This is a genomic window from Streptomyces sp. NPDC029674 (assembly GCF_044903205.1).
Lineage (GTDB): Bacteria > Actinomycetota > Actinomycetes > Streptomycetales > Streptomycetaceae > Streptomyces.
This window is the reverse complement of record NZ_JBJDPY010000002.1, coordinates 337,323-392,530: the sequence shown is the minus strand read 5'-3', so window position 1 is coordinate 392,530 and position 55,208 is coordinate 337,323. Positions and strand designations below refer to the sequence as shown.

General features: G+C 69.7%; 56 protein-coding genes and 1 pseudogene (2 of these 57 cut by a window edge). 25 read left to right on the top strand and 32 right to left on the bottom strand.

Annotation, left to right across the window (positions count from 1 at the left end; genetic code table 11):
* Window positions 1-274: the start of a M18 family aminopeptidase gene (locus tag ACI2L3_RS05735; RefSeq protein ID WP_404751033.1), read on the bottom strand. Its footprint begins 1,025 nt before the window's first position; only the first 274 of its 1,299 coding nucleotides appear in the window; the start codon lies at window positions 272-274; the stop codon falls past the left edge of the window.
* A 161-nt stretch (window positions 275-435) separates the two neighbouring features.
* Entirely contained in the window at window positions 436-2,262 is a 1,827-nt protein-coding gene (locus ACI2L3_RS05730) for an acyl-CoA dehydrogenase (protein WP_404751332.1), read from the bottom strand.
* Between the two features lie 129 nt (window positions 2,263-2,391).
* Here ACI2L3_RS05730 and ACI2L3_RS05725 point away from each other — a divergent pair, with 129 nt between their 5' ends.
* The 3 genes from ACI2L3_RS05725 (at window position 2,392) to ACI2L3_RS05715 (ending at window position 5,128) form a co-directional block, all read left to right on the top strand.
* Window positions 2,392-2,883: an SseB family protein gene (locus ACI2L3_RS05725; RefSeq protein WP_127913024.1), complete on the top strand. Its 492-nt coding sequence runs from the start codon at window positions 2,392-2,394 to the stop codon at window positions 2,881-2,883.
* Between the two features lie 143 nt (window positions 2,884-3,026).
* A complete protein-coding gene (locus tag ACI2L3_RS05720) occupies window positions 3,027-3,983 on the top strand; it encodes a pirin family protein (RefSeq protein WP_404751032.1) in 957 nt (318 codons plus the stop codon).
* A gap of 71 nt (window positions 3,984-4,054) precedes the next feature.
* A complete protein-coding gene (locus ACI2L3_RS05715) occupies window positions 4,055-5,128 on the top strand; it encodes an AI-2E family transporter (RefSeq protein ID WP_404751031.1) in 1,074 nt (357 codons plus the stop codon).
* On the opposite strand, the gene ACI2L3_RS05710 is transcribed toward ACI2L3_RS05715, so the two are convergent.
* Complete coding sequence (locus ACI2L3_RS05710; RefSeq protein WP_404751030.1) at window positions 5,074-7,275, bottom strand: SpoIIE family protein phosphatase; 2,202 nt, start codon at window positions 7,273-7,275, stop codon at window positions 5,074-5,076. The two genes, ACI2L3_RS05715 and ACI2L3_RS05710, sit on opposite strands and share 55 nt — an antisense overlap.
* Window positions 7,276-7,439: 164 nt before the next feature.
* Between ACI2L3_RS05710 and aspS the strand changes: the two genes are divergently transcribed.
* The gene (gene aspS, locus ACI2L3_RS05705) at window positions 7,440-9,218 is read left to right on the top strand and encodes an aspartate--tRNA ligase (RefSeq protein ID WP_404751029.1); all 1,779 of its coding nucleotides are present in this window, start codon (window positions 7,440-7,442) and stop codon (window positions 9,216-9,218) included.
* A gap of 149 nt (window positions 9,219-9,367) precedes the next feature.
* Here aspS and ACI2L3_RS05700 read toward each other — a convergent pair whose 3' ends face one another.
* Window positions 9,368-9,547, bottom strand: a complete 180-nt coding sequence (locus tag ACI2L3_RS05700; protein WP_398301984.1) for a hypothetical protein — start codon at window positions 9,545-9,547, stop codon at window positions 9,368-9,370.
* A 202-nt stretch (window positions 9,548-9,749) separates the two neighbouring features.
* Window positions 9,750-10,634, bottom strand: coding sequence for an NAD(P)-dependent oxidoreductase (locus ACI2L3_RS05695; RefSeq protein ID WP_404751028.1), 885 nt, complete (start codon window positions 10,632-10,634; stop codon window positions 9,750-9,752).
* 118 nt (window positions 10,635-10,752) lie between these two features.
* Here ACI2L3_RS05695 and ACI2L3_RS05690 point away from each other — a divergent pair, with 118 nt between their 5' ends.
* The gene (locus ACI2L3_RS05690; protein ID WP_404751027.1) at window positions 10,753-11,385 is read left to right on the top strand and encodes a TetR/AcrR family transcriptional regulator; all 633 of its coding nucleotides are present in this window, start codon (window positions 10,753-10,755) and stop codon (window positions 11,383-11,385) included.
* Between the two features lie 39 nt (window positions 11,386-11,424).
* On the opposite strand, the gene ACI2L3_RS05685 is transcribed toward ACI2L3_RS05690, so the two are convergent.
* The 5 genes from ACI2L3_RS05685 to ACI2L3_RS05665 form a co-directional block, all read right to left on the bottom strand.
* A complete protein-coding gene (locus ACI2L3_RS05685; protein ID WP_404751026.1) occupies window positions 11,425-12,321 on the bottom strand; it encodes a hypothetical protein in 897 nt (298 codons plus the stop codon).
* A gap of 93 nt (window positions 12,322-12,414) precedes the next feature.
* A complete protein-coding gene (locus ACI2L3_RS05680) occupies window positions 12,415-12,615 on the bottom strand; it encodes a DUF397 domain-containing protein (RefSeq protein ID WP_404751025.1) in 201 nt (66 codons plus the stop codon).
* The gene (locus ACI2L3_RS05675) at window positions 12,612-12,797 is read right to left on the bottom strand and encodes a DUF397 domain-containing protein (protein ID WP_404751024.1); all 186 of its coding nucleotides are present in this window, start codon (window positions 12,795-12,797) and stop codon (window positions 12,612-12,614) included. Before ACI2L3_RS05675 ends, ACI2L3_RS05680 begins: the two co-directional genes overlap by 4 nt.
* Complete coding sequence (locus tag ACI2L3_RS05670) at window positions 12,794-12,979, bottom strand: DUF397 domain-containing protein (protein WP_404751023.1); 186 nt, start codon at window positions 12,977-12,979, stop codon at window positions 12,794-12,796. The genes ACI2L3_RS05675 and ACI2L3_RS05670 overlap by 4 nt, the downstream gene beginning before the upstream one ends.
* A gap of 9 nt (window positions 12,980-12,988) precedes the next feature.
* Window positions 12,989-13,840 carry a helix-turn-helix domain-containing protein gene (locus ACI2L3_RS05665; protein ID WP_404751331.1) on the bottom strand — a complete coding sequence of 284 codons (852 nt, stop codon included), beginning with the start codon at window positions 13,838-13,840 and terminating at the stop codon, window positions 12,989-12,991.
* 236 nt (window positions 13,841-14,076) lie between these two features.
* Between ACI2L3_RS05665 and ACI2L3_RS05660 the strand changes: the two genes are divergently transcribed.
* Together ACI2L3_RS05660 and ACI2L3_RS05655 are read left to right on the top strand one after the other, a co-directional pair.
* A complete protein-coding gene (locus ACI2L3_RS05660; RefSeq protein ID WP_404751022.1) occupies window positions 14,077-14,475 on the top strand; it encodes an ATP-binding protein in 399 nt (132 codons plus the stop codon).
* A gap of 33 nt (window positions 14,476-14,508) precedes the next feature.
* Window positions 14,509-15,423 (top strand): hypothetical protein, encoded by a 915-nt coding sequence (locus ACI2L3_RS05655; protein ID WP_404751021.1) that lies wholly within the window; start codon window positions 14,509-14,511, stop codon window positions 15,421-15,423.
* Window positions 15,424-15,523: 100 nt separating this feature from the next.
* On the opposite strand, the gene metG is transcribed toward ACI2L3_RS05655, so the two are convergent.
* Window positions 15,524-17,143, bottom strand: coding sequence for a methionine--tRNA ligase (gene metG, locus ACI2L3_RS05650; protein WP_404751020.1), 1,620 nt, complete (start codon window positions 17,141-17,143; stop codon window positions 15,524-15,526).
* Between the two features lie 102 nt (window positions 17,144-17,245).
* Window positions 17,246-18,775, bottom strand: a complete 1,530-nt coding sequence (locus ACI2L3_RS05645; protein ID WP_404751019.1) for a VWA domain-containing protein — start codon at window positions 18,773-18,775, stop codon at window positions 17,246-17,248.
* A gap of 543 nt (window positions 18,776-19,318) precedes the next feature.
* Here ACI2L3_RS05645 and ACI2L3_RS05640 point away from each other — a divergent pair.
* Complete coding sequence (locus ACI2L3_RS05640; protein ID WP_404751018.1) at window positions 19,319-21,424, top strand: PhoX family protein; 2,106 nt, start codon at window positions 19,319-19,321, stop codon at window positions 21,422-21,424.
* A 28-nt stretch (window positions 21,425-21,452) separates the two neighbouring features.
* On the opposite strand, the gene ACI2L3_RS05635 is transcribed toward ACI2L3_RS05640, so the two are convergent.
* Window positions 21,453-22,427, bottom strand: coding sequence for a LysR family transcriptional regulator (locus ACI2L3_RS05635; protein WP_404751017.1), 975 nt, complete (start codon window positions 22,425-22,427; stop codon window positions 21,453-21,455).
* Window positions 22,428-22,649: 222 nt separating this feature from the next.
* Here ACI2L3_RS05635 and snpA point away from each other — a divergent pair, with 222 nt between their 5' ends.
* Complete coding sequence (snpA, locus tag ACI2L3_RS05630) at window positions 22,650-23,300, top strand: snapalysin (protein WP_404751016.1); 651 nt, start codon at window positions 22,650-22,652, stop codon at window positions 23,298-23,300.
* Window positions 23,301-23,379: 79 nt separating this feature from the next.
* On the opposite strand, the gene ACI2L3_RS05625 is transcribed toward snpA, so the two are convergent.
* From ACI2L3_RS05625 to ACI2L3_RS05600, 6 genes are all read right to left on the bottom strand, one after another.
* On the bottom strand, window positions 23,380-25,395 hold the full coding sequence (locus tag ACI2L3_RS05625) for an FUSC family protein (protein ID WP_404751015.1): 2,016 nt from the start codon (window positions 25,393-25,395) through the stop codon (window positions 23,380-23,382).
* Window positions 25,396-25,439: 44 nt separating this feature from the next.
* A complete protein-coding gene (locus ACI2L3_RS05620) occupies window positions 25,440-26,450 on the bottom strand; it encodes an endonuclease/exonuclease/phosphatase family protein (protein ID WP_404751330.1) in 1,011 nt (336 codons plus the stop codon).
* 215 nt (window positions 26,451-26,665) lie between these two features.
* Window positions 26,666-27,052: an ADP-ribosylation/crystallin J1 gene (locus tag ACI2L3_RS05615; RefSeq protein ID WP_404751014.1), complete on the bottom strand. Its 387-nt coding sequence runs from the start codon at window positions 27,050-27,052 to the stop codon at window positions 26,666-26,668.
* A gap of 84 nt (window positions 27,053-27,136) precedes the next feature.
* On the bottom strand, window positions 27,137-27,991 hold the full coding sequence (locus tag ACI2L3_RS05610; RefSeq protein WP_404751013.1) for a hypothetical protein: 855 nt from the start codon (window positions 27,989-27,991) through the stop codon (window positions 27,137-27,139).
* Window positions 27,992-28,058: 67 nt separating this feature from the next.
* Window positions 28,059-28,907 carry an ABC transporter permease gene (locus ACI2L3_RS05605; protein ID WP_404751012.1) on the bottom strand — a complete coding sequence of 283 codons (849 nt, stop codon included), beginning with the start codon at window positions 28,905-28,907 and terminating at the stop codon, window positions 28,059-28,061.
* Window positions 28,904-29,962 (bottom strand): ATP-binding cassette domain-containing protein, encoded by a 1,059-nt coding sequence (locus ACI2L3_RS05600; protein ID WP_404751011.1) that lies wholly within the window; start codon window positions 29,960-29,962, stop codon window positions 28,904-28,906. Before ACI2L3_RS05600 ends, ACI2L3_RS05605 begins: the two co-directional genes overlap by 4 nt.
* A gap of 181 nt (window positions 29,963-30,143) precedes the next feature.
* Between ACI2L3_RS05600 and ACI2L3_RS05595 the strand changes: the two genes are divergently transcribed.
* On the top strand, window positions 30,144-30,563 hold the full coding sequence (locus tag ACI2L3_RS05595; RefSeq protein WP_404751010.1) for an SH3 domain-containing protein: 420 nt from the start codon (window positions 30,144-30,146) through the stop codon (window positions 30,561-30,563).
* Window positions 30,564-30,631: 68 nt separating this feature from the next.
* Window positions 30,632-31,027 (top strand): hypothetical protein, encoded by a 396-nt coding sequence (locus ACI2L3_RS05590; RefSeq protein WP_404751009.1) that lies wholly within the window; start codon window positions 30,632-30,634, stop codon window positions 31,025-31,027.
* 13 nt (window positions 31,028-31,040) lie between these two features.
* Here ACI2L3_RS05590 and ACI2L3_RS05585 read toward each other — a convergent pair whose 3' ends face one another.
* The gene (locus ACI2L3_RS05585; protein WP_404751008.1) at window positions 31,041-32,342 is read right to left on the bottom strand and encodes an SGNH/GDSL hydrolase family protein; all 1,302 of its coding nucleotides are present in this window, start codon (window positions 32,340-32,342) and stop codon (window positions 31,041-31,043) included.
* 154 nt (window positions 32,343-32,496) lie between these two features.
* Between ACI2L3_RS05585 and ACI2L3_RS05580 the strand changes: the two genes are divergently transcribed.
* Window positions 32,497-33,405 (top strand): LysR family transcriptional regulator, encoded by a 909-nt coding sequence (locus ACI2L3_RS05580; protein ID WP_404751007.1) that lies wholly within the window; start codon window positions 32,497-32,499, stop codon window positions 33,403-33,405.
* A 37-nt stretch (window positions 33,406-33,442) separates the two neighbouring features.
* Here ACI2L3_RS05580 and ACI2L3_RS05575 read toward each other — a convergent pair whose 3' ends face one another.
* The 5 genes and pseudogenes from ACI2L3_RS05575 to ACI2L3_RS05555 all read right to left on the bottom strand — a co-directional run bounded on the left by ACI2L3_RS05575 (window position 33,443) and on the right by ACI2L3_RS05555 (window position 40,069).
* Entirely contained in the window at window positions 33,443-33,907 is a 465-nt protein-coding gene (locus ACI2L3_RS05575; RefSeq protein ID WP_404751006.1) for a hypothetical protein, read from the bottom strand.
* Window positions 33,908-34,028: 121 nt separating this feature from the next.
* Window positions 34,029-35,009: an SGNH/GDSL hydrolase family protein gene (locus ACI2L3_RS05570; RefSeq protein ID WP_404751005.1), complete on the bottom strand. Its 981-nt coding sequence runs from the start codon at window positions 35,007-35,009 to the stop codon at window positions 34,029-34,031.
* 112 nt (window positions 35,010-35,121) lie between these two features.
* Window positions 35,122-35,610: an FxLYD domain-containing protein gene (locus ACI2L3_RS05565; protein ID WP_404751004.1), complete on the bottom strand. Its 489-nt coding sequence runs from the start codon at window positions 35,608-35,610 to the stop codon at window positions 35,122-35,124.
* A gap of 131 nt (window positions 35,611-35,741) precedes the next feature.
* Complete coding sequence (locus ACI2L3_RS05560) at window positions 35,742-36,107, bottom strand: PH domain-containing protein (RefSeq protein WP_404751003.1); 366 nt, start codon at window positions 36,105-36,107, stop codon at window positions 35,742-35,744.
* Window positions 36,108-36,251: 144 nt separating this feature from the next.
* A pseudogene (locus ACI2L3_RS05555) lies at window positions 36,252-40,069 on the bottom strand (AfsR/SARP family transcriptional regulator).
* 169 nt (window positions 40,070-40,238) lie between these two features.
* Here ACI2L3_RS05555 and ACI2L3_RS05550 point away from each other — a divergent pair.
* Complete coding sequence (locus tag ACI2L3_RS05550) at window positions 40,239-40,751, top strand: SDR family NAD(P)-dependent oxidoreductase (RefSeq protein ID WP_404751002.1); 513 nt, start codon at window positions 40,239-40,241, stop codon at window positions 40,749-40,751.
* 14 nt (window positions 40,752-40,765) lie between these two features.
* Window positions 40,766-42,040: an MFS transporter gene (locus ACI2L3_RS05545; RefSeq protein WP_404751001.1), complete on the top strand. Its 1,275-nt coding sequence runs from the start codon at window positions 40,766-40,768 to the stop codon at window positions 42,038-42,040.
* A 211-nt stretch (window positions 42,041-42,251) separates the two neighbouring features.
* On the opposite strand, the gene ACI2L3_RS05540 is transcribed toward ACI2L3_RS05545, so the two are convergent.
* On the bottom strand, window positions 42,252-42,932 hold the full coding sequence (locus ACI2L3_RS05540) for a DUF4232 domain-containing protein (RefSeq protein WP_404751000.1): 681 nt from the start codon (window positions 42,930-42,932) through the stop codon (window positions 42,252-42,254).
* 238 nt (window positions 42,933-43,170) lie between these two features.
* Complete coding sequence (locus ACI2L3_RS05535) at window positions 43,171-43,950, bottom strand: ANTAR domain-containing response regulator (RefSeq protein WP_404750999.1); 780 nt, start codon at window positions 43,948-43,950, stop codon at window positions 43,171-43,173.
* Window positions 43,951-44,290: 340 nt separating this feature from the next.
* On the opposite strand from ACI2L3_RS05535, the gene ACI2L3_RS05530 reads away from it, so the two are divergent.
* The 4 genes from ACI2L3_RS05530 (at window position 44,291) to ACI2L3_RS05515 (ending at window position 46,764) form a co-directional block, all read left to right on the top strand.
* Entirely contained in the window at window positions 44,291-45,166 is an 876-nt protein-coding gene (locus ACI2L3_RS05530) for a glycosyltransferase family 2 protein (RefSeq protein ID WP_404750998.1), read from the top strand.
* Window positions 45,167-45,388: 222 nt separating this feature from the next.
* Window positions 45,389-45,664: a hypothetical protein gene (locus tag ACI2L3_RS05525; RefSeq protein ID WP_404750997.1), complete on the top strand. Its 276-nt coding sequence runs from the start codon at window positions 45,389-45,391 to the stop codon at window positions 45,662-45,664.
* Between the two features lie 471 nt (window positions 45,665-46,135).
* The gene (locus ACI2L3_RS05520) at window positions 46,136-46,441 is read left to right on the top strand and encodes a DUF6247 family protein (RefSeq protein WP_404750996.1); all 306 of its coding nucleotides are present in this window, start codon (window positions 46,136-46,138) and stop codon (window positions 46,439-46,441) included.
* The gene (locus ACI2L3_RS05515) at window positions 46,438-46,764 is read left to right on the top strand and encodes a hypothetical protein (protein ID WP_404750995.1); all 327 of its coding nucleotides are present in this window, start codon (window positions 46,438-46,440) and stop codon (window positions 46,762-46,764) included. The genes ACI2L3_RS05520 and ACI2L3_RS05515 overlap by 4 nt, the downstream gene beginning before the upstream one ends.
* Window positions 46,765-47,374: 610 nt before the next feature.
* On the opposite strand, the gene ACI2L3_RS05510 is transcribed toward ACI2L3_RS05515, so the two are convergent.
* The 5 genes from ACI2L3_RS05510 to ACI2L3_RS05490 all read right to left on the bottom strand — a co-directional run bounded on the left by ACI2L3_RS05510 (window position 47,375) and on the right by ACI2L3_RS05490 (window position 51,042).
* Entirely contained in the window at window positions 47,375-48,130 is a 756-nt protein-coding gene (locus ACI2L3_RS05510) for a HEPN domain-containing protein (protein ID WP_404750994.1), read from the bottom strand.
* Between the two features lie 2 nt (window positions 48,131-48,132).
* A complete protein-coding gene (locus ACI2L3_RS05505; RefSeq protein ID WP_404750993.1) occupies window positions 48,133-49,200 on the bottom strand; it encodes a DUF262 domain-containing protein in 1,068 nt (355 codons plus the stop codon).
* A gap of 576 nt (window positions 49,201-49,776) precedes the next feature.
* On the bottom strand, window positions 49,777-50,166 hold the full coding sequence (locus tag ACI2L3_RS05500; protein ID WP_404750992.1) for a hypothetical protein: 390 nt from the start codon (window positions 50,164-50,166) through the stop codon (window positions 49,777-49,779).
* A complete protein-coding gene (locus ACI2L3_RS05495; protein WP_404750991.1) occupies window positions 50,157-50,588 on the bottom strand; it encodes an ATP-binding protein in 432 nt (143 codons plus the stop codon). Before ACI2L3_RS05495 ends, ACI2L3_RS05500 begins: the two co-directional genes overlap by 10 nt.
* Before the next feature lie 46 nt (window positions 50,589-50,634).
* Entirely contained in the window at window positions 50,635-51,042 is a 408-nt protein-coding gene (locus ACI2L3_RS05490) for an NUDIX hydrolase (RefSeq protein WP_404751329.1), read from the bottom strand.
* A 107-nt stretch (window positions 51,043-51,149) separates the two neighbouring features.
* On the opposite strand from ACI2L3_RS05490, the gene ACI2L3_RS05485 reads away from it, so the two are divergent.
* The 7 genes from ACI2L3_RS05485 to ACI2L3_RS05455 form a co-directional block, all read left to right on the top strand.
* Complete coding sequence (locus ACI2L3_RS05485) at window positions 51,150-51,935, top strand: GntR family transcriptional regulator (RefSeq protein WP_404750990.1); 786 nt, start codon at window positions 51,150-51,152, stop codon at window positions 51,933-51,935.
* A gap of 170 nt (window positions 51,936-52,105) precedes the next feature.
* Window positions 52,106-52,462 carry a hypothetical protein gene (locus ACI2L3_RS05480; RefSeq protein WP_404750989.1) on the top strand — a complete coding sequence of 119 codons (357 nt, stop codon included), beginning with the start codon at window positions 52,106-52,108 and terminating at the stop codon, window positions 52,460-52,462.
* A complete protein-coding gene (locus tag ACI2L3_RS05475) occupies window positions 52,462-53,838 on the top strand; it encodes an FtsK/SpoIIIE domain-containing protein (protein ID WP_404750988.1) in 1,377 nt (458 codons plus the stop codon). The genes ACI2L3_RS05480 and ACI2L3_RS05475 overlap by 1 nt, the downstream gene beginning before the upstream one ends.
* Window positions 53,839-53,923: 85 nt before the next feature.
* Window positions 53,924-54,568: a DUF2637 domain-containing protein gene (locus ACI2L3_RS05470; RefSeq protein WP_404750987.1), complete on the top strand. Its 645-nt coding sequence runs from the start codon at window positions 53,924-53,926 to the stop codon at window positions 54,566-54,568.
* Window positions 54,569-54,598: 30 nt separating this feature from the next.
* Window positions 54,599-54,790, top strand: coding sequence for a mobile element transfer protein (locus ACI2L3_RS05465; protein ID WP_404750986.1), 192 nt, complete (start codon window positions 54,599-54,601; stop codon window positions 54,788-54,790).
* A gap of 14 nt (window positions 54,791-54,804) precedes the next feature.
* On the top strand, window positions 54,805-54,999 hold the full coding sequence (locus ACI2L3_RS05460) for a hypothetical protein (protein ID WP_205034603.1): 195 nt from the start codon (window positions 54,805-54,807) through the stop codon (window positions 54,997-54,999).
* 25 nt (window positions 55,000-55,024) lie between these two features.
* Window positions 55,025-55,208, top strand: partial view of a SpdD protein gene (locus ACI2L3_RS05455; protein ID WP_404751328.1) — the 5' portion only. Its footprint extends 62 nt past the window's final position; the window shows 184 of its 246 coding nt (coding positions 1-184); it begins with the start codon at window positions 55,025-55,027; the stop codon falls past the right edge of the window.

Sequence of the window (55,208 nt, the reverse complement as noted above, 5' to 3'; positions counted from 1 at the left end):
TCGGGGAGTCGGTGTGGGCGCCGACGATGCGGAAGGGGGTGTGCGCGGCGGCGTTCTCCGGCACGTACCAGGCGATGATGGCGCCGCCCCGCAGCACGTACTTTCCGCCGGTCGTACCGTCCCAGGCTTCGGTCTCCTCGACCTGCCGGAAACCGGCCTTCTCCAGCCGCTCGGCGGCGCTCGCCACGGCGTGGTACGGCGTAGGGGCGGCCGCCAGGAAGGTCATGAGGTCTTCGGTGTGGCCACGGTCGAAGGGCCCGGAGGGTGTGCGCATGCCAGCCAGCCTAGCTACCGCTTTCAACCGGTGGTGCGGCTCCCGACCCCCGGGTGGCCGACGCACGACGGCCCGCCCCGGGGCGGGGCGGGCCGTCGTGGTGCGTCAGGAGCTGTACGGGCGCCTCAGGAGGCGCCGTGCTGCCTGGGGGGCGTCCTTGACTAGAACGCCGCCTCGTCCAGCTCCATCAGGTCCAGCTCCACGCCCTCGGCGAGCTTCCGCTCGGTCGCGACGCCCGGCAGGACGTTCGCGGCGAAGAACTTGGCGGCGGCGATCTTGCCCTCGTAGAACGCCTTGTCCTTGGCGGAGGCGGTCTCCAGCTTCTCGGCGGCGACGGCGGCACCGCGCAGCAACAGGTAGCCGACGACGACGTCGCCGGAGACCATCAGCAGGCGCGTGGTGTTCAGGCCCACCTTGTAGATGGACTTGACGTCCTTCTCCGTGGCCGCGAGGTCGGTCAGCATGACGCCGACGATGGCCTCCAGCTCGACGGCGGCCTTGGCCAGCTCCTCACGGGCGCCGGCAAGCGTCTCGCCGCCCGTGCCGACCGCGAGGAACTTCTTGATCTCCTCGGCGAGGCCGTTCAGCGCGGCGCCCTGGTTGCGGACGATCTTCCGGAAGAAGTAGTCCTGGCCCTGGATCGCCGTCGTGCCCTCGTAGAGGGTGTCGATCTTGGCGTCACGGATGTACTGCTCGATCGGGTACTCCTGGAGGTACCCCGAGCCGCCGAACGTCTGGAGCGACTGTGCCAGCTGTTCGTACGACTTCTCCGAGCCGTAGCCCTTGACTATCGGGAGGAGGAGGTCGTTGAGCGCGATCAGCGACGACGCGTCCTCGCCCGCCGCCTCCTTGACCTGGATCTCGTCCTGGACGGCCGCGGTGTGCAGGACCAGGGCGCGCATGCCCTCGGCGTACGCCTTCTGCGTCATGAGGGAGCGGCGGACGTCCGGGTGGTGCGTGATGGTGACCTTGGGGGCCGTCTTGTCCATGAACTGGGCGAGGTCCGGGCCCTGCACGCGCTCCTTGGCGTACTCCAGGGCGTTCAGGTAGCCCGTCGAGAGCGTCGCGATGGCCTTCGTGCCGACCATCATGCGGGCGAACTCGATGATCATGAACATCTGGCGGATGCCGTCGTGCTTGTCGCCGATCAGCCAGCCCTTGGCGGGGTGCTGGTCGCCGAACGTCATCTCGCAGGTGTTGGAGGCCTTGAGACCCATCTTGTGCTCGACGTTCGTGGCGTAGACGCCGTTGCGCTCGCCCAGCTCGCCGGTCTCCCAGTCGAAGTTGTACTTCGGGACCAGGAAGAGGGAGAGGCCCTTGGTGCCGGGTCCTGCGCCCTCGGGGCGGGCGAGGACGTAGTGGAGGATGTTCTCCGACATGTCGTGCTCGCCGGACGTGATGAAGCGCTTCACGCCCTCGATGTGCCAGGAGCCGTCCTCCTGCTGCACGGCCTTGGTGCGGCCCGCGCCCACGTCCGAACCGGCGTCCGGCTCGGTCAGGACCATCGTCGAGCCCCACTGCTTCTCGACGGCGATCTGGGCGACCTTCTTCTGCGCCTCGTTGCCCTCCTCGAAGAGGATGCCGGCGAACGCGGGGCCGGACGAGTACATCCACACGGCCGGGTTCGCGCCGAGCAGCAGCTCCGCGTACGCCCAGATCAGGGAGCGCGGGGAGGTCGTGCCGCCGATCTCCTCGGGCAGGCCGAGGCGCCAGTACTCGGAGTCCATGAAGGCCTGGTAGCTCTTCTTGAAGGACGCGGGCACCGGGGCGGTGTTGGTCGCGGGGTCGAAGACCGGCGGGTTGCGGTCGGCGTCCTCGAAGGACTCCGCCAGCTCGTTCTCCGCGAGGCGGCGCAGCTCGTCGAGGATGCTCTTGGCGGTGTCGACGTCCATCTCCGCGAACGGGCCGGTGCCGTACAGCTTGTCGCGGCCGAGCACCTCGAAGAGGTTGAACTCGATGTCGCGGAGATTCGACTTGTAGTGGCCCATGGCGAAGGCTCCGTAAGCAGGAAAGTGGATGAATACCAGCAAGTAGCTACGATGATGCTACCCGTCGGTAATAAGGCGCAACCCCTAACCGCCCATCTGTGACGTCCATGACTCAGTACGCTTACGCGCATGTACGGCTACGACCAGAATCCCGGCGCCCAGCAGCAGTACGCCCCGCCGGGCGCGCAGCCGCCGCCGCAGCAGATGCAGGGCATGCCCGGCGGTGGCTACGGCCAGCAGCCTCCGCTCTACCCCGAGCCCTCGCCGCCGTCCCTCGCGGACGCGGTGCGTGCCTTCACGACGGGGTCGATGTCCGCCGAGGACTTCCAGCAGATCTTCGCCACGTCGAAGGTCTACTGCCCGCGCGGTGACAACCCCGGCTTCCTCGCCCTGCACAACACGCAGCAGCCCGTGATCCCGATGTTCACCTCCCTCAAGGAGCTGCGCCGGTACGCGGGCAAGGACTCCAAGTACTTCGTCATCACCGGCGCGGAGGTCATCGACCTGCTCCCGACCGGGTACGGCTTCGTCCTCGACATGGAGGGCGAGCACCGCATGGTCTTCGACGCGAAGGCCGTGGAGCAGATGGTCGACTTCGCGATGCGCCGTATGTACGGCTAGGACGTGACCGCCGCGCCGGCTCACTCGTAGATCGCTTCAAGCCACCCCTGGAGCCCGGAGGGAATTCCCTCCGGGCTTCGCTCGTTCCCAGTGGCAGAAAGTTCTACGTTCAACTAAAGTGAGTGAACGAGGAGGTACCGACCATGCCTGCAGTGACTGTCGAGAACCCGCTGACCCTGCCCCGAGTGGCGGCGGCGGCCGACGCGACGGCGCGCCCCGTGCTCGCCGTGACCACGGCGCCGAGCGGCTTCGAGGGCGAGGGGTTCCCGGTGCGCCGGGCCTTCGCGGGGATCAACTACAAGTACCTCGACCCGTTCATCATGATGGACCAGATGGGCGAGGTGGAGTACGAGGCGGGCGAGCCGAAGGGCACCCCCTGGCACCCGCACCGCGGCTTCGAGACGGTCACGTACCTGATCGACGGCACCTTCGTCCACCAGGACTCCAACGGTGGCGGCGGCACCATCCGCAACGGCGACACCCAGTGGATGACGGCTGGCAGCGGCCTCCTGCACATCGAGGCGCCGCCGGAGTCCCTCGTCATGTCCGGCGGCCTCTTCCACGGCCTCCAGCTGTGGGTGAACCTGCCCGCCAAGGACAAGATGATGGACCCCCGCTACCAGGACATCCGCGGCGGCCAGGTCCAGCTGCTCTCCACCCCCGACGGCGGCGCGCTGCTCCGCGTCATCGCCGGTGAGCTCGACGGGCACGAGGGCCCCGGCATCACGCACACGCCGATCACGATGATCCACGCGACCGTGCGGCCCGGCGCCGAGGTCACGCTGCCCTGGCGCGAGGAGTTCAACGGACTCGCGTACGTCCTCGCCGGACGCGGCACCGTCGGCGCCGAGCGGCGCCCCGTCCACATGGGGCAGACCGCGGTCTTCGGCGCCGGGTCCTCGCTGACCGTCCGCGCCGACGAGCGGCAGGACGCGCACGCCCCCGACCTGGAGATCGTGCTGCTCGGCGGGCAGCCGATCCGGGAGCCCATGGCGCACTACGGCCCGTTCGTGATGAACAGTCAGGCCGAGCTGCAGCAGGCCTTCGAGGACTTCCAGAAGGGCCGGCTCGGCAGGGTGCCGGCCGTGCACGGGATGTAGGTCCGGCGCCGGTCCGGTCCCCGGCCGTACATAACGTGCGCGGCAGGTGACCCCGTGCTCGGGTAGGAGGGGTGAACACCCTCCTGCCCGAGTCCGTCCGCCGCGTCGCCGCCTGGTGCGTCGTCGCACTCCTCGTCACCGGCGTCGCCGCCGTGGGGGTCTGGCTCTGCGTCATCCTCAAGACGGCCGTCACCCCGGTGCTGCTCGCCCTGCTCGGCACCGCGCTCCTCGGCCCGCTGTACCGGCGGCTGCTCAGGATGAAGGTGCAGCGCTCCCTCGCCGCGGGGCTGACGTGCGCGGCCGTCGTCGCCGTCGTCGGCGGCGTCACCTACATCGTGGTGAAGGCGCTGATCGACACCGGCGACCAGATCATCGCCTCCCTGAAGCAGGCCGCGAACGACGTCGCGAAGTACTTCGGGGCGGCGGGCACCTCGCTGGACGACATGGCGTCCAACGCCAAGGAACTCCTCGGCAAGTTCGGCGGGACCGCCGCGTCCGGCGTGCTCAACGGACTCAGCGTCGTCGGCGAGGTCATCGCCATGGCCGTGCTCGCGCTCCTGCTGGTCTTCTTCTTCCTGCGCGACTCCGGGCGGGCCATGGCAGCCCTGCGCTCGCTCTCGCCCGGCGGCTCCGCCGACGTCGTGGAGGCGATGGCGCACCGGGCCTTCGGCGCTATCGAGGGCTTCATGCGGGGCACCACGATCATCGCGTTCATCGACGCGCTCTGCATCACCGTCGGACTGCTGATCCTGCGGGTGCCCGGCGCGGTGGGGCTCGGCGCGCTCGTCTTCGTCGGCGCGTACATCCCCTACCTCGGCGCCTTCCTGTCCGGCGCGGTCGCCGTCCTCGTCGCCCTCGCCGACCGCGGCTTCGCCATCGCCCTCTGGGCGCTCGGCGTGGTCCTCGCCGTCCAGGTCCTTGAGGGGCACATCCTCCAGCCGGTGATCCAGAGCCGGACGGTGCAGATGCATCCGGCCGTGGTGATGCTGGCCATCACCGCGGGGGCGTCCGTGGCCGGCATCATCGGCATGCTCCTCGCGGTGCCGCTGACGGCGGCGGCCTTCGGGATCGTCTCCGAGCTGCGCTCGCGCTACGCGGCGGGACCCGTGCCGCCACCGTCCGCGGGCGACCCCGCGTCCTCGTAGAGCTCGAACCAGATGCTCTTGCCGTCGCCCCGCGGGTCCACGCCCCACGCCCCGGCGAGCAGCTCCATCAGGACGAGGCCGCGCCCGGACGAGGCGAGCTCGCCGGGCCTGCGCTTGTGCGGCAGGTCGTCGCTGCCGTCCGCGACCTCGGCCCGCAGCCTGCGCGCGCCCGGCTCGCCGGTGACCTCGGCGACCATCAGGGCGTCGCCGTCCGTGTGCACGAGGACGTTGGTGAGCATCTCCGAGACCATCAGGACCGCCGAGTCGACCTGGTCGTCGTCCGCCCAGTCGTGCAGCAGGTCCCGCAGGTGACGGCGGGCCCCCGCGATGCGCTCCGGTTCGGCCTGGGCGATGGTCATGACCGTGCGGCGGGCGTCCCTGCGCTGCTCGGGGCGGCCCGTCCGGCTCAGCAGCAGTATCGCTATGTCGTCCTCGCGGCGGTCCGCGAGCGGGCCCGTGGTGTAGTGCGACGTGGGCCCGTGCACGGCCTGGACGAGCGAGTCGGCGAGCTGCTCCAGACTCTCGGGGTCGCCGTCGCCCGCGTACTCCTCCAGGATCGTCCTGATCCGCGACCAGCCGCTGTCCAGGTCGTGGCCGCCGGTCTCGATGAGGCCGTCGGTGCAGATCAGCATGGTCTCGCCGGGCTCCAGGACGAGCCGGGTCGTCGGATAGTCGGCGTCCGGGTCGATGCCGAGCGGCAGGCCGCCCGCGGTGGGACGCAGCAGAACCGTTCCGTCGCTCATGCGTATCGCGGGCTCGGGGTGGCCTGCGCGGGCCATCTCAAGGACGCCGGTCGCAGGGTCGGCCTCCACGTACAGGCAGGTCGCGAAGCGCGGGTCGTACTCCATGGCCTCGTCGGCGCCCGTGCCGCTCGACCCGTACGTGATCGACTCGGTGATCCCCGACAGGAAGCGGGTCGCGCGCGAGAGGACGGCGTCCGGGCGGTGCCCCTCCGACGCGTACGCGCGCAGGGCGATCCGCAGCTGCCCCATCAGACCCGCCGCGCGCACGTCGTGCCCCTGCACGTCGCCGATGACGAACGCGATACGGCCGCTGGGCAGCGGAATCATGTCGTACCAGTCGCCGCCCACCTGAAGCCCGCCGCCGGTCGGCACATAGCGGGCCGCCACGCTCATCCCCGGGATCTGCGGGCCCAGCATCGGCAGCATCGACCGCTGAAGCCCCTCCGTCAGCTCCCGCTCCGACTCCGCGACACCGGCCCGCGACAGGGCCTGCGCCAGCATCCGCGCCACCGTCGTCAGCACGGAACGCTCGTCGGGCGTGAACGACACCGGATACGTGAACGCCGCCATCCACGCACCCATCGTGCGGCCCGCGACCGTCAGCGGCAGGAACGCCCACGACTGCCGCTCGAAGCGTCTGGCCAGCGGCCAGGAGGCGGGATAGCGCCTGCGGTAGTCCTCCGGGGTGGACAGATAGACGGCACGGCCGGTGCGCACCACTTCCGCGGCCGGATAGTCGGTGTCCAGCGGCATCGCGGAGAAGGGCCCGTCGTCGCCCGGCTGATGCCCGTGGTGCCCGATGATCGTCAGCCGCTCGGCCTCCACCCCGAAGACCGCGAGCCCGTCCGGCGAGAACCCCGGCATGGAGAGCCCGGCGGCGACCCGCAGCACCTCCTCCGTGGAGCGTGCCTCGGCGAGCGCACGCCCCGCGTCCAGCAGGAACGCCTCGCGGGAGCGGCGCCAGTCGCCGGTGACCGGGGTGCGGGCGGCGGTGCCGGGCGCGGGCTCCGTCACCTCTTGCAGGGTGCCGACCAGCTCGTACGCCTCGGTCGCCCCGTGCATCACCGGCTTGGAGCGGCTGCGCACGGTGCGCAGGACCCGGCGCCCCGTCTCGTCCATGATCCGCAGCCGGGCCTCGGCGAGGGTGCCCTCGGCGACGGCGAGCTGGACGGTGCCGTAGATCTCGTTCCAGTCGACCGGGTGGAAGCGGGAGCGTACGGCCGCCTCCGACAGCGTCTGGGCGCGCTCGGGCAGGCCGAGCAGCCGGGCCGCCTCCGCGTCGAGCGTGACGGTCCCGGACGCGTTGTCCCAGCGCCACAGCCCGGTCGCGATGGCGGCCAGGACGTCCCGGACGGGAGGCAGGGAGTCATCCCCCACCTGCAGAAGGGGATCGTCGGTGCGCATTGACCCACTTTAGGAAGATGTACAGGCAAGCCGCCACCGAACCCGGCCGCATCCGGCCCCCCGGCGGGTGGCCGGCGGCGATATCCGGAAACCGATCTTCGGCCGGACGGTAGCCTTGTGAGCGTCTGCTCTCTCCCCTATTCGCGAAGACTGGATGAACGACGATGCATCGGTACAGGTCCCACACCTGCGGCGAGCTCCGCGCCTCTGACGTCGGCACCGACGTCCGGCTGAGCGGCTGGCTGCACAATCGCCGAGACCTGGGCGGCATTCTCTTCATCGATCTCCGCGATCACTACGGCATCACGCAGCTGGTGGCCCGCCCCGGCACGCCCGCGGCCGAGACGCTCGACAAGCTCTCCAAGGAGACGGTCGTCCGCGTCGACGGCAAGGTCGTCTCGCGCGGCGCCGACAACGTGAACCCGGAGCTGCCCACCGGCGAGATCGAGATCGAGGCCGCCGAGGTCGAGGTGCTCGGCGCCGCGGGCCCGCTGCCCTTCACGATCAACGCCGAGGACGGCGTGAACGAGGAGCGGCGCCTGGAGTACCGCTTCCTGGACCTGCGCCGCGAGCGCATGCACCGCAACATCATGCTGCGGTCGGCCGTGATCGCCTCGATCCGCTCGAAGATGGTGGCCCTCGGCTTCAACGAGATGGCGACGCCGATCCTCACCGCGACCTCCCCCGAGGGCGCGCGCGACTTCGTCGTCCCGTCCCGCCTGAACCCCGGCAAGTTCTACGCGCTGCCCCAGGCCCCCCAGCAGTTCAAGCAGCTGCTGATGATCTCGGGCTTCGACCGCTACTTCCAGATCGCGCCCTGCTTCCGCGACGAGGACGCGCGCGCGGACCGCTCGCCGGGCGAGTTCTACCAGCTCGACGTCGAGATGAGCTTCGTGGAGCAGGAAGACGTCTTCCAGCCCATCGAGAAGCTGATGACGGAGCTCTTCACGGAGTTCGGCGGCGGCCGCGAGGTCACGTCCCCCTTCCCGCGCATCCCGTTCCGCGAGTCGATGCTGAAGTACGGCAACGACAAGCCGGACCTGCGCGCCAAGCTCGAACTGGTCGACATCACCGACATCTTCGAGGGCTCGGAGTTCAAGGCGTTCGCGGGCAAGCACGTGCGTGCGCTTCCGGTGCCGGACACGGCGTCGCAGTCCCGCAAGTTCTTCGACGGCCTCGGTGACTACGCGGTCGAGCAGGGCGCCAAGGGCCTGGCCTGGGTGCGCGTCGCCGAGGACGGCTCGCTGACGGGCCCGATCGCGAAGTTCCTGACGGAGGCGAACGTCGAGGAGCTCACGAAGCGCCTCGGCCTGAAGGCCGGTCACGCCGTCTTCTTCGGCGCGGGCGAGTTCGACGAGGTCTCGAAGATCATGAGCGCGGTCCGCGTCGAGGCGGCCAAGCGCGCGGGCCACTTCGAGGAGGGCGTCTTCCGCTTCTGCTGGATCGTCGACTTCCCGATGTACGAGAAGGACGAGGAGACCGGCAAGATCGACTTCTCCCACAACCCCTTCTCGATGCCGCAGGGCGGCATGAAGGACCTGGAAGAGAAGGACCCGCTCGACATCCTGGCGTGGCAGTACGACATCGTCTGCAACGGCATCGAGCTCTCCTCCGGCGCCATCCGGAACCACGAGCCCGAGGTCATGCTGAAGGCCTTCGAGATCGCGGGCTACGACGCGGAGACCGTCGAGCACGAGTTCGCGGGCATGCTGCGGGCGTTCCGCCTCGGCGCGCCGCCGCACGGTGGCATCGCCCCCGGCGTCGACCGCATCGTGATGCTGCTCGCCGATGAGCCGAACATCCGGGAGACGATCGCGTTCCCGCTGAACGGTAACGCGCAGGATCTGATGATGGGGGCGCCGACGGAGCTGGACGAGTCCCGTCTGCGGGAGCTCAACATTTCGCTGCGGAAGCCTGTGGCGCCGAAGCCTGCGGCGCAGTAGCGGGTACGTAATTGGCCCCGGAACCTTTGGTTCCGGGGCCTTTTGCTGTTCGCTGTCGCGTGCGGATGCGTTGTGGCTGGGCGCGCAGTTCCCCGCGCCCCTGGCAGCGCCCCTGACGGGCGGCTGCCCCCCGAAACGGGGCGGCTGTCTCAGGCGGCGTGGGTCGGGGAGGAGTTGGCCTCTGCTTCGGCCCACTCCGTCACGAGCTGTTCGTACAGCGCGCGTTCGTCGGGACGGAGGCGTCCTCCCGCGCGCAGCCACAGCGCACGGATGTCCTCATTGACCTCGTCGGCGGAGCGCCGGCGGTCGGGGGAGGGAGTCGTGGCCATGTGGTGAAGCCTACGTAGGGAGATGTGAAGGCGGCGTCAATTTAAGCCTCCTCTCCGCATGACTTAGCTCACCGTGAGACATACCCCTCGTTTGAGTGGGCAGTCGAACCGGGCCGGAACTGCGGTTTGTTGAGGGAGGTGGCCTCCCTCACCCCATCTGCTCCTTCTGCTGCCGCTCCTTCTTCTGCTCCTCCTGCTTCTTCTACTTCTTCGCCATCAGCTCCACGGCCCGCGAGAAGCTGTCCGCCCCGTGCCCCGCCTCGACGACACGGCGGAAGACGTCGTGCACGGCGTCCGGGAACGCGGTGTCCACGCCCGCGTCGGCGGCCGTGTGGACGACGTGTTCCATGCTGGCGAGGCCCATCGAGGCGCGGTCCACGTCACCGGCGTGGTTGCCCGCGTCGATGCGGGGCGCGTAGAAGTCGATGAAGTGCCCCATGCCGGCGAAGTTTTCGGTGGCGTAGGGGGCGATTTCGGCGGCGGTGATGCCGTGGGCGGCAGCCATGGCGACGGCCTGCCAATAGGCGATCATTGATGGCCAGAAAATGACCATGTTCAGCTGGTACATGAGCGCGGCGAGCCCCTGATCCTCGCCCCGGTAGTCGGACTTGCCGGTGATGACTTCGAGGGCGGGGCGGTGCTTGTCGTACGCCTCGCGGGGACCGCTGTAGAACGTCGACGCGTCGGCGGTGCCGATGAGGGGCGGCGGGACCAGGACGCCACCGGTCAGGTGGGTCCCACCGAGTTCGGTCACCCAGCGGGCGCCCGCCCGTGCCTTCTCCGGGGTGTCCGAGCTGAGGTTCACGACGGTGCGGCCGGCGAGGGCCGCCTTGGCGGGCTCCAGGATCGCGTACATCGCGTCGAAGTCGGTGAGGCTGAGGATCACCAACTCGTTGGCGAGCAGGGCTTTCTCGGCACTGTCGGCGAAGACCGCGCCGCGCTCCACGAGGGCGTCGGCGCGGGACCGGGTGCGGTTCCAGAGGGTGACGTCGTAGCCGCGGTCGAGGTAGGCGGCGGCCATGGCCTGGCCCATGGGGCCGAGGCCGATGACGGTGACGGAGGGGGCGGGCTGGGGCGAGGAAGGCATGGGTGACTCCAGACGATTGCGGTGCGTTACTAAAACGATCGCTCTATCCAGCGACTGGAGAGAACGTAGCACAGCTCTAGAACGAACGCTCTACTTAGTGAGTGGGTAGAGTGGGGGCATGCCCCAGAAGAGCTCAGCCCCAGCCCCGGCCCCGGCCCCCGGCGAAGCGGCCGGCGCGGCCCTCGGTACGCGCGACCGGATCGTCGTCGTCGCCGCCCGCCTCATCCAGCGGCAGGGCTATGTGGGCACCGGGATCAAGCAGATCGCCAAGGAGGCGGAGGCGACGCTCGGCTCCGTCTACCACTTCTTCCCCGGCGGGAAGGAGGCCGTGGCGGTGGCCGCGATCACTTACAGCGCGGAGGAGTTCGCGGAGCTGCTGCGGGTGGGGCTGGCGGGTGGTGACGCCGACCCGGGCGCCGCGATCGAGCGCTGCGCGGGCGAACTGGCCGTGGGACTGCGGGAGTCGGGCTGGGTCGACGGCTGCCCGGTCACGGCGGCGGCCCTGGAGACCCTCGGCACCGACTCGGAGATCCAGCGGGTCTGCGCGGAGGCGCTGCGCGGCTGGGAGCGGATCGTGGAGGAGCGGCTGCTCGGGGCGGGATTCTCGGCGCAGGACGCGCGCGAGGTGGCGTCGACGGTCATCAGTGCGCTGGAGGGCGCGGAGGTGACGGCGCAGGTCGCCCGGAGTGAGGAGCCGTTGCGGGCGGTGGGGCGGCAGTTGGCGCGGTTGGTGGGTACGTACGGGGCGTGAGGCCCGGGCCCGGCCCCGTACGCGGTCGTCCGTCCGGGCTTACTCGCCCTGCTCCTGAGGGTGCTCCGTGTCGCTGAACAGGTCGTCCGCGTCGGTTGCTGTGGCGGCGAGGGTGAGCCAGCGGTCGACGGTACGCAGGTCGGTGCAGGTTGCGATGCGTTCGCGGGCGGTGTGGGAGAGGGGGACGCCGCGCGCCTCAAGGAAGCGGAGGATCGCCTCGGTCTGACCCTCGAGGTACTTTTCCTCGGCGAGTGTGCCCTGTCCGGGGAAGTAGATATCCGCAGCCATCTTCACCAAGTCCTTCCAAGCGGCTCGGGCAGGAGTGTCGCCCAGGCCTGCGTCCAGCAGCTGCCAGTAGTGGTCGAACGTCTTGCGGTCGCCGGTTGATCCCAGGGCGGTGACCAGTGCCTCCAGTATGGCCATGTGCTCCGGGCCATGCGCATGCGTAAACGCGGACAAAGCGGCGAAGGGCAGGTCCTGTGCGGCTTCTTCGGGGTCGATGATCATCGGTACGTTGTCGGGACCGAGGACCAGTGGGTGCACGCTCAGGGCGGTCCATCCCTCCACCCCGATCCGGAAGGGGCCGAGCGCCCAGGTCGAGGTGGCCTTGTCCTGGCAGACGGCCAGGAGCAGGGCGGGGATGTGGTACTTCGAGTAGAGGTACGTCAGGTAGTACCCCCAGCTCACCGCCTTCTCCCGGTCCTGGCGCCGCTGAGCCTCTACGACCAGCAGGAATGCGCGGCCGTTCGGGGCGCTGACCCGGAGCAGGGTGTCGACGCGGCGCTCGATGGGCCGGGTCTCGGTGACGTCCGGCGTGATCACCTCGACGGTCGGATTCTCGGGCAGCGCGACGCCCAGGAGCCGGAAGACCGGCGTCAGGAGCTCGGGGCGGTCCTGGAAGATCCTGTGCGAGGCCTCGTGTTGCGATGTGACCATGTGAGGAAGCTAGGCGGATCAAGGGCCGAGTTTCCCCACTCGGGAAGGGGGATCACCCTTTCGAGTGCGGAGGAAACGTTCCCCTCCCCACGGCTAGGGCCGTGGGCTGAGAGGGCCCCCGGCCCGGAGGGCACGCAGGAGTCCCGCGAGGGTTTCCGGGGCGGTGAGCAGTTCCGTGGCGGGGTCTTCGCTTTCGCGGAGGCGGATGTGGGTCCCGGTGCTGCCCAGTTCCACGCAGTCGTTACCCACGCCGCCGCCGGAGAAGGTTGACTTCTGCCAGCGGGTGGCGTTCATTGCCCGCTCGCCTTGATGGCGTGCATGAATTGAGCCAGAGCCTTTGCGCCAGCTGACAATTCAACGGCAGGAGCGTCACTTTCGCGGAGGCGGACGTGTGGGTCGGCGGCGGTCGGTTCCACGCAGTTGTTGCCGTCCCCGCTGCCCGAGAAGGATGACTTTTGCCAGGCGGTGGCGCTCATCCTTCGCCCTCCTTGATGACACGCAGGAGCCGGACCAAGGCGGCGGGATCAGTCACCAGTTCGACGGCGGGGCAGTCGCTCTCGCGGAGGCGGATGTGGGCATCGGCGCTCGCCAGCTCTATGCAGGTATCCCCGTCGCCGCCGCCGGAAAACGACGACTTCTGCCAGTGGACCTGGTTCATGCGGGCGCCTCACAGTTCCTTGAGCATGTGGTGGATGAAGTCCCGCGATTGTGCGGGGGCGAGCGATGACTTCTCCACTTGGCTGAGCAGGGTTCGAAGCCGGACGAGATGGGGTTCGGCGTCGATGACCGCGGTGCCGGTCGGGGAATCTCTGAGCCCGGTGTCCAGTCTGGCCAGTGGGCCTCCGAGGTACATCATCGTGGCTCCGGCACCGGCAAAGTCGTCCTGGTCGAACGGAATGACCCGCACACTGACGTGGTCGTGCTCCGTCTGGTGCAGGATCGCCTCTAGTTGGGCGCGAGCGACCCGGCGGTCCGCTACACGAATGCGCAAAGCTGCCTCGTGGACGATCGCCTCGTACGGGGTGGGGTGGTCTCCCTCAAGGACCGTTCGCCGCTTCATGCGGTGCTCCAGCCGTGGCTCCAGCTCGCTGTTCGGTATCCCTGGCATCACGTACGAGTAGACCGCGCGGGCGTAGTCCGGGAGTTGGAAGAGTCCCGGAACATAGGCGATCACGACCTCACGCAGGAAGGTCGCGTGGTGTTCCAGCTCGGCGGTGTCCAGGAACGGTGGCGGAAGGACTCCTTTGAACTCCTCCCACCACCCCTGCGTGCGGTCGGCGGCCATGGCGACCAGGGCATCGATGTATGGCTGATCGGTACACGCGTAGTGGGCCGCGAGTCGTCGCACACGCTCCTCGCTCACACCCGCCAGGCCGGCCTCCACCTGGCTGATCTGCGCGGAGGTGGAGCTGAGAAGTGCCGCCACCTCGCGCCCCTTCAACCCGGAAGCCTCCCGCAGTCTGCGCAGCTCAGTACCCAGGCGTACCTGGCGGGCGGTGGGTTGGCTTCTCGGCGCCACGTCCACCCCCCTCTCTCAACTGTCCCGTGTCCATGCCTCGTTCGGTGGTCAGATTACGGCATCGGCTTGCGCGAGGAAAAATTTTTGCTCTACCGTCAGTGACGCGTCGCACACGCTGCGAGAACCGGGGAACCGGAAGCGCACCACCCCGTCATGCCATGACGACGGTGACACAGCCACCGCCCTGCATACCCGCCGCGTCCGCCAAATCCCCTCGCCCCCGCTGGAGTTCTCGCATGCCTGGAAGCGAACCCTGGGAGTACACCCTGTACATCCCCCACGACCTCCGCGCCGTCACCATCTGCCGCCGCGCCCTCCGCCTCATCCTCACGATGCACTGCCTGCCGCAACTCTCCGACATGGCCGAGCTGTTGGCCACAGAGCTCGTGTCCAATGCTGTGCGGCACACCAAGGGCCCCGCCGCCCTCCGCGTCCGCTACTCCGACGGAGTCCTCCGCGTGGGGGCCTGGGACGCCGACCCCACGCCGCCCGCCCCGCCTCCGCGCACCGCCGACGCGGGTGACGAGCAGGGGCGCGGCCTCGACCTCGTGCGGGCCTGCGCCGACGGGTGGGGCTGGCACCCGGGGGCCACGGAGCCCGGCAAGCACGTCTGGTGCGAACTAAGTGCGGCTTAGGTCGTTGATCATGCCGAACAGGAAGGAGAACCGATGGTCAGCTCGTCACACGAAGCGATGCACCGGATCTTCCAGAAGGACACGGCTCTGCTGGTCCGATCCCTCCAGCGCCTGCTCCACGTTCCATTTCCGGAACCCCGGGACATCATGACCCTCGACGTGGACCTCACGGAGATCGAACCGGTCGAGCGCCGCTGCGACACCCTGCTGAGGGTGGACACCGACGACGGCAACTATCTGTTCGTCATCGAGTCACAGGGCAAGAAGGACGAGTCCAAGCGCGGCAGCTGGCCGTACTACCTCTCGTACCTCTACGAGAAGTACCACTGCGAGCCGGTGCTGATCGTCGTGACGCAGAGCGCGGCGACCGCTCGATGGGCTGCCAAGCCCATCCAGTTCGGGCTGCCGGGCTGGTCCTCGCTCACCGTTCGTCCGCTGGTCCTGGGCCCGGACAACGTGCCGGTGATCACGGACCGGCACGAGGCCGAGAGGGATGTCCCCCTTGCGGTGTTCTCGGCGATCACACATGGAAAGGGGCCTGACTCCGCCGCCATACTGAAGGCACTGGCTACGGCCCTGGAGACGATCGACACCAACAGCGCGGCGGTGTTCGCGCAGCTCACCCGGTCCGGTCTGGTGGACCCCCGGGCAAGGGAGATCTGGGAGGAACTGATGATGTCGACCAAGTACTTCTTCGACCACCCGTTCGCGGTGAAGGAGCGGGAAGAAGGCCGGGAAGAAGGCCGGGAAGAGGGCCGGGAAGAGGGCCGGGCCGAGGATCGGGCCGAGGTGGTCCTGGAGATCCTCGAAGCGCGGGAGCTTTCCGTGCCGCCGTTGGTTCGTGAGCGGGTGAGCGCCTGTACCGATATGGATCAGCTCAAGGCCTGGACCCATCGGGCGCTGCGCGTGACCGACGCCGCCGACCTTTTCGATGGCGACGAAGCCTGACGTACGTACGTCCGCCCGCTGATGCGGGAAGGTCCCGGTGCCGCCCCCGGAAATCGGGGGGCGGCACCGGGACCTCCCGGCAATGCTGCACTGCGTACCGCTACGCGGCCGGCTTCTCCTCCAGGCGGGGGAAGAGCACCGCGCCCTTCGTCACCGTCGCGCCTGCGGGGAGCGTGCCCCACGTGCCGGCGGTGCGGACGTCCTGGTCGGCGAGGGCGCCCAGGAGGGGCTCCGCGCCGAGGGAGTCCCAGAGCTTCTGGGAGGTCTCCGGCATGATCGGGTTGAGGAGGACCGCCACCGCGCGGAGGGATTCCGCAGCCGTGTAGAGGATGGTCGCCAGGCGGGCCTTGCCCTCCGGGCTGTCGTCCTTGGCGACCTTCCACGGCTCCTGCTCCGTGATGTAGCCGTTGACCTGCTTGATGAAGTCGAAGACGGCCAGGATGCCGCCCTGGAAGTCCAGCTCCTCGCCGATCGCGCGGTCGGCGGTCGCGACCGCCTTGGCGAGGCCGTCCTGGACCGCCTGCTCGGCGTCGCCGGACGCCGTCGCCTCGGGCAGCTCGCCGCCGAAGTACTTGCCGACCATCGCCGCGACGCGGGACGCGAGGTTGCCGTAGTCGTTCGCCAGCTCGCTCGTGTAGCGGGCCGTGAAGTCCTCCCACGAGAACGAGCCGTCGCTGCCGAAGGCGATCGCCCGCAGGAAGTACCAGCGGTACGCGTCCACGCCGAAGTGGGAGGTGAGGTCCTGGGGCTTGATGCCCGTCAGGTTCGACTTCGACATCTTCTCGCCGCCGACCATCAGCCAGCCGTTCGCCGCGACCTTGCCGGGTACCGGCAGGCCCTGCGCGAGCAGCATCGCGGGCCAGATCACCGCGTGGAAGCGGAGGATGTCCTTGCCGACGAGGTGGACGTCGGCGGGGAAGGTCGACTCGAACTTCTCCTGGTTCGCGCCGTAGCCCGCCGCCGTCGCGTAGTTCAGGAGCGCGTCGACCCAGACGTAGATGACGTGCTTGTCGTCCCAGGGGACCTTGACGCCCCAGTCGAAGGTGGAGCGGGAGATGGAGAGATCCTGGAGGCCCTGCTTGACGAAGTTCACTACCTCGTTGCGCGCCGACTCCGGCTGGATGAAGCCCGGGTTCGCCTCGTACAGGGCGAGGAGCTTGTCGCCGTACTCGCTCAGCTTGAAGAAGTAGTTCTCCTCCTTGAGGAGCTCCACCGGCTTCTTGTGGATCGGGCAGAGCTTCGTGCCGTCCTCGGCCTCGATGAGGTCGCCGGGGAGCTTGTACTCCTCGCAGCCCACGCAGTACGGGCCCTCGTAGCCGCCCTTGTAGATCTCGCCCTTGTCGTAGAGATCCTGGACGAACTCCTGCACGCGGTCGGTGTGACGCTTCTCCGTCGTACGGATGAAATCGTCGTTCGCGATGTTCAGGTGCTCCCAGAGGGGCTTCCAGGCCTCGGTGACGAGCTTGTCGCACCACTCCTGGGGGGTGACGTCGTTCGCCTCGGCCGTGCGCATGATCTTCTGACCGTGCTCGTCCGTGCCGGTGAGGTACCACACCTTCTCGCCGCGCTGACGGTGCCAGCGCGTGAGCACGTCCCCTGCAACGGTCGTGTAGGCGTGGCCCAGGTGAGGAGCGTCGTTGACGTAGTAAATGGGGGTCGTCACGTAGAACGCCTTCGCGTCTTCGCTCGTCCCCTGCTTCTCGGATCCAGTGGCCGCCATGGTCGAAATCCTAACGGCCCTGTGAAGATCCACTCACCTCGATTCCAGGGGGTGGACCGGTGGGTTCCGGTACGCCCCCTGGAATCGCGTACGTCGGGTTGGCTATGGGCGCCAGGACGCCAGCAGGCCCTCGTACAGCTCCTTGTCCGTGAGCTCGCGCGGGGTCGGGCCCGCGTGGAAGAAGGCCGCGTTGTCCGCCTTCAGCTTGCGGAGGTAGTCGAAGCCCTTCGCGTCGTGCTCGCCGAACGCCACGAACTGGAAGAAGAGGGGATGTGCGGCGGCGTCCTTCAGGGCCTGGGTCGCCGGGCCCTTCGCGTCGGGGGCGCCGTCCGTCTGGAAGATCACGAGGGCGGGGGTGCCGTTCTCCTTGTGCTCCGACTTCTCGTAGTGCTCCACGACCTCTTCGATCGCGCGGTGGTAGCTCGTGCGGCCCATGCGGCCCGCTGCCGCGTGCATCTCGTCGATACGGTTCTCGTGCTCGGGGAGCGTGAGGGTGCCGGTGGCGTCGATCTCCGTGGAGAAGAAGACGACGTGCACGGTGGCTTCGGGGTCCGTGTGGGCGGCGAGGGCGAGGGCCTGTTCGCCGAGGCTCTGGGTGGAGCCGTCCTTGTAGTACGGGCGCATGGAGCCGGAGCGGTCGAGGACCAGGTAGACCTGGGCTCGGACTCCTGTCAGGTTCCGCTTCTTCAGGGCTGCGCCGGCTGCCTTGTACGCGGTTGCCAGCCCCGGGGCTTTGGACTTCAGCTTTGCGGGGGAGTGGGCGGGTTTGCCGTTGCCCGGGGTGTCGCTGGCCTTGTCCTCGGGGGTCGCCTCAGCCTCCGGCTCGGGGTCGGCCTCGGGGGTCGTCTCAGCCTTCGGCTCGGGGGCGGCCTCGGGGGTCGTCTCAGCCTTCGGCTCGGGGTCGGCCTCCGGGGTCACCTCAGCCTTCGGCTCCGGGTCGGCCTGAGGAACGCCCTCTTCATCGGTGCTCGGCGCCGGGGGCTGTGCCCACCCGTCCCGCCCAGCGGGACGATTGCCCACAGCGGGAGCGGTCTCGGTCTCGGCCTCGGGCTCGTCCGCCTGCGGGGCGGGGGTGACCTTCGGCTCGGGGTCGGCCTCCGGAGCGATCTCAGCCTCCGGCTCGGAGGTGACCTCCGGAGCAGTCTCGACCTCGGGCGCCACCTCAGCCTTCGGCTCGGGCTCGGCCGCAGGCGCTACCTCAGCCTTCGGCTCCGGGTCGGCCTCAGGGGCGCCCTCGTTGTCGGTGCTCGGCGCCGGGGGCTGTGCCCACCCGTCCCGCCCAGCGGGACGATTGCCCACAGCGGTAGCGGCTTCGGCCTCGGGCTCGTCCGCCTGCGGGGCAGGGGCGACCTTCGGCTCGGCCTCGGCCTCGGGGGTCGTCTCAGCCGTCGGCTCCGGCCCGGGCCCAGGAGTCACCTCAGCCTTCGGCTCGGCCTCGGCCTCGGACGTCGCCTCAGCCTTCAGCTCGGGGTCGGCCTCGGACGTCACCTCAGCCTTCGGCTCAGCCTCCGCCTCCGGGGTCGCCTCAGCCTTCGGCTCGGACTCGGTCTTAGGCGTCGCCTCAGGCCCCGGCTCCCGTGAAGGTTGCGGGACCGTCACGTTGTCGAAGGCCGCCGCTACCAGGTCGTCCACCGTGGGGCTCGGGGACGGGATCGAGGCCTTGGGGGGTGGGGTCGGCTCGGGGGAGGGGGACGGGAGGGTCACCTGCTCCGAGTGAGTCGCATCCTGCTCCGAGGGTGCCGCATCCCGCTCCGAGGGCGTCGCCTCCTGTTCCGGCGCAGTCGCACGCTCCGCACGCTCAGGCTCCCGTGCCTCCGGAACGCTCTCCTTGCGTGACCGTCCGAACGCGTTCCGCAGGCGGTTCAGAATGCCCATGTGCGCAACCCTTCGCGTGAGTTGATTCCGAAAATCCCTGGCCAGGGCGGACACGTAAGGTTAGCCGCCGCTGTAGGCGATCTTGGGCAGGGTCGCCGAGCGGTCGCCGAGCGGTCGCCGAGTGGTGCCTCGCTCCTCACTCGCCCGCATCACCTCCACATCACCCCACAGGCCAGCCTGGCCTCAACTCCTTCCCGTGCGCCACGGATTCACTCTCCGTTCACTCTCCGGCCGTCGGCCTGCCGAATACCGCCCATAGCGTCACGGCGAAAACAGGCCACGCCACACGACGGAGGACCCGTGCGCAAGCTGCTGCCGATCATTACCTCGCATCAGGGGAGCGGCGGCCGTTCCGCCCTGACCTGCCGCTTCCGCTGCGGCGACGCCTGCTTCGGCGAGGTGCCGAACACCAGCGAGAACGAGTACGTCGGCGATGTCATCGCCGGTGCGCTCAGCCGTCGTTCGATGATGCGCGCCGCCGCCGTGGTGACCGTCGCCGGTGCCGCGGGCGGTGCCTTGATAGCGGGTCCGGCCGCCCCGGAAGCCGTCGCGGCAGCACCCGCCGGTCGTACCGGTGACATGAAGGGTGACAAGAAGAGCAAGGGAGCGCGCGGACTGCGGTTCGCGCCCGTCGCGCCGAACACCGCCGACGCCGTCACCGTCCCCGCCGGGTATGAGCAGGACATCGTCATCCGCTGGGGCGAGCCCATCCTGCGCGGCGCCCCCGCCTTCGACGCGGACAAGCAGACCGCCAAGGCGCAGGCCGGGCAGTTCGGTTACAACAACGACTTTCTGAGTCTGCTGCCGCTTCGGCGTGAGCACGGGCGGCAGGTGCTCGTCGCCAACCACGAGTACACGGACGAGATCCTGATGTTCAAGGGGTACGACCCCGAGAACCCGACCCGTGAGCAGGTCGAGATCGCCTGGGCGGCTCACGGTCTCTCCGTCGTCGTGGTCGAAGGGGAGCGGAGGAGCGGGAAGCTGCGGGCCGTCAGCCGGCATCACCTCAACCGGCGCCTCACCGCCACCAGCCCCTTCCGCCTCTCCGGGCCCGTCGCGGGGAGCCCCCTCGTCCGTACGAAGGCCGACCCGCGCGGCACCACCGTCCTCGGCACCCTCAACAACTGCTCGGGCGGCACCACCCCGTGGGGCACGACGCTGCACGGTGAGGAGAACTTCAATCAGTACTTCGCCAATGCGGAGAAGGTGACCGACCCGACCACCGCCGCCCGCCTCAAGCGGTACGGCGTGACCGGTGCCGCCTCCGAGCGGAAGTGGGAGCGGTTCGACCGCCGTTTCGACCTCGCCCAGGAGCCCAACGAGGCCAACCGGTTCGGCTGGGTCGTCGAGCTCGACCCGTACGACCCCGACTCGACTCCGCGCAAGCGCACCGCGCTCGGCCGGTTCAAGCACGAGGCCGCGCAGCCGCGCCTCACCCACGACGGCCGCCCGGTCGTCTACATGGGTGACGACGAGAAGTTCGACTACTTCTACAAGTTCGTCAGCAGCAAGCGGATGGCCAAGGGGTCGTCCCGGGCCGCCCACGAGCACAATCTGTCGCTCCTCGACGAGGGCACCCTGTACGTCGCCAAGCTCACCGGTGACTCGCCCGCGGACGAGATCGACGGCAAGGGGACGCTGCCGGAGGACGGCGAGTTCGACGGCAGCGGCAAGTGGATTCCGCTCGCCACCGCCGGGCCGGGCGGCAAGGCCGTCTCGCACGTCGACGGCATGACCGCCGAGGAGGTGTACGTCTTCACGCGCCTCGCCGGTGACAAGGTGGGCGCCACGAAGATGGACCGGCCCGAGGACATCGAGCCGTCGCCGCACACCGGCAAGGTGTACGTGGCGCTGACGAACAACTCCGACCGTGGCAAGGCCGGGAAGGCCGGGGCCGACGAGGCCAACCCGCGCAACCTCAACAAGCACGGGCAGATCCTGGAGCTGACCGAGCGCCGCAACCGCGCGGACGCGACGTCCTTCGGCTGGTCGCTCTTCCTCGTCGCCGGTGACCCGAACGACCCCTCGACGTACTTCGCGGGCTTCCCCAAGGAGCGGGTCTCCCCGATCTCCTGCCCCGACAACGTCGCTTTCGACCCGCACGGCAACCTGTGGATCTCCACCGACGGCAACCAGCTCGGCTCGCACGACGGCCTCTTCGGCGTCGCCACGCGCGGTGACCGGCGCGGCGAGCTCAAGCAGTTCCTGACCATGCCGAACGGCGCGGAGACCTGCGGGCCGATCATCCAGGACCGGCGCGTCCTCGTCGCCGTGCAGCACCCGGGCGAGATCGACGGGGCGTCGGTGGAGAAGCCGGCGAGCGCCTGGCCCGACGGGCCCGGCAAGATCGTCCGCCCGTCGGTCGTCGCGGTGTGGCGCGAGGACGGCCGCGACATCGGCGTGTGACGTCAGTCGGAGTGCGGTTCGGCGGTCGTCAGCGGGTGGCCGGGATCAGCGTCCCGCCGGCCGTCCCGCGGGCGTCGCCGGACCGCAGCAGCCACTCCGTGTAGGCGGGGGCCTGCCGTGCCGCCTCCCAGTAGGCCGCCTCCAGCTCGCCGTACACCGCGTCGAGCTCTTCCTCGGTGCGCGCCGTCAGGATGAGGCGTACGCCGAGGGGGTCGCCGTACAGGGGGCGTACGGCCATGTCCGTCCTGCCGCGTGAGGTCGGCTGGCAGAGGGTGACGACCTCGCCGGTGGCGACGAGGGACGAAGCGGTGAGGTAATCGCCGTGCAGCACAGGGGGGTTGAGTCCGGCGGCGGTGAGGACGCGGCGCAGGCCGTCCCACTCGCCGTCGACCGTCGGGTCCACCATCCAGCGGTCGTCCGCGAGGTCGGAGAGGCGTACGACGGGGCGGTCCGCCGCCGGATGGTCGGCGGCGAGGGAGACGAACTGCGGCTCCCGGTCGAGGAGTATCCGTCTTCGCAGGCTCTCCGGCATCCGCAGCGGGCAGCCCTCCACCTCGTGCACGAAGGCGATGTCGAGCCGGCCGGTCGCCACCATGCGCAGCAGCGCGTTCGCGGACACGTCCATCTGGAGCGACATCTCGGTTCCCGGCAGGCGTGCGCGCAGCTTGCGCAGCCAGCCCGGTATGGCGCGGCTCGCGGTGGAGCCGATGCGCAGCTGCGGGCCCTCGGCTGTGCGGGCGGCGGCCGCCCTCGTCTCGGCGACCAGCGCCCGCATCTCCGTGACGAGGGGCCGGGCGCGGCTGAGAACGACCCGGCCGAGCTGGGTGGGGCGGCAGCCGGTGCGCTCGCGGGAGAAGAGCTCGCCGCCGAGCGCGTGCTCGATGCGCCGCAGCTGCGTGGTGAGCGACGGCTGGCTCATGCCGAGCTGCCGCGCGGCCTTGTGCAGGCTGCCGGTGTCGGCGATGGCGCACAGCACGCGGAGGTGCCGGACCTCGAGCTCCATGGCCGTTGAGCGTAGAGGCGGTACGGCCGCCGCACCAGACGCTCAAACCCCATGAGAACCGGCCGTTCTGGGCAGGCCGGGCCCCGGCGATAGCTCCGGACTATCGCGAGTTGCCATCATCCCCACGCGCCCCACGCTCCCCGACACTCACCGGTACCGAACCGTTCACCTTTCACCGACCGCCCCCACGCGGTCGTGGAACGAGTAGGGAGCCCCCCACACATGAACAAGCGTTACCTGTCTGTCGCCGCCGTCCTCGGCCTCACCGTGGCCGGACTCGGCGCGACCTCGGCGTCCGCCGCGACCCCCGGCCCCGCTGTCGCCCCCGTGGCCTCGTACGCCCAGTACGAGGGTTCGGCCGCGGAGGCCAAGGCCAACAAGGCGTTCTTCGAAGCCGTCGTGAAGGCGGTCGCCGAGAAGCGCGCGGCGAACCCCGGCGCGAAGTCCGTGACCGTCACGTACGACGCGTCCGGCGCGCCCTCCTTCGCCCAGCAGATAGCCAGCTCCACGTCCATATGGAACAGCGCCGTCTCCAACGTGAAGCTCCAGGAGGGCAGTTCGGGCGCCAGCTTCGAGTACCGCGAGGGCAACGACCCGCGCGGCTCGTACGCGAGCACGGACGGGCACGGCAACGGCTACATCTTCCTGGATCACGCGCAGAACCAGGAGTACGACTCGACGCGTGTCACCGCGCACGAGACCGGGCACGTGCTGGGGCTGCCGGACACGTATGACGGGCCTTGCAGTCAGCTGATGTCGGGTGGGGGGCCCGGGCCTTCCTGCACGAACGCGCAGCCGGATGCGGCTGAGCGCGGCAAGGTGGAGCAGCTCTGGGCGAACGGCCTCGCCAAGGCGCTGCACAAGGTCCGCTAGCGCGGGGCTGTAACGGGACTGATCGTTGGCGGGGAGCTGCGGGCCGGTTGTGGCTGGTCGCGCAGTTCCCCGCGCCCCTTTACCCAGCCTTCGGTGACGCCACAGCTCTCGCCGCGCTCACCTCCTGCCGCAACGGCTCCAGGACGCTCTCCTTGGAGTCGTCCGTGAAGTTCGCGTGGCCCTTCTCCAGGATCACCGACTTGCGTAGGCGGTCCGCCAGGCCCTCCAGTTCGTGGGCTACTTCGGCCACCTCCTCCGGAGTCGGGGGCTCCGCGCCGTGCCGGATGCGGACCCTTGCCGCGGTCGTGGCGTCGAGGATGCGTTCGACGGCGACGACCAGCGGCCACCAGGCGGCCGCCCGCGTGCCGGTGGGCGGGGGTTCGGTCAGGGCGCGCTGGAACTCGGAGCGGATGACGGACAGGTCGCGGTAGAGGCCGCGGCGCATGCGGGCGCGTTCGGCGGGTTCGCCGTCGGTGCCGAACGCGCACTCCACGTACCGCGCGGTGTCCGCCACCGCGTCCGCGAGCCGGTCGCCGATCCGGGTGCCCCAGCTCTCCGGCCAGAGCAGGTAGCCGGCGACGAGCGTGATGCCGCAGCCGATCAGGCTGTCGACGAGGCGCGGTACGACGAGGCCGAGGCCCTGGTGGTTGAGGATGTCGGAGAGCAGCAGGATGACCGGGGTGATCGCCGCCGTCTGGTAGCCGTAGCCGCGGGTGGTGAGGGCCGGGATGAGCGGGGCGAGCAGCATCATCACGGGGACGTCCCACCAGCCGTGGGGGACTTCGGCGAGGACGGCGGCCGCGACGACGAGGCCCGCGGCGGTGCCGAGCGCGCGGAGGACGGCGCGGGAGAAGACCGAGCCGAAGTCGGGCTTGAGGACGAAGGTGACGGTGAGCGCCACCCAGTACGACCTCGGTACGTCGATGAGCGAGACCAGGGCCTGGGCGATGCCGATGCAGAGGGCGAGGCGCAGGCCGTAGCGCCAGGAGGTACCGGAGAGGACGACGTTGCGGGCGGCGCGGCGGGCGCGGACGCGCAGGTCGGCGGGGCGGCCGAGGCGGTCGTCGGTCTCGATGACGCCGAGCGGGTCGGGGTCGGCGAGGGTCTCCGCCGCGTGGAGCACGGCGTGGTCGAGGGCGCGGGCGGCGTGGTCCTGGGGTTCGGGGATGCGGGCTGCCGCGCGGGTGGCCGGTGCGCTGACGGTGGCGTGCACGGTCGCGCCCCGCTCCACCGCGTCCGCCAGCGCGCGCACCGCGGCGGGGACCTCGGGCGGCAGGCGTACGCAGGCGTGCCGGGCGGCCTGGTCGGCGGCGGGGGCGGCTTCGAGGACGGGGATGAGGGCGTTCAACTGGGCGACGAGCCGCACCAGTTCGGGGTTGCGGCCGTGGTCGCGGGTGCGCCGGGCGAGGACGAGGTCGTAACTCTGGTTCAGCGAGGCCGTCACGGCGGTGCGCGCCTCGCCGTACGCGTCCGTGCCCGCCGCGTCGAGCAGCGCGGCCACCGAGCGGTACGAGGCGGCGACGGCGGTACGTTCGGGCACGCCCGAGCGGAGTGGCCAGGCGAGCAGGGCGAGCGTGAGGACGAGGAGCCCGCCGCCGGTCATCAGGGCCGGGGCCAGCCACCACTCCCCCGGCATGGGGAGCCCGGCGCCGACCACGCAGTTGAGCAGCAGGAGCAGGCCCGACACGGAGGCGACGGCGCCGATCGTCGACATCATCCCGGAGACCAGCGCCACGAACGTGACCGCGCCGACCGCCACCCAGCCGTGCCCGAAGACGAGCGAGCCGAGGGTGACGCCGATGGCGCCGAAGAGCTGTGGCACGGCGATGTTGAAGATCCGCATGCGGTAGGCGTCCGCGGTGTCGCCGATGACTCCGGAGAGAGCGCCCATGGAGGCGAGCGCGCCGTACGTCGGCCTGCCCGCGAGGATGCCGAGGGCGAGGGGGAGCGCCATCGCCACGGAGGCGCGGGCGACGGCCGCCCAGGGGATGGGCGCGGACTGCGGCTTGAGGGACCTGACCAGCCAGTCGGGCGGGGTGAGCGGGCTCAGTGAGACCGGACGGGCCGGACGGACGGTACGGGACTCTCGGGGCATGCGCCCATTATCGGTGCTTTACGTAACTTGCCCTGGCCGGAGGGTCAACGCTCTGTTTCCGGTTTGTACAGGGTCAGTGTGACGGCGAGCGCCCGGTGGTCGGTGTTCCCGATGTCCAGGAAGCGGGCGTCGCGGGCGGCGAAGTCCGGGGTGGCGAGGACGTGGTCGATCTGCGCGCCGAGCGGCGCGGGCGCGGCGGTGGGCCAGCTCGGGGTACGTGAGGACCCGGCGAGCCGGGCGGCGTCGCGCAGCCCCTCGTCCAGGACGGCACGGAACGCGGCGTGGTCCTGGGTGGCGTTGAAGTCCCCGGCGATGATGGTGGGCCGGTCGCCGCCCGCGGCCGCGTACTCCTGGAGCTTGCGCATCTCGGAGCGCCACAGGCCGACCCCGCGGGGCAGCGGCGGCATGGGGTGCGCGAGCTGTACCCGTACGGGGTGGCCCTCGACGTCGGCGACGGCGCCGGGCATGCCGAGCGTGGCCTCGACGCCGGCCGCCCGCTTCAGCGGGAACTTGGCGAGGATGACGGAGCCCTCGGCGCCGTACGCCTCGACGGCCTCGCGGTAGGGGTAGTCGGCGCGGGGGAGCTTCTTGCGGAGGAGGGCCGCGCAGCCGGGGTCGCACTCCTCGACGAACAGCAGATCGGGCCGCTCCTCGCGGACGGCCCTGACCAGCCCGGCCGTGCCCTGCCCGAACTCGACGTTCGACGTCAGCACGCGCAGCTCGGTGACGGCGCGTCCGCGCGGCGCGTCGGTGTTCCCGTACGGCTCCATGTACCAGGCGACGAGGCCGAGCACGACGACGCCCCACAGCATGCCGACCCGCCACCGCCCGAGCACGGCCATCAACAGCCCCGCCCCGGCGGGCACGAGCAGCCAGGGCAGGAACGCGAGCAGCTGCGGCACGGGCGTGACCCCGTCGGAGTCGGCGACCCGGAACCCGACGACGGCACTCACCCCGACGAGCAGCACCCCGGCTCCCCACACGGCGGCCCGCCCCGCCCGCCGCCGCGACTCCGGTGCCGCCACGTCGTCCTCGTGCCCCGCCTCGACGGCCACGCCGCCCGCCCTGCCTGCTTCACCCGCACTGTTCAAGGGGCCGGACCTCTCGTCGTCGGTGGCCGTCGCTTGCCGCAGCCGGAATCCTCCCTCAGAGACGAGGCGCGGCCGACGACGGTTGCCCGCCGGGTTGCTGCCCGGTCGCCGGGTGCGGGTTGTGGTCCGTCCTCGCGCAGTTCCCCGCGCCCCTGACGGGGCGCCGGCCGGCGCGCCTCTCAGGGGCGCGCGTGGAACTCGCCGACGACCTCGATGCGCCCCACAATGTGCCGGTTGAACTCGTCGAGCTCCTCGGCCGGGACCCACAGCTCCAGGATCGTCTCGCCGCCCGCCTGCCGGACGGGATAGCGCTCCAGGAACGCGGAGTCGACCTCGAAGCGGGTGACGTGGCCGGACCCGGACGCCGGGACGTTCCAGTCGCGGGCGATGCGGATCGCGTAGTCCTCGTTCAGGACGGGGTAGAAGATCGGCTGCTCGGGCAGGCGTGGCGGCCAGGCGGTCCAGCGGGAGGCCGCGACGAGGGCCAGCTCCTCGGGGCCCGTGGGCCGCCAGAGCGTGGTCGTCGGGCGGACGGCGGTCGTCGTGGTCGTCGGTGGCGTGCACATGGTCGGTGACCGTAATCGACCAGGGCCCGTCTCCGCCCGCGAGTTTCCCCGGCGGCCCGGGCCCGTCTCCGCCCGTGAATTTCCCTAACGGCTCGGGCGGCGCAGGCGCGGAGTGAGCCAGGCGGCGAGGGCGATCAGCAGGGTCGTCGCGATGATCACCCACGCCGTCACCCACACCGTCTCCGTCAGCGCGTCGTACACCGCGCCCGCCGCGTCGCGCGAGATGTCCGGGGGGAGGTCGTCGAGGGCCAGGGCGCGGCCGGTCGCGACCGCGGCGGCCAGGGCCGCGGCGGCGAGGGCCATGCCGAGTGCCGTGGCGAGGGCCGCACGGCGGCGGCGGGCGGCGAGCAGGATGCCGGTGACGGCGAGGACGGCCGCGGCCACCGCGGGCCAGACGCCCGCCACCTGCAGCGCGTGGAAGCCGCGCCACAGCCGGCCGAGGTCGTCGGACTCCAGGACCGTGACCTCCGTGTGGCTCACCGGGATCTTCGACGCGAACGGCACGCCGTCGTTCTCCAGCTGCCGCTTGACCTGCTCGGTGATGGGCGCGAGGTCGATGGTGACCTCACCGTTCCTGCCGGCGTCCGTGTCCTTGTCCAGGGCCGACTGCACCGCGTCGTGCGCCGCCCGGTTCGCCGCGTTCCAGGCCGTCTTGTAGGCCCCCGTCTCGGTGAACGACCGCACCGCGTCCCGTACGAACGACTCGACCGCGCCCTGCAGCGGCCCCACGTCGATCTCCTTCGACACGGAGTCGGCGACCGCGTCCGCCACCGCCGCACGCACCGCCGGGTCGGAGGCGAGCGGCGCCATCGTGGCGACGTAGCTGTCCCGGTCCCCGATCTCGTACTTCGCCCAGACGGCGAGCGCGCCGACCGGCACCAGGAGACAGGCGAGGACGAGGAGGACGGCGGACAGGGCGGCGCGGACGCTTTTCGGCACGCGTCCAAGGGAAGGCCCCGGTCACGCGGGACGCGACCGGGGCGACTGCATATGGGGGCAACAGCGCCTACTTTCGGTTGTACAGACGCATCGTCACCGGCCCGAACACCGCCACCAGGAGCAGCGCCCAGCCGAACGTCCACGCCAGCTCCGACGCCGGCGACGTGCCGTCCATCAGGGCGCGGACCGCGGACGACGCGTGGGTGATGGGATTGTTGTTGACGAAGGCCTGCAGCCAGCCCGGCATCGTCTCGGGCTTCACGAAGATGTCGCTGAGGAACGTCAGCGGGAAGATCACCATCATGCTGACGCCCATCACCGACTTCTCGGTGCGCAGCAGCAGCCCGAACATCGTCCAGATCCAGGAGAAGGCGAAGGAGAAGACGAGCAGGACCGCGATCCCGGCCACGACACCGACGAAGCCGCCGTCCGGGCGGTAGCCCATGATGAGGCCGACGGTCAGGATGACCACGGAGGCGATCGCGTAGCGGAGGGCGTCGCCGAGGAGGTAGCCGACCATCACCGCGGGGCGCCAGATCGGCAGCGTACGGAAGCGGTCGAAGACGCCCTTCTCGATGTCGGTGTTGACCGAGACGCCCGTGTACATGGTGATCATGACGACGGACATCACGAGGATGCCCGGCAGCAGGTACTGGATGTACTCGGACGGGGAACCGGCGAGCGCGCCCCCGAACAGGTACGTGTACATCAGCACCATCATGATCGGGAACGCCGTGACGTCGAAGAGCTGCTCCGGCACGTGCTTGATCTTGAGCATGGCGCGCCAGCCGAAGGTGAGGCAGGCGGAGAGCGCGGTCGGCCTGGGCGGACGCTCGGTGGCGATCAGGAGCTCGGCGAGGGACTCGGTCCTGACGGGCGCGAGATCCTGGCTCTCGGTGGTGGTGGCGGTGCTCATGCCGTGGCCTCTTCCTTCAGCTCGGTCGAACCGGATCCGGCGTCCGCGCCCGAACCGGTTCCGGCGTCCGTGCCCGAACCGGTTCCGGCGTCCGCGCCGGTCAGCGCGAGGAACACCTCGTCCAGGCTGGGCTGGCCCAGTGAGAAGTTGTCGACGGTGATGCCGGCGCGGGCCAGCTCGGCGAGCGCGCGCGAGGCCTGGTCCGCGGCGCCGCCGCCGTCGCCGTCGCGTTCGCCGTGTGTACCGACGCGGGCTGTCAGGGCGACGGGATCGGGCTCCAGCTGCACCTCCGCGCCGAGCACCGCGCCGAGCAGCCGGGCCGCCTCCTCGCGCCGCGCGGCCTCCCGCAGCCGCACATGCACCGAACCCGCGCCGACCGACGCCTTCAGCTCCCCCTTGGTGCCCTCGGCGATGACCTTGCCCTTGTCGATGACGGCGATACGGGCCGCCAACTGGTCGGCCTCGTCGAGATACTGGGTGGTGAGCAGGACCGTCGTGCCGTGGCCGACGACCGCCCGCACGATGTCCCAGACCTGGTTGCGGCTGCGCGGGTCGAGGCCCGTCGTCGGCTCGTCCAGGAAGAGCAGGTCGGGGGTGTTCAGGATGGACGCGGCGATGTCGATGCGGCGCCGCATGCCGCCCGAGTAGTTCTTCACCTGCCGGGCCGCCGCGTCCGTCAGACCGAACGCCTCGAGCAGCTGCCCGGCCCGCTCGCGCGCCGCCTTCTTGGCGTGCCCGGTGAGGCGGCCGAGCAGGACCAGGTTCTCCGTGCCGGTCAGGTCCTCGTCGACCGACGCGTACTGCCCGGTGAGGCTGACCCGGCCGCGTACCGCGTCCGCCTCCCGCACCACGTCGTGGCCGAAGACGTGCGCCTCGCCGCCGTCGGGGCGCAGCAGGGTGGCGAGCATCTTGACCGCCGTGGTCTTGCCCGCGCCGTTGGGCCCGAGCACGCCGTAGACCGTGCCGGCCGGGACGGTGAGGTCGATGCCGTCGACCGCGCGGTTGTCGCCGAAGGTCTTCACCAGACCCGCGGTCTCGATGGCCGTGCTGCTCATGTCCGCCCGCCTTCTCACAAGGAGTGCTCAAAGAGTGCTCAAGGAGTGCTCTCGACGAATGTCGTCGGAAGGGCAGACCGGGTCCGCCCCGGAAACTCATCGGTTTTCAGACTAGGACCGTCTCCGGTGGAGCGCTGGGCCGAACGGGTGTTTCCTGGATGAGGGGGCGAGGAGGCTGATCATGCGAATCGCTCTGAACCTGGGGGCGGCCTGCGCGGCGGCCGTACTGACCGCGACCACCGCCGCCACCGCCACCGCCACTACGTCCGCAAGTCCCGCCCACAACGACGACAGCGTCATCTGGGGCACCGTCGTCTCCGGCCCCGACCTGAAGGTCAGGGACGAGCCGAGCACCCATGGCACGGTCCTGGAGAAAATGCCGTACGGCAGCGAGGACCGCGTCAAATGCTCCGTCCGGGGCACCACCGTGCACGGCGACCCGCACTGGTACTGGCTGGAGGGCGCCCGCGGCTGGGTGAGCGCGGCGTACATCGACACCGGCGGCCGCCACGTGCCGAGCTGCCCGTCGTCCCAGGACCCGTGCCCGCAGTGGCACGACCGGGACCACCGGGACTGCCCGTGCGCGTACCGCGACCACTGATGTACGGCCGGGCCGCCGATGTACGGCCGGGCCGCTGATGTACGGCCGAACCCGAGAAGGGAACCGTCATGGCACACACCGCTCCCGTCCACTCCGTGCCCCGTTCACGGGCGTCCGCGACCCCCGCCACCCGCTGGGCGGCCCTCGCCCTGCTCGCGGGCATCGTCTACGGCCTCTGGGCCTGCGCGATCCGGCGCGACGGCGGGCCGATCACCACCGGGAACGTCATGCTCGGGGTGGTGGGCGGCCTGGTCTTCGCCGCCCTCATGCTCGCCCTGCACCGGGTGGCGTCCGCGCTCCCGCGCGAGCCGCGCGCCCTGTCCTGGGCGGCGTTCGCGGGCATCGCGTTCGGCTTTCTCTACAGTCTGGGCGGGGCGAGCGTGCTGCGGTCCACCGTGATGGCGCTGGTGGTCGCGGCGGGCGTCTTCGCGGTGACGTTCTACCGCTACTACACGACCGAATGAGCGCCTGGCTTCATCACAGCGCCGCCAGGTCCACCGCCCGGGCCATCGCCCGGTACCCGGCGTCGTTCGGGTGCAGGTGGTCGCCGCTGTCGTACGCGGGCGCGATCCGCTCCGGGTCCTCGGGGTCGGCGAGGGCCTTGTCGAAGTCGACGTACGCGTCGTACTCGCCGGACGTCCGCACCCATGCGTTGAACTCGTCGCTCACGGCGGCCGCGCGCTCGCCGTAGTGGTCGGAGCCGCCGAGCGGGAGCAGGGTGGCGCCGACGACCTTGACGCCCTTGGCCCGGGCCTGCCGTATCAACTCGCGGTGTCCATTGATGAGTTCGCGGGCGGAGACGACCGGCGCCGGCTTGTACGTGGGCTTGTCGGTCTCGCTGAAGCCGATGTCGTTGACGCCTTCGAGGACGACGACCGTGCCGACACCCGGCAGGTCGAGGGCGTCCCGAGCGAAACGGTTGGCGCTCTTCTCGCCGTACCAGGCGGAGTCGTTGAGGACCATGTTCCCGCCGATGCCGGCGTTGAGGACGGGCCTCGGCTTCCCTGCCTCGTCGAGGCGTTCGGCGAGGGCGTCGGACCAGCGGCGGTCGCGGTCGGTGGAGGAGGCGAAGCCGTCGGTGATGGAGTCGCCGAAGAGGACGACGCCGTCGCGCCGCTGCCGCTCCCCGCCGTCCACGTCCACGCCCGCGAGGTAGTACCAGGACTCGGTCGACTCGCCGAAGGCGCGGCCCGCGGTGTCGGCGGAGTGGTCGCCGTCCGCGCGGTAGCTGGTCGCGAAGGACTGGGAGTGGAAGGTGGCGGGCCCGGTCGTGCCCGCCAGGTGCAGGGTGACGGTGACGGATTCGAATGCGTCGAGGTCCAACCCGGCGGCGTCGCTCGCCACTTGACCGTACGCGGGTATCGTCACCGCCCGCTTCCCGCCGAAGGCGAGCCGTCGCACGGACCCCTTCTCCACCGCCGCCCCCTTCTCCGTACGGGCGATGGTGGCGCTCTCGATCCGCAGCGGCGAGCTGCCGTACGCGTTGGAGAGCCGGATTCTGGCCCGGTCGCCGCCCTCGGTGACGCGGACGACCTGCCGCAGCGTCTGGTTGTCGAAGCCCGCCTCCGACCAGTTGGGCTTGAAGCCGGTGCTGGGGCGCTGCGGAGCGCTCGCCCAGGCGGCGGTCCAGGAGGTGGCCTTGTCGTGGTGGCCGGGGGGCGGTGAGGCGTGGGCGCCGGTGACGGCGAGACCCGCGGTCAGGGCGAGCGCGGCGGCGGTGGCGGTGACGGTGAGGGTGACGGCGAGGGTCGTACGGGACGTGCGGGCGCGCGAAATCATCGGAAGCTCCGGGGAGTTGAGGTGGAAGGCGCCCTTCCGGTGGGTCGCCGTCCTGACTCCTCAAAGATCCGCCGATCGCGCTGCCCCATCAACGGCGATCTGTGCAACGATCGACACGCTCAGGCTTATCGATGCAGGTCACAGGGGGTATGCGGTGGAGCGGCAAGAGCTGGAGACCTTCCTGACCCTGGCCGAGGAGCTGCATTTCGGCCGTACCGCGGAGCGTCTCCTGCTCTCCCAGGCCCGGGTCAGCCAGACCCTGAAGAAGCTGGAGCGCAAGATCGGCGCCCCGCTCTTCGAACGCACCAGCCGCGTGGTGCGGATGTCCCCGCTGGGCCGTCAGCTGTACGAGGACATGGCGCCGCTCCACAAGGAGATGGAGGCGGCGCTGGCTCGCGCGAAGGACACGGCGCGGGGCGTCGAGGGCGAGCTGCACGTCGGCTTCCTCGGCGCGGGCGCGGGCACGCTGACGGGCCCCGTCCTTGCGGCGTACCGGGAGCGCTGCCCGAACGTCGAGGTGCGGATGCGCGAGACCCAGTACCAGAACCCGCTGGGCGCGCTGCGCGACGGCGAGATCGACGTGCTCTTCACGTGCCTGCCCGTGCGGGAGCCGGACCTGACCGTCGGCCCGGTCGTCATCAATGAACCCCGCATGCTCGCGATGCCGCTCGGCCACCCGCTGGCGGGTCGCGCGTCGGTCTCGCTGGAGGAGCTGGCGGGCGAGACGTTCTTCGGCGTCGTGAACGGCGCGCCCGCGTACTGGTGGGACTTCCACGTCCCGCCGCGCACGCCGAGCGGCCGCGAGATCCGCCGCGGGCAGGACGTCGCGTCCTTCCAGGAACTGATGACGCTGGTCGCGGCGGGCCAGGGCGTATCCCCGGTTGTCGCCTCCGTGGAGAAGTACTACGCGCGCCCCGGCGTCACCTTCGTCCCCCTGCGGGACGTGCCGTCCGCGGATGTGGCGCTGATCCACCGGACGGCGGGCGTCAGCGCCCGGACGGAGGCGTTCGTCCGGGCGGTGCGCGACACGGTCGCGGCAAACGGCGGCCCGGCGCCGTTCTGAGGCCGAGCCCACGAGCCCTGCCGTCAGGGCCCTGCCGTCAGGGCCCGGCGACGTCCGAGCGGTCGTTGCACAGCGCCCAGATCACGAAGACGCCGATCGCGATGGAGATGAGCGCCCAGATCGGCGTGTACGGCAGCCACAGGAACTGCGCCACGATGGCCAGCGCCGCGAGCGCGACGCCGCTCGCCTTCGCCCAGCTCGCGCCCTTCAGGATCCCCCAGCCGACGACGGCCACGAGGATGCCGAGGATCAGGTGGATCCAGCCCCACGTGGTGAGGTTGAACTTGTAGACGTAGTCGCCGATCCGCTCGTAGACGTCGTCCTTGGCGATGCCCGCGATGCCCTCGAAGATGCCGAGGATGCCGTTCACCATCATCAGGACACCGGCGAACATCGTCCCGCCGGCCGCCCAGGGGGACTCGGCGACGGCGTGCTTGTGGTGGGGCTCGTGCGGCGCGTTTCCACCGGGGCGGTGGTCGCCGGGCGCGGCGGTGCTGCTCATGATCCACCCCTGTTTCTGTCGGGGACGGGGCTTCACAGCGTGTGACGCGCGCTGGGGCGCGGCGAGCGGGGCGGGGCCGAACGGGTGATGTGGAAGGCCGGCTTTTCGGTGACCGCCCCCGTCAACGGAGATCGGCACGAATCCTCTCTGTGATCACCGAGGTCAGCCGCCGGATGCCCGGGGAACGTACCGGGCATGGCCGGGACCTGGCCGTGGTCGGCGCCAGACAGAAGTGCAGGTAATCCTTGTCGCGGTGGAGGGCCGTGAGCCCCGCACCCGGCTCCGTGCAGTACGCGGAATGCTCACGCTCGTACGCCGTGCAGGGGAGCTTCTCCACCCACGTGTAGCGGTCCGCCCCGGGCGCCACCGCCTTGCCCGCGTCGGCGACGAGGCCGCCCGAGGCGCGGGCCTGCGCCTGATAGATCGCGTTGACGCGCCGCACGCGGTCGGGCGTGATCGGGTCGGGCCCCTGGAGCACCCACACGACGCGGGTCCGCCCACCTCCCGCACCCCGGATCTGCGCGGCGAGGCGCCGCGCATCCGCCGCGTACCGGTCGAAGTACTTCGCGCGCTGTTTGTCGTACGTGATGCCGTCCATGCACGGCGTGTAGCCCCACGCGTTGCCCCAGAACTGGAGGACGACGTAGTCGGGCCGCTGCGCCCGTACGAGGGCGGCGGCCTTGTCCTTGTCGGGGACGAGGGAGTCCTTGCCCGTGCCGTCGAGGTAGTCGCAGAGGGTGGTACCCGAGTAGGGCGCGCTGCGGTACCGCGCACCGAGCCGGTCCTTGAGCTGCGCGCCGAGGACGTCCTGGTTCTCCATGGCGAGGGAGTCGCCGAGGTAGAGGACTTTGGGGGAGGGCTTGTCCGGGGCGTCCGGGGTGTCCGGGGCGTTTCTCGCGGCACGCTGCCGGGTCGTGGCGGACGGTGGCGCCGGCGACTCAGGAGCCGCAGCGGGACCCGTCGCACGACCCGTCGCATCGGGGAGGTCGGCCGGCACCGCGCCCCCGCCCCCGCCCCCGGACCCGGGGTCCCCACAGGCGCCCAGTAAAAGCACCCCCGCGAGTACCCCCGCGCCCCAAAGACCGCGCTTCCGCTTCCGCATACGGCAACTCCCGCCCCAGTCAGCCGAAATGGCCACCAGGCAAGCACACGCGGGAGGCGGAGGAAAGGCATCGGCATGCCAACTCCGTGGGGGCGGCCCGCACCTTGGCCGGTCAGTACCGCACGGCGGTAGCGACGTCAGCCTTCACGCCACCGTCGAGCTTGTGGGTGCTGCGGGCCGTCGCGTCCTTGGACTTGCCCGCCGGGACGTCGGAAATCCTGGTCACGACGGTGTCCAGGAGCTTGCCGTCGGCGTTCTTGAAGGTGACCTGGACGGCGAAGGACTTTGAGGAGTCACCGGTGTTGTCGGCCGTGACCTTCACGGTGGTGCGGCCGTCCCCGTCGGTCGACGGTTTGCCGAGCCGTACGTCGCCCTTGGCGTCGATACCGCCCTTGATCTCGTGGATCTTCTCGCCGGCCCGCGCGGAGGCGGAGGCCACGGCAGAGGCGGCCTTGCTGGCCGCGTCGGAGACGTTGCCGCCGCCGTCGCCGTCGGAGCAGCCGGCGGTCAGGAGGGCGAGGGCCGCGACGCACGCCGCCGCGGCCGCCCCGGACGCCCTGTACCTGTCGCCGTACCCGTATCTGTCCCCGAACCTGGCCATGCCGCCTCCGTAGCTCGCTGGCTCGTCGTCCTTCACCTGGTCCCCCCAGTGAAGTTCAGCGAGGCGGAGGCCGCATGCGGGAAGGACCCGTTGGCGGGAGTCGTGGAGCCGGCCCCGTAGGGCGGGGTCCGTCAGCGCGCCACGAACTGCGTCAGGATCGCCTGCACCTCGTAGATGTCGACGCCCTTGGTGAACGTCTTCTGCATCGGCGCCGGATTGCCGGAGATCCAGATCTTCAGCTCCGCGTCGAGGTCGAAGTGCCCCGCCGTCTCCACCGCGAAGTGCGTGATGCTGCGGTACGGCACCGAGTGGTACTCGACCTTCTTGCCGGTGATCCCCTGCTTGTCGACCATGATCAGCCGACGGTCGGTGAACAGCATGGTGTCGCGTATCAGCGTGTACGCGGCGTGCACCTGCTCGCCGTGGCCGAGCAGCCGCGCGTAGTCGTTCTGCGCCTTCGCGGGGTCGACGGTGTGAGCGTTTCCGAACAGTGCCATGTAAAGCCCCCCATGAGATCTCTGAACGGCCCACTGTATCGGGGAGGAACGGCGGGAGCCGAAGGTATGTGCGACGTGGTGGGTCACGCCGGGGTCAGGTCACGTCGTCCGGCGCCCGGGCCGGGCTGGGCCGGACCGGGCGGGTCAGGTCACGTCCTCCGGCAGCCGCGCCGGGTCGAGCCGCGCGCCGCGTACGAACGCCGAGGCGAAGGCGGACTCCCCCAGGGCCGCCTTCGCCGCGGCCGTGATCCGGTCGACGTCGCCGCGTTCGGCGGGCGGAAGCGGCGCCCCCACACTCCTGCGGGCCGCGTCCGCCGCGCCCAGCAGCAGGGCCGCCCGCTCCGGCGTACCGGACACGGCCGCCGCGCCCGCCAGGCCCTCCAGGGAGAGGGCGACGGCACGTGGCTCGGCGAGCAGGCGGGCTGTTTCGAGGCCGCGGAGGTGGTGCGCCTCGGCGCCGGGCCCGTCACCGCGCAGCTCGGCGATGAAGCCGAGCTCGGCGTGGTGCAGGTGGTCGCCCGCCGGTGAGGACACGTCGGCGTGGCGGTCGCGGATGCGCCGCAGATACGTCTCCGCCGAGGCCAGGTCGCCGACGCGGCGCGCGCCGAGTGCGAGGCCCATCTCGGCGTGGATCTCGCCGTAGCGGTAACCCTGCTCGTCCGCCAAGTCGCGCGCCTGCGTGTGGAGTTCGCGGGCTCGGCCCCAGTCCCGGGTGAGCAGCGCGAGCCGCCCGAGCCCAGAGAGCCGCGCCGCGACCTCCGCCTGGAGCCCGAGCTCACGGGCGATGCCGAGGCCGTCCTCCTGGCGGCGCGCTGCCTCGTCGTAGTCGCCTCTGATCTCGGCGAGGGCGGCGAGGGGCGTGACGACCTGCAACTCGCCCCACCGGTCCCCGAGTTCGGCGAAGAGCCCTGCCGCGCGTCGACCGGCGCTGCCCATTGTCTCGAGGTCGCCCCGGATCAGGGCATGCATCGCGCGGAGCGCGAGCGCGGCGGCCGTGACCCACCGGTCCCCGGACTCGTCGGCGAGGCGGAGCACCCGCGCGTTGACCTCTTCGCTCGCGGCGGGGTCCCCGGCGCTGAAGAGGCCGTAGGCGTAGAGCCAGAGACTGCGGAGGTCGACTTCAGGGGCGCGGGGAACTGCGCGCCCAGCCACGACGGCGCCGCGGCGGGCGTCCTTCCGCACCCCGGTGAGCAGCCCGAACGCATCCCGCAGCACGCGGAGCTCGCCCACTCGGACTGCTCGGTCCGGTCCGGCTGCTCCCGTCACTTCGGGCACGGCATCAAGCACCGCGGAAAGCGAACGCCGGGCTTCGGTCAACCGCCCTCGCAGCAACCACCACCAGACGAGGGCGCGCCCAAGCCGCAAGGCTTCTTCGGCACCGCCGTGGCCGGGCTCCAACCGGGCGACCTCGTCGGTCCCTTGGCCGGAGGCCGACCACACGGCCCCTTCGGCACCCTGGCCGGAGGCCGACCGAGCCACGTGACCCCCGCCCCGGCCGGAGGCCCCCCGCACAGCCGCATCCAATGCCGCCCGGAGGTTCGCCGCCTCCGCGTCGAGCAGCCCCAGCCACACCCACTGGTCGCTCCCGCGAAGATGCGGCTCGGCCCGCTCGGCGAGGGCCAGGTAATAGCGGAGATGACGTTCCCGTACGCCGGTCAGGTCCTCCATCTCCCGCAACCGCTCCATGGCGTACGCGGACACGGACTCCAGCAACCGGTAGCGCGGGGCCGCCCCATCGGCCCCCGGCACCATGACGACCAGGGAGCGGTCGACGAGGCGGGTCACCAGGTCCAGGATCTCCTCGCGGGTCACCCCGTCACCCGCGCACACCGCCTCCGCCGCCTCCAGCGTGCAACCGTCGCGATGCACGGCCAGCCGGCGCAGCACGATGCGCTCGGGCGCGCCGAGCAGCTCCCAGCTCCAGTCGATCATCGCCCGCAGCGTCTGCTGACGGGCCGGGGCGCCGCGCTGTCCCGAGGTCAGCAGCCGGAACCGATCGCCGAGCCGGTCCGCCAACTCCCGTACGCCCAAAGCGCGTACACGAGTAGCCGCGAGCTCCAAGGCGAGCGGTATGCCGTCGAGGCGGCGGCAGATCTCCGCGACGGCCGCCTCCTCGGCGCCGCCACGGGGAAGCGAAAAACCGGGCGCAGCGGCCCCGGCCCGAGCCACGAACAGGCTGACCGCGTCCTCAGCCGGCAACGGCTCCACGAGGAACACCGCCTCACCGGTGAGCCCCAGCGGCTCCTGACTCGTAACCAGCACACGCAGCCCCGGCGCGGCACGCAGCAACGTATCCGTGAGCTCGGCGGCCTCCTCGACGACCTGCTCGCAGTTGTCGAGAACGAGCAGCGTACGGCGGTCGCGCAGCGCGTCGGCGAGCCGCGCGGCGGGGGAGCCGGGGTCCCCGACACCCCCGCCTCCGCCCCCGGTGGGACCGTGGCCAGGCGGCGGCCCCGACGGCACATCGTCCCGGAGGCCGAGGACGCCGGCCACGGCCTGCGCGAGATCGGCGACGCCGCTACCGCCGCGCGTCCCGGCGAACTCGACGAGCCAGACGCCGTCTGGAAAGGCGGCACCCAACGCGCCCCCACCCACCTGCCGACCGGCAACCTCCACCGCGAGCCGCGTCTTACCGACACCCCCCGTCCCGGTGAGCGTCACGAGACGCCCGCCCCCGAGAAGCTTCCCGACCCGCCTCACGGCAGGCTCTCGTCCGACGAGAGGGGTGAGGGGAGCGGGCAGATTGGTACGGACGCGAGGACGCCCGGTTCCGACGTCCGCCCCGGCAACGGCCGACGCCCCCACCCCGAAACCTGACCCCGCACCCTGGCCTACGCCCGGTCCCGCGCCCGGCCCTCCGCCGGGTCCCGCATCCGCTCCCGCGCCCGGCTCTGCGCCCGGCCCTGCGCCCGGCCCTGCATCCGCTCCCGCGCCTAGCGCTACACCTGGCCGTCTGCCGGACCCCGCATCCGGCCCCGCGCCCAGCGCTACACCTGGCCCTCGGCCGGACCTCGCATCCGACCTCGCGGCCAGCCCTACGCCCGGCCCGGCGTTCCGCCCCGCCCCCGCTTCCGTCCCCGCACCCAAGCTCCCACCAGACCCCACCGGGCCTGCCGGCTCCCCGGACCCCATCGGCACAACCGACCCCACCGGGCCTGCCGACTTCCCCAACCCCACCGGGCCTGCCGGCTCCCCCAACCCCACCGGGCCCAGGGAAGCCGCCCCCACCCCCACCTCCTGCCGGAGAATCGCCTCATACAGGGACACCAACTCGGGACGGGGTCGAGACCAAGCTCCTCCGCCAACCGTTTGCGTAGCGACGCGTACGACGCGAGCGCCTCACTCTGCCGCCCCGCCAGGTACAGCGCCCGCAACTGCAAGCCCCGCAGCCGTTCCCGCAACGGATGCTGCGCGACGAGGTCCGCCAGCTCACCCGTGAGCAACGTATGGTCGCCCACCGCGAGGCGTGCCTCCGCCTGTTCCTCCACCACGGCGAGCCGCTGCTCCGCGAGCCGATCGGCTGCCGCCCGTACGAACGGTTCGTCGGCGAGATCGGCGTACGCGGGCCCACGCCACAACTCAAGGGCCCGGCTCAGCACTTGCACCCGCAGCCGCGGATCCGAGACACCGTGCGCCTCCACGACCAGGCCGCGGAAACGATCCGCGTCCACCTCATCACCGGCCGCCACATCCACCCGCAGCCGGTAACCGGGCGCCTGGCGCACCACGCGGTCGCGGCCCAGCGCGCGGCGCAGCTGGGAGACCTTGGCCTGGAGGGCGTTGGCCGGATTGCCCGGCGGCGCCTCGCCCCAGAGGTCGTCGATGAGCCGGTCGACGGAGACCGGCCGCCCCTCGTGCACCAGAAGGTCGGCGAGGAGCGCCCTGACCTTCGCCTCGGGAACCTTCACCGGTTCCCCCTCGCCGTCCCACACCGCCAGTGGACCCAGCACCCCGAACCGCATGCGGATCACCGTACACACCGCCCCGTTCCTGCCCGCCGGAACGGTTGGCCCTCGATCGTCAGCGGACCATCAGCGACCCCGAAGCGCTGACGAGCACAGTCGTCCCTGCCCAACGGAAACGACCACCGAGGCACGACCTGGCACATCACAAGTCGGAGGAGAAACGCGGATGCCCAAGTACGCAGGCAGAAAAGCCGTCGTCATCGGCGGTGCCACCGGCCTGGGCCTGGCCATCGCGAAACGGCTGGTCGAGGGCGGCGCGGAGGTCCTGTTGACGGCCGACCCCGACGCGGACCTGACGGAGACCACCACCGAGGTCGGCCCCCACACCCACATAATCCGCGCCAACCAGCCCTCCCCACCCTCTCCGCCACCCTCGACAGCCGCCGAGGCACTCGCCTCAGCCATCCAGGCACGACTCGGCGACATCGACTTCCTCTTCGTCCACGCCGAAGACGGCCTCCCCGCCCCACCCCCGCCCGAACTGCTCCGGCTCCTACGGGAGGGCGCCTCCGTAGTCCTGACCGGCGCATCGGCCGACGACCCGACGGCGAACTCCCTGACCACGCTCACCCGTTGCCGCGGCCCGGCGGACGAGACGGCCGCCACCGCACTCCGCCTGGCAACGGAAACCCCCACCAACGCACCCGCACTCCCACCCCCGCACCCGTACACGCACTGACAAGGACCAACCCCATGCCCACAACAGAAACCACCCCCACACGCCCCCATAAACAACCCCAACAACCCCAACAACTCCCCCTCCTCGCCCTACTCGCCCTGAGCACCGCCGTCTTCATCACGAGCCTCACCGAGACGCTGCCCGCGGGCCTGCTGCCCGCGATGAGCGCCGACCTCGGCGTCAGCGAGTCGGCGACGGGACAGACAGTCACCGTCTACGCGATCGGCACCGCGCTCACCGCGATACCGCTGACCGCCGCCACCGCGGGCTGGCGCCGCAAGCGACTGCTGCTGACGGCGATGGCAGGCTTCGCCGCCGCCAACACCGTCACCGCGTTCTCGACGAACTACTCCCTCACGATGGGAGCCCGTTTCGTCGCCGGCGTGGCCGCGGGACTCGCCTGGGCGCTGCTCGCCGGATACGCCCGCCGCATGGCGCCGCCCCACCTCCAGGGCAAGGCGATCGCCATCGCCATGGCGGGCATCCCGGTCGCCCTGTCACTGGGCGTGCCCGCCGGTACGTTCCTCGGCAAGGTGCTCAGCTGGCAGGTCGCGTTCCTCGTCATGACGGGCCTCACCGTGGGCCTGCTCGCCTGGATCTCCGCCCTCGTCCCCGACTACCCGGGTAAGAAACGTGGCGACGCCGGCACACCGATGCTGCGTACCCTCCGCGTACCCGGTGTGATGCCGGTCCTCTTCGTCACCCTCGTCTTCGTCCTGGCGCACACGGTCCTCTACACGTACATTGCCGCGTTCCTGGACGAGCTCGGCATGGGTGGCTCGACCGACCTCGTTCTCCTCATCTTCGGCGCGGCGTCCCTGGCCAGCATCTGGATCGTGGGCGCACTGATCCACCGCAAGCTGCGCGCGCTGACGCTCGCGAGCGTGATCCTGGTCGGAGTCGCGGCCGCAGTACTGGCCGCCTTCTCCGACACTTCAGCACTCGTGTACGTAGCGGTGACGCTGTGGGGCCTGGGCTGGGGCGGCGCCCCGACTCTCCTGCAGACCGCCGCGGGCGAGGCGGGAGAGGCGTACGAGACGGGTATGACCAGCGAGATGGGGGGCGCGGAGAACGAAGAAGGCACGGGCGGCGGCGTGGCGGACGCGGCACAGGCCATGCTCGTCACCCTGTGGAACATCGCGATGGCCGCCGGCGGCGTCATCGGCGGCATCCTGCTCGGCCTGGTCGGAACGTCATCCTTCCCCTGGACGATCCTGCTGCTCCTGGCCCCGGTACTGCTGGTGGTGGCAGCGGCACACAAGCACGGTTTCCCCCCACGGAACTGGTGAGCTTCGCGGCGAAGAAGAACGGCCGGAACAACAACACCACCGCCACCATTACCTGCGTACCCGGCGAGACGGGCTAGGGGCCCCACATCTTCGGTGCGGGGGAAGGCACCGAAGAGGCAGTGGTCCTGGCCCGCCTCGCCGGGAGACTGTAGACAGAACGTCCGGAACGCCCGCACCATCCAGCCCGCCCGGACCGGCCCGCTGGACACTCTCAGAAGTCGTCGGCGCCGTTACGCAGCTCGTACGTCCAGTAGCCGGTCAGCGCCTTCGCCGGGTCGACGGCGATGCCACCGTTGCCCGGTGCGGTGACGGCAGCCTGACCGCCCCCACCCTGCAACGTGACGGAGAAGCCGGAGACGGGCTCGTTGTTCTCGTCGACGCCACCGTCCGAGAGCTTGACCAGCGCATACGCGGGGGCGCCGGCCTTCAGGACGACGGGGGCGGCGGGCTTGCTCTTGGCGACGGCGGGCACGTTCTGCTTGTGGCTCTCCAGGAACTGGATCTCCGGGAAGCCGTTCATCTTGCAGCTGTGGCCCGACGTGTTCTTCGCGGTCAGCACGATGTGGGTGTAGGGCGGACCACCGTGGCGGGCGGCGCTGATGTTGACGTCCTTGGTGGTGCAGGCGGGAGCGGCGGCACCGGAACCGGAACCCCCGGCGGCGACGGTGGCCTTCGCGGCGGCCCCGCCCTTCGCGGACTGCCCCGACGAACCGGAGGACCCCGACGAGCCGTCCGTCTTGGAGTCGCCGACCGAGACGGTGGTGCTCTCCGAGGCCGCCGACCCGGCGGACTTCGTGTCCGAGTCGCCCCCGCCACAGGCGGTGAGGGAGAGGGCGAAAACGGCCGCGCCGGCGGCGGCGAGAACGGTGGTGCGGCTACGGAACGTACGCATGGGAAGTCCCCCGTGAGTGGCGCATGACGGATGCATGGCGCATGAGTGCTACGTGGTGCTGGCGCGACAGCTGCCCGGTCCGTGACAACAACCAGCGCCTGACCTGCTGACACTCACTACTCTGACCGCCACCGCACACGTTCCACTGCCGTACCGCTCACGTCCCGCTGCCGCGCACCCTCACTACGGACCCGCACCCCACCCACCCGCTCCTACCCTCATCACTCCCCCCCACCACCTACCCGGCCAACTCAGGATCGGCATGCCCCTCAACAACTTCCCGCGCCACCTCACTCAGCACCCGCCGATGGGAACGGGCATGCGCACGCATCGCGTCGAAGGCGTCATCCACGGACAGCGACCTGCGCACCGCCAGCACCCCTTTGGCCTGCTCAATGACCACGCGACTGGCCAGCGCCCGCTCCAACTGACCGGCGAGCACTCGGCTCTGCTCGGCCTCGCGGGCGCGGTGCAGGGTGACGGCGGTGAAGTCGGCCATCGACTGTCCGAGCCTGAGCGCGCCGGGGGAGAAGACGTCTCCGCGCCCGGCGAACAGGACGAGCGCCCCGAGGCTGCCCGCGGAGACGCGGAGAGGAAGCGAAACGACGTGGGTGTAATCAAGAGCAAGGGCCCGCGGCGCGTAACGCGGCCAGCGCCGCATCACCGGCCCGCACCCAAGAGCGGCAGGGGCCTCAGGCCACGCAGCGACACCCTCAGAAACAACATGCCCCGGCCCTTCACGCCAGCTGACGGCCTCACGCTCCAGGAGGGAGACGTCGGTATCGGAGCCGCTCACCCGGATCTCGTCGCGCCCACCGGGGACGTACACGACGGAAGCGGCCCGCACGCCGAGCAGCGCGGGAGTACGCCCCGCCAGAACACCGAGGGTCCGACAAACATCAAGCCCCCCTCCCGCTACACCTTCCCCAGCACCTTCCCCCACACCTTCCACTGAGCCATCCGTCGAGCTGCCGGCCAAGGCCACGAAGACGTCGGCCAGCTGCTGTTGGGGCGTCATGCCACTCTCCTCAGAGATAGGGAACCCCGCTCAAGACCCACCGAGCCACAGCCTCGGCCGCCAAGCCCCAACTCCCGCGCGACCCAAGGGGATCCGCCCCTCACCAACACAGACGGCACCAGGCGCCCCCGCACCGTCACGGCCACGCCGAGGGCTTCTCCGTACCCCTGCGGCTCCATGCCGAAAGCCTACGCCGCAGCCATCACCGGACGACGAGGCTTCTGCTTTCTCCCAAAACCACCTGAGCGGCCTGAGCGACCTGAGCGGCATGATCAACCCGAGTTACCTGAGCGACCGATAGGCTCACCTGCTTCGCACGGCGTACGGACGGAGTCCACTCGTGAGTCACCCGCGCTTCGGCATCGCAATCCTCACCATGGGCAACCGCCCCGCCGAGCTTCGGGCGCTGCTGGACGCGGTGGCCAAGCAGGACCTGGCGCCGACGAGGGTGGTCGTGGTGGGCAACGGCGCACCACTGCCTCAACTACCGCCTTACGTACACGGGTTGGAGCTGCTGGAGAACCTGGGCGTGTCCGGCGGGCGCAATGCGGCCATCGAGGAGCTGCGCCGATCCGGTGACGTGGACGTGCTGGTGGACCTGGACGACGACGGTCTCCTCGTAGACGCCGACGTGCTCAGCCACCTGGCAGAGATGTACGCGGCCGACGACCGGCTGGGCATTGTGTCGTTCCGCATCGCCGACGAGCACGGGGAGACACAGCGCCGACATGTGCCCCGGCTGCGAGCGAAGGACCCGATGCAGGGCGGCGAGGTCACCACGTTCCTCGGCGGCGGCCACGCCCTGTCGATGCGGATGCTGGAGGAGATCGGCACGTGGCCGGACGCGTTCTTCTTCACCCACGAGGAGACCGATCTGGCCTGGCGGGCGCTGGATGCGCGGTGGCGGGTGGTGTACGAGCCGACGCTGCTGCTCCAGCACCCGAAGACCTCCCCGGCCCGACACGCGGTGTACTACCGGATGACCGCCCGGAACCGCGTGTGGCTGGCCAAGCGCCACCTCCCCGCCCTCCTCGTCCCCGTCTACCTCGGCGTCTGGACGGCGGTCACTCTGGCCAGGACACGCTCCTGGGACGGCCTGCGTGCATGGTCCGGCGGCTTCCGAGAGGGCGTACTCACCTCCGGCGGTCCCCGCCGGCCAATGCGATGGCGCACGGTCGCCCACATGACGCGCCTGGGCCGCCCCCCGATCGTCTGAACGTGCGCCGCACCGAAGGGACGAGCTCTCCAACACGCTGTCGGTCGTGAACGGCGCCGGCAGGGGCGCTTTCGGCAGGGCAGGGCGCGAAGTGCTGACGCGCGCTCCGCGGCGTCTCCATGTCACCTGCCACCGCAGCGTGAGCCAGGTCACACTGAGGGCCCGAACGAAGCAAGGGGGACCATGAGCAGTTCGCACCTCAACGCTCCTATCCAAGCTCGTATGTACGCGAAGACCCTGCACAAGGTGGTCTGGATCGCCGCCATCGTGGCGTCGGCCGGCCTTCTGGCACCGCCGCTGTTCTTCATCGCGGCCAAGAAGCGCGTCGTCAGCATGGCTGCGCCCGTGATCTACGCAGTGATCATCTACGGCTCGGTCACCGTGGCAACCGTTCTCGGCAACTCAAGAAACTGGGAGGGGCTGGTCCTCACCATCACGACGATCGTCGCTGCCGTACACGCTGCCATCCTCGACACGGACTGGAAACCGGCCAGGTGACCGCATAGACGCTGTGGCGTGGCGGGTGCCGTACTCCGCAGCTCCCGAGTCACGCTCCACTGAGCCCGTGCTGCGCCGGTGTACGGCAACCCCAGGACAGCGCGCCGCACCTGAGCCAAGGCTCACGGGCCCTGGGGCGCAGGCAATGGCCTTGCGGCGCCAACAATGTCTGGCCATGCTCGGCGACGGCCGGGCTCAGCCGATGGCCAAGGGAAGACCTGTCTGCGTCGGTCGAGCGGTGCATCTCGCCACCGGTTGGACTGTCCGTGATGGCGGATTCCGGAGCGGCGGGTGCCTCTGTCGGCCACCGCTCAGGTCGAGCCCGTAGGCGTAGGCCCGGTTTCGGTACAGCCTGGCACGAGTCTCTGCGTGGCCTGAGCCGCGGCGGTAGGCTCCAGAACCGGAATGGCGAGGGCCGACGGAGGACAGAGTATGAGCACCGCTGCTACCGACTCACCCGGCACTCCACCCATGCCGGAGAGAACCCCCAAGGCACTGCGCGAAGCCATCGCTCAGCACGCTCCGCAACTGCTCACCGACTTCGACGCCCATTGGAAGCGGGCGATCGCCGACACGTTCGACCTCGGCCCCGTGCCGGCGTTCATGGCTCGCTGGTGGGGCGAGTACGCCATCGCCCGGGACCCGCACCTCGAAGCTCACCTGACCGACCTCGAAGCGCGTGCCACCGAAGCCACCGACCTCGCCGAAGCCAAAAAGCTCCTGGAGGAAGCGTCCAACATTCGGCACATGGCCGCCCGCACGGAGCCGGGCCGGTGAGCGACGACGTGTTCATGGGACCGCCCTGGCAGATGGACTGGGCCCTCAAAGCCCAAGCGGCGCGCGACGCCCTACCCGAGCACGTACGGAAGATCGTTGACGCGGCACGCGCCGAACTGGTGACAGCGAAAGACCCGTACTTCCGCGGCATCGAAGCGGACGCCGAACTGCCCGACGCCATACGAGTCGAACCAGCACGGTCCACCAGCCCCAAGGGCCCGCGCATCCTGTACTTCGACAACTACCGCGGTTGGCTCCGATACATCTTCATGCACCGCGTGGACGACCCGCAGATCGTCGTCGAAGAGATCTTCTGGCAGTAACCTCGCCACCCCTTACGGGCGTGGGGGCCGTCACGGGAGCCGTTGACCCTGGGCAACAGAAAACCCCCGGGCCCAAGACCCGGGGGTTCCAACAAGAGCGGGTGACGAGAATCGAACTCGCACTCTCAGCTTGGGAAGCTCGGGTGTTCTAGGGGGAGTTGGGCGTCCGACCTGCGGAGAAGTGACTTGGTGGGCCCTCGATGCCGATGGCCCGTTGCCCGCCGTTCCCCGTGGTTCCCCGCTCGACCTGGCACGGCTATGGCACAGCCCAAGCGCCGGTACTGGGCCGCTCTCTGAGCGCGGAGTTCAGTTCTCCGGGATTAGGCATAGCTGTACCAGTGTCGCAGATGGATGAAGCTGACCTGGGGTCGGCGGTTCCGGAACCTGTCACTGTCGGTCGCCGCTGGTCACTGCTGGTCGGCCTTGGACGGCCCAGGGACAGCCCGAAACCACCGCCTGCTCCAGTGCCTGACCAGCTAGCTTCCAGGCCGGCCCCGAACCAGGCGTTCTGGTCGAGGCACGGCTTACCACTGGCACCTGGGCTCGGTGATCAGACTACGCGGTGCAACACGCGGATTTGCCCAGGTACAGACCCGCACAAAACTGCGCATCAGGGGGTCCAGAGTCCGGGGACTCGCCCAACGGACTGTGCGTAAGTTTCGACAAAGTCCTTCAGCACCTGATAAATCGCGTCTGCGAGATATCTCGCAAAATGAACATTAAATCGAATTTCTGCTGGCGATGCTGGGATTCTCGCGCCGCTGTGCGCGACAACGTTTCGTAGATTCACAAGTTCCCTCAAGCGCTCTTGCAAATTCCCTAGCGCCATCCCCGAAAGCCCAGGATTCGATGGCGCCATATAGTGAACCTCAAAGTATTTCGATATTTGAGGCCACGGCTTTTCAACGCCGACGAGTTTCATTAGTTCAGACACGGTATCAGGCCCCGGATTCCCGCCAGTTTCAATTGCATGATCCGCGTTAATCGCCCCCGCAACGATCCCTTTCGCTGCCGACACTCCCTCGCTTATCCGGTCGGCCGAGTCGCGCGTTTTCCCAAATCTCTTCGCCTGGAGCGCCGCATTCATATTCTTAGAAATGAGCAATACTTGGAGCTGTTCCGGAAGATCCCACAGCATTAGTCGCGGGGTGGCATCGCCGTGCCGCTCTAGCGCGTAAGCGACGACATCTTTGATAAACTCCTCGAATCTTGCGCATAGGAGCACCACCGCTCCCGCGAGGATGGGACTTGGTGTCGGCCTGCTTGGCAAATACGAAAACGCTGGATGGCGAAGCGTAATTGCTTCAGCCAGATTTAGAAGGTCTTCAACGTCGTCGAGTTGGGTACTAAACTTTTGAGTAGGCATCGCTACCTCGCGACGCTTTCAATCATCTCCGCAACTGCACCAACTCGCGAATCCAATGAGGCCCTGGTTGTATTCTTTAGCGAATCTTCAAACTCGGCATTCTCGAAGAGCTTACGCATCCCCGAGCGAATCACAGGCGCATGGTTAACGATCCAAGCGGCCGGGAACTTGCCGACTGCCAACATCTGCGCGTCATAGACCGGAACGGAGAACCGCTGTTCAGCTCGACCGAGTTCGGGACGCCACCTCCTGAAAGACTCATCCCCAAATGCACTTAGGCACTTCTGGAGCGAATTAACGAAAGAGTCGCGATACCTCTTCAATTCTGCAGATGAGGCCTGATTATTCTTCCGCAAGAACTCCGTAAACGCCTGCTGTGAAGGAGGTGACTCTTTCGAATTTTCCTCAGAGAGGGCGAAGAAGCGCAGCACAAGTTCCACGTCTCGTTGACTCCTAACAAACACCGACCCTGTGCGGCCAAGAGTTTGCTGAAAGTCAGGCAACTGGGCAAGTTCAATTGTGAGAGAATTGAGGGGCCCCTGCTGCGTAGCATTGCGCATTTCTTGCACAGAAAGATTGGTCCCTCCCGTGTTGATTCGAGAGAAAACGGCTGTTGTGATGTCAGAGGCTGACTCGGAGCTGATAATGACAGCGCGCATTGAGGATCGACGCAAATGGATTTGCATGCGTAGCGGCAGCTCATTGAACTTGAGCGAGTTTGCCGAAGCGAGGCTACTGAGACCCGTGAGTGCGAAATCCCCGTGCAGGTAGGAAAACACGGCATCGAGGCGCTGCGTTCCGTCGAGTACTGAATACTGATAGGTCTCCGGGTTCTCGGCAAAAATGATCGACGGGACCGGAATATTCAACAAGAGCGACTCAATAAACTGCGACTTTTGAGTCAGGCTCCAAATCGGCGGACGCGCAAAAGGTGGAATGACCAAGTCGCCTTGGGCAAAAATCCGTTCTAGCTCATCAACAGTGAAGTCCATGGCATGCGTTCGAATGTCAGCCTTACGAGATTCCCAGTCATTTTGAACGCTCACCTCATCCGCGTTTTGATCTTGCACAACTTTTCTCCCTTCGGTGAATCACTTAAGCCGTATGTTTGTAGGATGCTCGGGAAGCGCGCTTTCGACAAGCGCTACCCGGAGGTGCATCGGTTGCCTTGGGTCGATCCGTCCTACCTCGATCGACTGTCAGTCGGAACCCACCACTTACCCAAGCTCCCATCCCGTCCGCCGTCGACCCACACACCGTGGAGCGGGCGTGGTTCAGGGCGTCAAGGTGGAGCGCGCCACTGTACGAACGACCTTGACGCCCTGGGCCGCGTCCGCTCGGCTCTGCCTGGGTCGATGGGGGACGGGATGGGAGCTCTCCACGCCAACCCCATCCGGCCGGCACTCGCAAGCGGCGCCCCCGCCATCCCAGAGTCAGAGCGCCCCCGCCGGAGGCATGTCCTTGACCGGGACCGCCGTGGGTCCGGTGTTCGCCTTATGGCCCTGGCCCTATCCGTGTGTGGGCGGGCGTCGGCGCAGCCGGGGCGGAGCGGGCCGAAGGCAGGAGCGGCGCCCCGAGCGGAGCCGTGAGCCCGCCCGGCGGCGCGGAGCGGCGCCGGGACTTGAACCAGTAGAGAAAGTTGTAACTCAGTCCGTCTGCCGGGGCTTGAAGTCGTGTGTGCAGGCTGGGAGTTCCGCCGCCTGGCGGTGTGCGAGCGGCAGGAAGAGGACTGGTCGTATCGTCCAGGTGATGCGCGTGTCCGCGTGAGTCACTGAGACCGTGCAGGGCTGCATCTGGAGAAGGGCTCTGCGGGTGCGGACGCGGCCCTCGTATAGCCACTCCCAGGCTTCGACTGAAGCGTGAGTGTTCAGTGCCGGGGAGATCGTCCGGAGGGCCACCGCTACCCACCGATCCGCCTGTGGCGCCGAGTAGGCGTCGAACGACGCTCGTAGCTGCGGCCCCGCTTGTCCGTCCGTGGCGGTGGACTCTGTCCAGCACTCGCACCAGTAGCCGCGTCGGGGCCCGCTCATCCGCATAGTTGGCCTCCCCTGTCGGCCTCGGTGAAGAAAGCCGCGGTGACCGTGTGACCGTGGTCGCTGTCGTTGACGACTACGCGGTGCGCGATGGCGCTGACCATGTCCAGACCCCGGCCGTGTTCCGCCTCCTCGTCCTGGTGCTCGACCTTGGGGGCGGTTCCCGTGCCGCCGCCGTCGGTGACTGACAGGGTGACCATCTGCGGGGATACCTCGATGGCCAGGGAGAAGCTGCCCGACTGACGCCCGCTGGCCGTGTGCAGGATTGCGTTCGTGCTCAGCTCGCTCACGATGAGTTCGGCGGCGTCCGCGAGTGGTGAGCCGCGCAGGATGTCCCGCGTCCAGCGCCGGGCCCGACTGATCTCTTCGGGGAAACCTGGGCAAGTGAGGCCCCAGACTCGGGCGGTGCTCGTATACTCGTGCATACAAGTTCCTTCGTGCTGGTAGGCCGCCGTGTGCAGCGGGTTCGAGCTAGACGAGTTTGATGCCGTCGTGGGCGCGGATGGCCGGCGGGGAAACCGCGTCGAGTGCGTCCAGGACGCGGATCGCGTAAGCCTCATCGGCGAGTTCGGTCACTTCGTCGCGGGTGGCCCAGCGCAGAGCTCGGGTTTCGTCGCCGGTGGTGGGCGTGCCGTCGGCGGCCTCGCAGCGGAAGACCATGGAGACGATCAAGCCCGTCATGTTCTTGTAGACGCCGGTGAGGGTCGCCGGAAGCGCGATCTTGATTCCGGTCTCTTCGAGGACTTCGCGTTGCAGGGCCTCGGGGATGGTCTCCTCGCGTTCGAGGATGCCGCCCGGGGGTTCCCACTTGCCGTTGTCGCGGCGCTTGATCAGGAGGGCCCGGCCATGGTCGTCGACGATGACTCCGGCGACGCTCACGGAGTGCGGACGGTCAGTGCTCAAGGTCCTCGACCCTCTCGGATGGCTAGGCTCTCCACCGTAGCAACAACACTCGCCCACTCGTCTAGATACCTAAAGGAGTACACGTGACGTCCCTTCCCGGCCTGCTCGGCGCTGTTGACCCCACGAGTGATCGTGCAGTCTTCCGGCAGATCGCTGACCAGCTGCGCGAGTCCATTGACCGCGGGCGATTCAAGGAGGGCGAGAAGCTGCCTTCCGAGGCTGAACTCGTCGAGCACTACGGCGTCTCCAGGATGACCGTTCGGAATTCCTTCTCGATTTTGCAAGGCGAGGGCCTAGTCCATGCCGAGCATGGCAAGGGCGTTTTCGTGCGGCCACGGCCACCAGTGCGGCGTCTGGCCTCCGACCGCTTCGCCCGGCGCCATCGCGAACAGGGCAAGTCCGCCTTCATCGTGGAGGCTGACGCTGCAGGCAGTCACCCTCAGGTCGACAGCCTGGAGGTCAAGGAAGAGAGGGCCACGCAGGACATCGCCACCCGCCTTGGTTCTGTGCGGCGCGTGCTCGCTCGTCGGCGTCGGTATCTGCTCGATGGCCGGCCGGTCGAGTTCGCCACTTCGTACCTCCCGCTCGACATTGCGCGCGGTACGCAGATCGCCGAGCCCAACCCCGGCCCCGGCGGCATCTACGCCCGTCTCGAAGAGCTGGGCCACCATCTCGACCACTTCGAGGAGGAGATCCGGGCACGGATGCCCGCACCGTCTGAGGTCAAGACGCTGCGGCTGTCCTCCGGCGTACCCGTGATCCATCTGATCCGCACCGCGTACGACACCGAAGGGCGGGCCGTGGAGGTCTGCGACACCGTCATGGCGGCGGACGCCTACGTCCTGTCGTACCAGCTCCCGGCCACGTGAGGGCCTGACGGCCGTGGCGCGCGGTGGTCCGCCCCCCCCCCCCGAACTCGTATGCGCCAACAGGCCTACTCGTATAGACGAGTTGGCAAGTTGTGTGGCACAGTGGTCGGCGTTCCCGGAGATCGGGTTCGAACGCTGCATCTTGTATAGACGAGTAGATGGGAAGAACCTTGCGAACCATTCGTGTGGAGACCTCGGCCGCGACGATCCTGCTCACTGAGGCGCCCGAGCCCAAGGTCCGCGACCGGCAGACCGGCGAGATCGCCAAGGACGCCACCAGCGGTGAAGCGCTGATGACGATCGGCGTCGTCTACATCGAGGAGGGCGAGTCGTCCTTGATCAAGGTGACCGTCCCGGAGAGCGGAGTGTCCGACGGGCTGACGCTCGGTGCGCCGGTCTCGCTTCCGGGGCTCGTGGCCCGCCCGTGGGAGAGCGTCTTCAACGGCCAGCAGCGGCACGGCATCGCCTACCGTTGCGCCGCCGTCACCCCGGCCGCCTTCCCGGCCGCCATGGGGGCCTCGGCCTGATGACCGATGTGACGACTCTTCTGGAGGTGGGTGGTCCTGTCGCCGCGCTCGGCGGCGGGGCTGCCTACACCCGGGCCAACCACCCCGGGGTCTACTGGTCCGCCGTCGGCCTGCCGATGTCCACGGCCCGGCTGCTCAGCTCGTACGGCTCGGTAATGGAGGCATGCGGTCTGACCGTGGTGCCGTCTCGTCTGCGCGTGCTGGCGACGCAGGTCACCAGCCGCCGGGAGATCCGGCCTGTGCCGCCTCGTCGCGGACTCATCCGGCCGACCACGACCGGTCTGCGGCTCCGTCTGCGGCTTGCTCCAGGCCAGGAACCTGCCGACGTGGCCGCCTCCGCCGAACGTCTGCGGCATGCGTGGGGGGTGCACGCCGTCTACGTCACCACGGTCAAGCCTGGCGTGGTCGAATTACGGCTCGTCGGTTACGACGTACTGAGCAAGGTCCGCATGCCGCGCAAAGTCGCGGGCGGCACATTGCAAGTGCCCGTAGCGTTGCGGGAGGACGCGACGCCATTCGTACGTGACTACCGGACCGTGCCGCACGGTCTCTGCCTCGGCGCCACTCTGTCGGGCAAATCCATGTACCTGCGGCACCTCGTCACCGGACTCGCGCGGCAGAGCGTCGCCCTGATCGGCATCGACTGCAAGCGCGGCGTGGAGCTGGCCCCCTTCGCCCCACGGCTCTCGGCCCTCGCCACCGACCCTGAGCAGGCCGCTGAGCTGTTGCCCGTGCTCATCAAGGAGATGGAGAACCGGTACGACCTGATCAAGGCCCGGCAAGGGATCGCCCCGGGCACGCCCGACGAAACGATCACCTCTGACATCTGGGGACTTCCGGAGCACGAACGGCCCGTGCCCGTGGTGCTGTTCGTCGATGAAGTCGCGGAACTCTTCCTCGTCGCCACGAAGAAGGAGGAGGAGCGACGGGACGAGATGGTCACCCAACTCATCCGTCTCGCCCAGCTCGGCCGCGCCGCCGGTATCTATCTGGAGGTCTGCGGGCAGCGTTTCGGTGCTGAACTCGGCAAAGGCGCGACCATGCTGCGGGCCCAGCTCACCGGGCGGGTCTGCCACCGCGTGAACGACGAAGCCTCCGCGAAAATGGCGCTCGGTGACATCGCCCCCGAAGCGGTCTCCGCCGCCTGCGCCATACCTGCCGAACGGCCCGGCCTCGCCGTCGTCGGCGACACCTCCGGCGGCTGGTCCCGCATCCGTACGCCGTATCTCTCCCTGGCCGATGCCGCCGAGACGTGCCGCGCCTCGGCCCACCTGGTCCCGGATCTGCCCGCAGTGAAGCCTTTCCGGCCCTCCGTGCCCGTGCAGCCAGTCGAGTCCCCGACCCCGGCCGTGCAGCCGCGACCGGTCACCGGCTGAGCCGCACCCTCCCACCCCGGTCGGCGTGACCGTCTCGCGCCACGTCCCTACCCCTGCCATGCCTGAATCCGGAAGGAGCCGCAGCATGCGCGCCCAACTGGCCCGTATCGATGCGGTACTCGTACAGGCCGTCATCGCCGCCGCCTTGTCCTTCGCCCACCTGCATGACGTCGCCTCGGCGGCCGGTCAGGACGGGTGGAAAGCGTGGGCCTATCCGGTCTCGGTGGACCTGTTGCTCGTCGCCGCCTGGCGTCGACTGCGGACCGGTGACAGCAAAGCCGCGGGCTGGTGCTGGTTCGTCATCGCGCTCGCGGCCTCCCTCGGCGCGAACGTCGCCACCGCCGGTCTGCTCGACCTGAACCATGTGCCGGCCTGGCTCCGCATTCTCGTTGCGGGCTGGCCTGCGGTCGCCTTCCTCGGCGGGACGCTCCTCGCCCACTCAGCGCCGATCCGGCACGAGACAAGCGAGGGCGACCAAGACCCCGTACGCCTCGACGACCAGGAGGATGCGCCCGATCCCGTGCCGGAGCTCCCGCCGCTTCCGGGCAACGAGCCCGAGCCGACCCCGACTTCAACCACCGTCCCAGTCCCGGCCGCCCTGGTCGACCACGCACGCAAAGTCGCCACCGAACACCACGCCCGCACCGGCACTGCCATCGACACCACGACCCTGCGCGCCCGCCTCGGCGTCCCGATGCCCATGGCCGACGCCATCGCCGCTCAGCTCTGAAAGCCCGGAACGTCCTGAAGGGAGATCCACATGAGCGCCAACCGTTGCTTCCGCTCCGTCATCCGTATCGGTCCCGTCCAGGTCGGCACGGCGTACAACGGCCGTGGCCGCGAGAAGCACACCGCCGCATGCACGGCACCGCGCTGCGGCTTCTCCGCCGACTACGACAGCCGCGCCGCCGCCGAGCTGGCCGCCCGGACTCACCGTTGCCCCGCCTGCTGAAAGGACCCGTTCCCGTGACCGTCAGCCTGCCGCTCGTGTTCGTCCTGGGCCTCTTCGCCTGGGGAGCGGTCAAGTTCCTCGGCGTCCGTACGTGGATCGTCGTCGTGATCGCACTCTTCGGCTTCTGGCTCTCGCACACCTTCATGGCTCCGGCCATCGAATCCGGCACGCGCTCCGGCGTGGACGTCGTAAACGGCTCACATGACTAGACGAGTAGGTAAGGAGAGCTTCGCCGTGTTCCTGCCCAAGTACCCCGACAGCCCGACCCCGCCGCCCGCCCACCACCACACGGTGGCCGACCCGACGCCCGTGCGGCGGTCCGCGCCTCAGATCTCCATCACGAGCGGGGCGGTCGTGGCCGTCCTCGTCGGCGGGGTCGTGCTGACCGCGCTCCTGGCCGCCGTCGCCGTCTCGGCCG

Excerpts from the sequence above, each read along its gene's own strand:
- ACI2L3_RS05730 (WP_404751332.1), bottom strand. The coding sequence starts at position 2,262 with ATGGGCCACTACAAGTCGAATCTCCGCGACATCGAGTTCAACCTCTTC.
- ACI2L3_RS05725 (WP_127913024.1), top strand. The coding sequence starts at position 2,392 with ATGTACGGCTACGACCAGAATCCCGGCGCCCAGCAGCAGTACGCCCCG.
- ACI2L3_RS05720 (WP_404751032.1), top strand. The coding sequence starts at position 3,027 with ATGCCTGCAGTGACTGTCGAGAACCCGCTGACCCTGCCCCGAGTGGCG.
- ACI2L3_RS05710 (WP_404751030.1), bottom strand. The coding sequence starts at position 7,275 with ATGCGCACCGACGATCCCCTTCTGCAGGTGGGGGATGACTCCCTGCCT.
- aspS (WP_404751029.1), top strand. The coding sequence starts at position 7,440 with ATGCATCGGTACAGGTCCCACACCTGCGGCGAGCTCCGCGCCTCTGAC.
- ACI2L3_RS05700 (WP_398301984.1), bottom strand. The coding sequence starts at position 9,547 with ATGGCCACGACTCCCTCCCCCGACCGCCGGCGCTCCGCCGACGAGGTC.
- ACI2L3_RS05695 (WP_404751028.1), bottom strand. The coding sequence starts at position 10,634 with ATGCCTTCCTCGCCCCAGCCCGCCCCCTCCGTCACCGTCATCGGCCTC.
- ACI2L3_RS05690 (WP_404751027.1), top strand. The coding sequence starts at position 10,753 with ATGCCCCAGAAGAGCTCAGCCCCAGCCCCGGCCCCGGCCCCCGGCGAA.
- ACI2L3_RS05685 (WP_404751026.1), bottom strand. The coding sequence starts at position 12,321 with ATGGTCACATCGCAACACGAGGCCTCGCACAGGATCTTCCAGGACCGC.
- ACI2L3_RS05680 (WP_404751025.1), bottom strand. The coding sequence starts at position 12,615 with ATGAACGCCACCCGCTGGCAGAAGTCAACCTTCTCCGGCGGCGGCGTG.
- ACI2L3_RS05675 (WP_404751024.1), bottom strand. The coding sequence starts at position 12,797 with ATGAGCGCCACCGCCTGGCAAAAGTCATCCTTCTCGGGCAGCGGGGAC.
- ACI2L3_RS05670 (WP_404751023.1), bottom strand. The coding sequence starts at position 12,979 with ATGAACCAGGTCCACTGGCAGAAGTCGTCGTTTTCCGGCGGCGGCGAC.
- ACI2L3_RS05660 (WP_404751022.1), top strand. The coding sequence starts at position 14,077 with ATGCCTGGAAGCGAACCCTGGGAGTACACCCTGTACATCCCCCACGAC.
- ACI2L3_RS05655 (WP_404751021.1), top strand. The coding sequence starts at position 14,509 with ATGGTCAGCTCGTCACACGAAGCGATGCACCGGATCTTCCAGAAGGAC.
- metG (WP_404751020.1), bottom strand. The coding sequence starts at position 17,143 with ATGGCGGCCACTGGATCCGAGAAGCAGGGGACGAGCGAAGACGCGAAG.
- ACI2L3_RS05635 (WP_404751017.1), bottom strand. The coding sequence starts at position 22,427 with ATGGAGCTCGAGGTCCGGCACCTCCGCGTGCTGTGCGCCATCGCCGAC.
- snpA (WP_404751016.1), top strand. The coding sequence starts at position 22,650 with ATGAACAAGCGTTACCTGTCTGTCGCCGCCGTCCTCGGCCTCACCGTG.
- ACI2L3_RS05625 (WP_404751015.1), bottom strand. The coding sequence starts at position 25,395 with ATGCCCCGAGAGTCCCGTACCGTCCGTCCGGCCCGTCCGGTCTCACTG.
- ACI2L3_RS05615 (WP_404751014.1), bottom strand. The coding sequence starts at position 27,052 with ATGTGCACGCCACCGACGACCACGACGACCGCCGTCCGCCCGACGACC.
- ACI2L3_RS05605 (WP_404751012.1), bottom strand. The coding sequence starts at position 28,907 with ATGAGCACCGCCACCACCACCGAGAGCCAGGATCTCGCGCCCGTCAGG.
- ACI2L3_RS05600 (WP_404751011.1), bottom strand. The coding sequence starts at position 29,962 with ATGAGCAGCACGGCCATCGAGACCGCGGGTCTGGTGAAGACCTTCGGC.
- ACI2L3_RS05595 (WP_404751010.1), top strand. The coding sequence starts at position 30,144 with ATGCGAATCGCTCTGAACCTGGGGGCGGCCTGCGCGGCGGCCGTACTG.
- ACI2L3_RS05590 (WP_404751009.1), top strand. The coding sequence starts at position 30,632 with ATGGCACACACCGCTCCCGTCCACTCCGTGCCCCGTTCACGGGCGTCC.
- ACI2L3_RS05585 (WP_404751008.1), bottom strand. The coding sequence starts at position 32,342 with ATGATTTCGCGCGCCCGCACGTCCCGTACGACCCTCGCCGTCACCCTC.
- ACI2L3_RS05575 (WP_404751006.1), bottom strand. The coding sequence starts at position 33,907 with ATGAGCAGCACCGCCGCGCCCGGCGACCACCGCCCCGGTGGAAACGCG.
- ACI2L3_RS05570 (WP_404751005.1), bottom strand. The coding sequence starts at position 35,009 with ATGCGGAAGCGGAAGCGCGGTCTTTGGGGCGCGGGGGTACTCGCGGGG.
- ACI2L3_RS05565 (WP_404751004.1), bottom strand. The coding sequence starts at position 35,610 with ATGGCCAGGTTCGGGGACAGATACGGGTACGGCGACAGGTACAGGGCG.
- ACI2L3_RS05560 (WP_404751003.1), bottom strand. The coding sequence starts at position 36,107 with ATGGCACTGTTCGGAAACGCTCACACCGTCGACCCCGCGAAGGCGCAG.
- ACI2L3_RS05550 (WP_404751002.1), top strand. The coding sequence starts at position 40,239 with ATGCCCAAGTACGCAGGCAGAAAAGCCGTCGTCATCGGCGGTGCCACC.
- ACI2L3_RS05545 (WP_404751001.1), top strand. The coding sequence starts at position 40,766 with ATGCCCACAACAGAAACCACCCCCACACGCCCCCATAAACAACCCCAA.
- ACI2L3_RS05540 (WP_404751000.1), bottom strand. The coding sequence starts at position 42,932 with ATGCGTACGTTCCGTAGCCGCACCACCGTTCTCGCCGCCGCCGGCGCG.
- ACI2L3_RS05535 (WP_404750999.1), bottom strand. The coding sequence starts at position 43,950 with ATGACGCCCCAACAGCAGCTGGCCGACGTCTTCGTGGCCTTGGCCGGC.
- ACI2L3_RS05525 (WP_404750997.1), top strand. The coding sequence starts at position 45,389 with ATGTACGCGAAGACCCTGCACAAGGTGGTCTGGATCGCCGCCATCGTG.
- ACI2L3_RS05520 (WP_404750996.1), top strand. The coding sequence starts at position 46,136 with ATGCCGGAGAGAACCCCCAAGGCACTGCGCGAAGCCATCGCTCAGCAC.
- ACI2L3_RS05510 (WP_404750994.1), bottom strand. The coding sequence starts at position 48,130 with ATGCCTACTCAAAAGTTTAGTACCCAACTCGACGACGTTGAAGACCTT.
- ACI2L3_RS05500 (WP_404750992.1), bottom strand. The coding sequence starts at position 50,166 with ATGCGGATGAGCGGGCCCCGACGCGGCTACTGGTGCGAGTGCTGGACA.
- ACI2L3_RS05495 (WP_404750991.1), bottom strand. The coding sequence starts at position 50,588 with ATGCACGAGTATACGAGCACCGCCCGAGTCTGGGGCCTCACTTGCCCA.
- ACI2L3_RS05475 (WP_404750988.1), top strand. The coding sequence starts at position 52,462 with ATGACCGATGTGACGACTCTTCTGGAGGTGGGTGGTCCTGTCGCCGCG.
- ACI2L3_RS05470 (WP_404750987.1), top strand. The coding sequence starts at position 53,924 with ATGCGCGCCCAACTGGCCCGTATCGATGCGGTACTCGTACAGGCCGTC.
- ACI2L3_RS05465 (WP_404750986.1), top strand. The coding sequence starts at position 54,599 with ATGAGCGCCAACCGTTGCTTCCGCTCCGTCATCCGTATCGGTCCCGTC.